Source organism: Citrobacter sp. Igbk 17 (genome assembly GCF_028069775.1).
Lineage (GTDB): Bacteria > Pseudomonadota > Gammaproteobacteria > Enterobacterales > Enterobacteriaceae > Citrobacter.
The window spans coordinates 1-54,271 of the sequence record NZ_JANEWI010000030.1 but is presented as its reverse complement, the minus strand read 5'-3'; the positions used below and the strand labels follow the sequence as shown (position 1 = coordinate 54,271).

66 protein-coding genes, 3 tRNA genes and 1 pseudogene (1 of these 70 cut by a window edge) are annotated in these 54,271 nt (G+C 50.7%); 30 read left to right on the top strand and 40 right to left on the bottom strand.

Going from position 1 to position 54,271, the window contains the following annotated elements; genetic code table 11:
- The 3 genes in view from gpM to NNO08_RS17060 are tightly spaced (at most 46 nt apart) and all read right to left on the bottom strand, a layout consistent with a single transcriptional unit that may run on beyond the window.
- Positions 1 to 576, bottom strand: partial view of a phage terminase small subunit gene (gpM, locus tag NNO08_RS17070; protein WP_271457158.1) — the 5' portion only. Its footprint begins 288 nt before the window's first position; the window shows 576 of its 864 coding nt (coding positions 1-576); the start codon lies at positions 574 to 576; its stop codon lies beyond the left edge, outside the window.
- 46 nt (positions 577 to 622) lie between these two features.
- Positions 623 to 1,672 carry a phage major capsid protein, P2 family gene (locus NNO08_RS17065; RefSeq protein WP_271457157.1) on the bottom strand — a complete coding sequence of 350 codons (1,050 nt, stop codon included), beginning with the start codon at positions 1,670 to 1,672 and terminating at the stop codon, positions 623 to 625.
- A gap of 23 nt (positions 1,673 to 1,695) precedes the next feature.
- Complete coding sequence (locus NNO08_RS17060) at positions 1,696 to 2,529, bottom strand: GPO family capsid scaffolding protein (RefSeq protein WP_271457156.1); 834 nt, start codon at positions 2,527 to 2,529, stop codon at positions 1,696 to 1,698.
- Between the two features lie 160 nt (positions 2,530 to 2,689).
- Here NNO08_RS17060 and NNO08_RS17055 point away from each other — a divergent pair, with 160 nt between their 5' ends.
- Together NNO08_RS17055 and NNO08_RS17050 are read left to right on the top strand one after the other, a co-directional pair.
- A complete protein-coding gene (locus NNO08_RS17055) occupies positions 2,690 to 4,411 on the top strand; it encodes a terminase large subunit domain-containing protein (protein ID WP_271457155.1) in 1,722 nt (573 codons plus the stop codon).
- Positions 4,412 to 4,413: 2 nt separating this feature from the next.
- On the top strand, positions 4,414 to 5,466 hold the full coding sequence (locus tag NNO08_RS17050) for a phage portal protein (RefSeq protein WP_039268400.1): 1,053 nt from the start codon (positions 4,414 to 4,416) through the stop codon (positions 5,464 to 5,466).
- Between the two features lie 437 nt (positions 5,467 to 5,903).
- Here NNO08_RS17050 and NNO08_RS17045 read toward each other — a convergent pair whose 3' ends face one another.
- From NNO08_RS17045 to NNO08_RS16980, 14 genes are all read right to left on the bottom strand, one after another.
- Positions 5,904 to 6,386, bottom strand: coding sequence for a hypothetical protein (locus NNO08_RS17045; protein ID WP_271457154.1), 483 nt, complete (start codon positions 6,384 to 6,386; stop codon positions 5,904 to 5,906).
- A gap of 1 nt (position 6,387) precedes the next feature.
- Positions 6,388 to 7,296 (bottom strand): endonuclease/exonuclease/phosphatase family protein, encoded by a 909-nt coding sequence (locus tag NNO08_RS17040; protein ID WP_271457153.1) that lies wholly within the window; start codon positions 7,294 to 7,296, stop codon positions 6,388 to 6,390.
- Positions 7,297 to 7,403: 107 nt separating this feature from the next.
- A complete protein-coding gene (locus NNO08_RS17035; protein WP_271457152.1) occupies positions 7,404 to 10,034 on the bottom strand; it encodes a replication endonuclease in 2,631 nt (876 codons plus the stop codon).
- A complete protein-coding gene (locus NNO08_RS17030; RefSeq protein WP_271457151.1) occupies positions 10,031 to 10,579 on the bottom strand; it encodes an AsnC family protein in 549 nt (182 codons plus the stop codon). The genes NNO08_RS17035 and NNO08_RS17030 overlap by 4 nt, the downstream gene beginning before the upstream one ends.
- A 10-nt stretch (positions 10,580 to 10,589) precedes the next feature.
- Positions 10,590 to 10,763 (bottom strand): hypothetical protein, encoded by a 174-nt coding sequence (locus tag NNO08_RS17025; RefSeq protein WP_271454248.1) that lies wholly within the window; start codon positions 10,761 to 10,763, stop codon positions 10,590 to 10,592.
- Complete coding sequence (locus NNO08_RS17020; RefSeq protein ID WP_003835835.1) at positions 10,760 to 10,966, bottom strand: hypothetical protein; 207 nt, start codon at positions 10,964 to 10,966, stop codon at positions 10,760 to 10,762. Before NNO08_RS17020 ends, NNO08_RS17025 begins: the two co-directional genes overlap by 4 nt.
- Complete coding sequence (locus tag NNO08_RS17015; RefSeq protein ID WP_271457150.1) at positions 10,966 to 11,931, bottom strand: DNA adenine methylase; 966 nt, start codon at positions 11,929 to 11,931, stop codon at positions 10,966 to 10,968. The genes NNO08_RS17020 and NNO08_RS17015 overlap by 1 nt, the downstream gene beginning before the upstream one ends.
- 8 nt (positions 11,932 to 11,939) lie before the next feature.
- Positions 11,940 to 12,488: a 3'-5' exonuclease gene (locus NNO08_RS17010; RefSeq protein ID WP_271454249.1), complete on the bottom strand. Its 549-nt coding sequence runs from the start codon at positions 12,486 to 12,488 to the stop codon at positions 11,940 to 11,942.
- Positions 12,485 to 12,709: a hypothetical protein gene (locus tag NNO08_RS17005; RefSeq protein WP_124021243.1), complete on the bottom strand. Its 225-nt coding sequence runs from the start codon at positions 12,707 to 12,709 to the stop codon at positions 12,485 to 12,487. Before NNO08_RS17005 ends, NNO08_RS17010 begins: the two co-directional genes overlap by 4 nt.
- 69 nt (positions 12,710 to 12,778) lie before the next feature.
- Positions 12,779 to 13,051: a hypothetical protein gene (locus tag NNO08_RS17000; RefSeq protein ID WP_101743133.1), complete on the bottom strand. Its 273-nt coding sequence runs from the start codon at positions 13,049 to 13,051 to the stop codon at positions 12,779 to 12,781.
- An 18-nt stretch (positions 13,052 to 13,069) separates the two neighbouring features.
- Complete coding sequence (locus tag NNO08_RS16995; RefSeq protein ID WP_101743134.1) at positions 13,070 to 13,297, bottom strand: phage filamentation protein Fil family protein; 228 nt, start codon at positions 13,295 to 13,297, stop codon at positions 13,070 to 13,072.
- 12 nt (positions 13,298 to 13,309) lie between these two features.
- Positions 13,310 to 13,483 carry a hypothetical protein gene (locus NNO08_RS16990; protein ID WP_174334974.1) on the bottom strand — a complete coding sequence of 58 codons (174 nt, stop codon included), beginning with the start codon at positions 13,481 to 13,483 and terminating at the stop codon, positions 13,310 to 13,312.
- Positions 13,473 to 13,673, bottom strand: a complete 201-nt coding sequence (locus NNO08_RS16985; protein WP_181497866.1) for a DUF4761 family protein — start codon at positions 13,671 to 13,673, stop codon at positions 13,473 to 13,475. The genes NNO08_RS16990 and NNO08_RS16985 overlap by 11 nt, the downstream gene beginning before the upstream one ends.
- Positions 13,674 to 13,683: 10 nt before the next feature.
- The gene (locus tag NNO08_RS16980) at positions 13,684 to 13,887 is read right to left on the bottom strand and encodes a hypothetical protein (RefSeq protein WP_024142410.1); all 204 of its coding nucleotides are present in this window, start codon (positions 13,885 to 13,887) and stop codon (positions 13,684 to 13,686) included.
- 311 nt (positions 13,888 to 14,198) lie between these two features.
- Here NNO08_RS16980 and NNO08_RS16975 point away from each other — a divergent pair, with 311 nt between their 5' ends.
- The 4 genes from NNO08_RS16975 to NNO08_RS16960 all read left to right on the top strand — a co-directional run bounded on the left by NNO08_RS16975 (position 14,199) and on the right by NNO08_RS16960 (position 17,115).
- Entirely contained in the window at positions 14,199 to 14,582 is a 384-nt protein-coding gene (locus tag NNO08_RS16975; RefSeq protein ID WP_137399607.1) for a helix-turn-helix domain-containing protein, read from the top strand.
- 9 nt (positions 14,583 to 14,591) lie between these two features.
- On the top strand, positions 14,592 to 15,221 hold the full coding sequence (locus NNO08_RS16970; RefSeq protein ID WP_271457149.1) for a hypothetical protein: 630 nt from the start codon (positions 14,592 to 14,594) through the stop codon (positions 15,219 to 15,221).
- A gap of 68 nt (positions 15,222 to 15,289) precedes the next feature.
- The gene (locus NNO08_RS16965) at positions 15,290 to 16,024 is read left to right on the top strand and encodes a hypothetical protein (RefSeq protein WP_271457148.1); all 735 of its coding nucleotides are present in this window, start codon (positions 15,290 to 15,292) and stop codon (positions 16,022 to 16,024) included.
- Positions 16,025 to 16,107: 83 nt separating this feature from the next.
- Complete coding sequence (locus tag NNO08_RS16960; protein WP_271457147.1) at positions 16,108 to 17,115, top strand: phage integrase; 1,008 nt, start codon at positions 16,108 to 16,110, stop codon at positions 17,113 to 17,115.
- 128 nt (positions 17,116 to 17,243) lie between these two features.
- On the opposite strand, the gene NNO08_RS16955 is transcribed toward NNO08_RS16960, so the two are convergent.
- From NNO08_RS16955 to uvrY, 6 genes are all read right to left on the bottom strand, one after another.
- A tRNA-Leu gene (locus NNO08_RS16955) sits at positions 17,244 to 17,330 on the bottom strand.
- A gap of 12 nt (positions 17,331 to 17,342) precedes the next feature.
- Positions 17,343 to 17,416 (bottom strand) — tRNA-Cys (locus NNO08_RS16950).
- Between the two features lie 51 nt (positions 17,417 to 17,467).
- A tRNA-Gly gene (locus tag NNO08_RS16945) sits at positions 17,468 to 17,543 on the bottom strand.
- Between the two features lie 151 nt (positions 17,544 to 17,694).
- On the bottom strand, positions 17,695 to 18,243 hold the full coding sequence (gene pgsA, locus NNO08_RS16940; RefSeq protein ID WP_003030490.1) for a CDP-diacylglycerol--glycerol-3-phosphate 3-phosphatidyltransferase: 549 nt from the start codon (positions 18,241 to 18,243) through the stop codon (positions 17,695 to 17,697).
- 55 nt (positions 18,244 to 18,298) lie between these two features.
- The gene (uvrC, locus tag NNO08_RS16935; RefSeq protein WP_271457146.1) at positions 18,299 to 20,131 is read right to left on the bottom strand and encodes an excinuclease ABC subunit UvrC; all 1,833 of its coding nucleotides are present in this window, start codon (positions 20,129 to 20,131) and stop codon (positions 18,299 to 18,301) included.
- Positions 20,128 to 20,784 carry a UvrY/SirA/GacA family response regulator transcription factor gene (uvrY, locus tag NNO08_RS16930; protein WP_137381533.1) on the bottom strand — a complete coding sequence of 219 codons (657 nt, stop codon included), beginning with the start codon at positions 20,782 to 20,784 and terminating at the stop codon, positions 20,128 to 20,130. The genes uvrC and uvrY overlap by 4 nt, the downstream gene beginning before the upstream one ends.
- 393 nt (positions 20,785 to 21,177) lie before the next feature.
- Between uvrY and NNO08_RS23220 the strand changes: the two genes are divergently transcribed.
- Complete coding sequence (locus NNO08_RS23220) at positions 21,178 to 21,225, top strand: hypothetical protein (RefSeq protein ID WP_418222342.1); 48 nt, start codon at positions 21,178 to 21,180, stop codon at positions 21,223 to 21,225.
- 19 nt (positions 21,226 to 21,244) lie between these two features.
- Positions 21,245 to 21,469: a DUF2594 family protein gene (locus NNO08_RS16920; protein WP_005127733.1), complete on the top strand. Its 225-nt coding sequence runs from the start codon at positions 21,245 to 21,247 to the stop codon at positions 21,467 to 21,469.
- A gap of 66 nt (positions 21,470 to 21,535) precedes the next feature.
- Here the strand turns inward: NNO08_RS16920 and sdiA are convergent, their stop codons facing one another.
- From sdiA to NNO08_RS16875, 9 genes are all read right to left on the bottom strand, one after another.
- Positions 21,536 to 22,258, bottom strand: coding sequence for a transcriptional regulator SdiA (gene sdiA / locus NNO08_RS16915; RefSeq protein ID WP_137381532.1), 723 nt, complete (start codon positions 22,256 to 22,258; stop codon positions 21,536 to 21,538).
- A gap of 230 nt (positions 22,259 to 22,488) precedes the next feature.
- Complete coding sequence (gene tcyN, locus NNO08_RS16910) at positions 22,489 to 23,241, bottom strand: L-cystine ABC transporter ATP-binding protein TcyN (protein ID WP_271442797.1); 753 nt, start codon at positions 23,239 to 23,241, stop codon at positions 22,489 to 22,491.
- Entirely contained in the window at positions 23,238 to 23,906 is a 669-nt protein-coding gene (tcyL, locus tag NNO08_RS16905; protein WP_271457145.1) for a cystine ABC transporter permease, read from the bottom strand. Before tcyL ends, tcyN begins: the two co-directional genes overlap by 4 nt.
- Positions 23,907 to 23,927: 21 nt before the next feature.
- Positions 23,928 to 24,914 (bottom strand): D-cysteine desulfhydrase, encoded by a 987-nt coding sequence (gene dcyD, locus NNO08_RS16900; protein WP_115643231.1) that lies wholly within the window; start codon positions 24,912 to 24,914, stop codon positions 23,928 to 23,930.
- A gap of 155 nt (positions 24,915 to 25,069) precedes the next feature.
- Positions 25,070 to 25,870, bottom strand: coding sequence for a cystine ABC transporter substrate-binding protein (gene tcyJ, locus NNO08_RS16895; RefSeq protein WP_119174357.1), 801 nt, complete (start codon positions 25,868 to 25,870; stop codon positions 25,070 to 25,072).
- A 214-nt stretch (positions 25,871 to 26,084) separates the two neighbouring features.
- The gene (fliZ, locus tag NNO08_RS16890) at positions 26,085 to 26,636 is read right to left on the bottom strand and encodes a flagella biosynthesis regulatory protein FliZ (protein ID WP_040232441.1); all 552 of its coding nucleotides are present in this window, start codon (positions 26,634 to 26,636) and stop codon (positions 26,085 to 26,087) included.
- 57 nt (positions 26,637 to 26,693) lie between these two features.
- Positions 26,694 to 27,413, bottom strand: a complete 720-nt coding sequence (gene fliA / locus NNO08_RS16885; RefSeq protein ID WP_005127740.1) for an RNA polymerase sigma factor FliA — start codon at positions 27,411 to 27,413, stop codon at positions 26,694 to 26,696.
- A 196-nt stretch (positions 27,414 to 27,609) separates the two neighbouring features.
- Positions 27,610 to 28,812, bottom strand: a complete 1,203-nt coding sequence (gene fliB, locus NNO08_RS16880) for a flagellin lysine-N-methylase (RefSeq protein ID WP_271457144.1) — start codon at positions 28,810 to 28,812, stop codon at positions 27,610 to 27,612.
- A 79-nt stretch (positions 28,813 to 28,891) separates the two neighbouring features.
- Positions 28,892 to 30,145 carry a FliC/FljB family flagellin gene (locus tag NNO08_RS16875; protein ID WP_271457143.1) on the bottom strand — a complete coding sequence of 418 codons (1,254 nt, stop codon included), beginning with the start codon at positions 30,143 to 30,145 and terminating at the stop codon, positions 28,892 to 28,894.
- Positions 30,146 to 30,400: 255 nt separating this feature from the next.
- Here NNO08_RS16875 and fliD point away from each other — a divergent pair, with 255 nt between their 5' ends.
- The 4 genes from fliD to amyA all read left to right on the top strand — a co-directional run bounded on the left by fliD (position 30,401) and on the right by amyA (position 34,151).
- Positions 30,401 to 31,801, top strand: coding sequence for a flagellar filament capping protein FliD (gene fliD / locus NNO08_RS16870; protein WP_271457142.1), 1,401 nt, complete (start codon positions 30,401 to 30,403; stop codon positions 31,799 to 31,801).
- A 15-nt stretch (positions 31,802 to 31,816) separates the two neighbouring features.
- On the top strand, positions 31,817 to 32,224 hold the full coding sequence (fliS, locus tag NNO08_RS16865) for a flagellar export chaperone FliS (protein ID WP_271457141.1): 408 nt from the start codon (positions 31,817 to 31,819) through the stop codon (positions 32,222 to 32,224).
- Entirely contained in the window at positions 32,224 to 32,595 is a 372-nt protein-coding gene (fliT, locus tag NNO08_RS16860; protein WP_005127745.1) for a flagella biosynthesis regulatory protein FliT, read from the top strand. Before fliS ends, fliT begins: the two co-directional genes overlap by 1 nt.
- Before the next feature lie 68 nt (positions 32,596 to 32,663).
- Positions 32,664 to 34,151: an alpha-amylase gene (amyA, locus tag NNO08_RS16855; RefSeq protein WP_271457140.1), complete on the top strand. Its 1,488-nt coding sequence runs from the start codon at positions 32,664 to 32,666 to the stop codon at positions 34,149 to 34,151.
- Positions 34,152 to 34,191: 40 nt separating this feature from the next.
- Here the strand turns inward: amyA and yedD are convergent, their stop codons facing one another.
- Positions 34,192 to 34,605, bottom strand: a complete 414-nt coding sequence (gene yedD, locus NNO08_RS16850; protein WP_271450236.1) for a lipoprotein YedD — start codon at positions 34,603 to 34,605, stop codon at positions 34,192 to 34,194.
- Between the two features lie 164 nt (positions 34,606 to 34,769).
- Between yedD and yedE the strand changes: the two genes are divergently transcribed.
- A complete protein-coding gene (gene yedE / locus NNO08_RS16845) occupies positions 34,770 to 35,996 on the top strand; it encodes a selenium metabolism membrane protein YedE/FdhT (protein ID WP_442870785.1) in 1,227 nt (408 codons plus the stop codon).
- A complete protein-coding gene (gene yedF, locus NNO08_RS16840; protein ID WP_000790504.1) occupies positions 35,993 to 36,226 on the top strand; it encodes a sulfurtransferase-like selenium metabolism protein YedF in 234 nt (77 codons plus the stop codon). Before yedE ends, yedF begins: the two co-directional genes overlap by 4 nt.
- A 54-nt stretch (positions 36,227 to 36,280) precedes the next feature.
- Here yedF and fliE read toward each other — a convergent pair whose 3' ends face one another.
- Positions 36,281 to 36,595, bottom strand: coding sequence for a flagellar hook-basal body complex protein FliE (fliE, locus tag NNO08_RS16835; protein WP_271442390.1), 315 nt, complete (start codon positions 36,593 to 36,595; stop codon positions 36,281 to 36,283).
- A 216-nt stretch (positions 36,596 to 36,811) separates the two neighbouring features.
- Here fliE and fliF point away from each other — a divergent pair, with 216 nt between their 5' ends.
- From fliF to rcsA, 14 genes and pseudogenes are all read left to right on the top strand, one after another.
- On the top strand, positions 36,812 to 38,491 hold the full coding sequence (gene fliF, locus NNO08_RS16830; protein ID WP_271457138.1) for a flagellar basal-body MS-ring/collar protein FliF: 1,680 nt from the start codon (positions 36,812 to 36,814) through the stop codon (positions 38,489 to 38,491).
- Positions 38,484 to 39,479, top strand: a complete 996-nt coding sequence (fliG, locus tag NNO08_RS16825; protein ID WP_135322317.1) for a flagellar motor switch protein FliG — start codon at positions 38,484 to 38,486, stop codon at positions 39,477 to 39,479. The genes fliF and fliG overlap by 8 nt, the downstream gene beginning before the upstream one ends.
- On the top strand, positions 39,472 to 40,179 hold the full coding sequence (gene fliH, locus NNO08_RS16820; protein ID WP_271442392.1) for a flagellar assembly protein FliH: 708 nt from the start codon (positions 39,472 to 39,474) through the stop codon (positions 40,177 to 40,179). Before fliG ends, fliH begins: the two co-directional genes overlap by 8 nt.
- Positions 40,179 to 41,549, top strand: a complete 1,371-nt coding sequence (gene fliI, locus NNO08_RS16815) for a flagellar protein export ATPase FliI (protein WP_005127755.1) — start codon at positions 40,179 to 40,181, stop codon at positions 41,547 to 41,549. The genes fliH and fliI overlap by 1 nt, the downstream gene beginning before the upstream one ends.
- 21 nt (positions 41,550 to 41,570) lie before the next feature.
- Positions 41,571 to 42,014, top strand: coding sequence for a flagellar export protein FliJ (gene fliJ / locus NNO08_RS16810; RefSeq protein WP_005127756.1), 444 nt, complete (start codon positions 41,571 to 41,573; stop codon positions 42,012 to 42,014).
- Positions 42,011 to 43,228, top strand: a complete 1,218-nt coding sequence (gene fliK, locus NNO08_RS16805) for a flagellar hook length control protein FliK (RefSeq protein ID WP_271454259.1) — start codon at positions 42,011 to 42,013, stop codon at positions 43,226 to 43,228. Before fliJ ends, fliK begins: the two co-directional genes overlap by 4 nt.
- Positions 43,229 to 43,332: 104 nt before the next feature.
- Positions 43,333 to 43,800 carry a flagellar basal body-associated protein FliL gene (gene fliL, locus NNO08_RS16800; RefSeq protein ID WP_048211308.1) on the top strand — a complete coding sequence of 156 codons (468 nt, stop codon included), beginning with the start codon at positions 43,333 to 43,335 and terminating at the stop codon, positions 43,798 to 43,800.
- A gap of 4 nt (positions 43,801 to 43,804) precedes the next feature.
- On the top strand, positions 43,805 to 44,809 hold the full coding sequence (fliM, locus tag NNO08_RS16795) for a flagellar motor switch protein FliM (RefSeq protein WP_003030434.1): 1,005 nt from the start codon (positions 43,805 to 43,807) through the stop codon (positions 44,807 to 44,809).
- Complete coding sequence (gene fliN, locus NNO08_RS16790; RefSeq protein ID WP_005127761.1) at positions 44,806 to 45,219, top strand: flagellar motor switch protein FliN; 414 nt, start codon at positions 44,806 to 44,808, stop codon at positions 45,217 to 45,219. Before fliM ends, fliN begins: the two co-directional genes overlap by 4 nt.
- Positions 45,220 to 45,221: 2 nt before the next feature.
- On the top strand, positions 45,222 to 45,596 hold the full coding sequence (fliO, locus tag NNO08_RS16785) for a flagellar biosynthetic protein FliO (protein WP_271457137.1): 375 nt from the start codon (positions 45,222 to 45,224) through the stop codon (positions 45,594 to 45,596).
- A complete protein-coding gene (gene fliP / locus NNO08_RS16780) occupies positions 45,596 to 46,333 on the top strand; it encodes a flagellar type III secretion system pore protein FliP (RefSeq protein WP_005127763.1) in 738 nt (245 codons plus the stop codon). The genes fliO and fliP overlap by 1 nt, the downstream gene beginning before the upstream one ends.
- A 9-nt stretch (positions 46,334 to 46,342) precedes the next feature.
- Entirely contained in the window at positions 46,343 to 46,612 is a 270-nt protein-coding gene (gene fliQ, locus NNO08_RS16775; protein ID WP_003030425.1) for a flagellar biosynthesis protein FliQ, read from the top strand.
- 8 nt (positions 46,613 to 46,620) lie between these two features.
- Positions 46,621 to 47,413, top strand: a pseudogene (gene fliR, locus NNO08_RS16770) (flagellar biosynthetic protein FliR); the annotation flags it as partial.
- A gap of 280 nt (positions 47,414 to 47,693) precedes the next feature.
- Entirely contained in the window at positions 47,694 to 48,317 is a 624-nt protein-coding gene (gene rcsA, locus NNO08_RS16765) for a transcriptional regulator RcsA (RefSeq protein ID WP_040232455.1), read from the top strand.
- A 54-nt stretch (positions 48,318 to 48,371) separates the two neighbouring features.
- Here rcsA and dsrB read toward each other — a convergent pair whose 3' ends face one another.
- A complete protein-coding gene (gene dsrB / locus NNO08_RS16760; RefSeq protein ID WP_005127768.1) occupies positions 48,372 to 48,560 on the bottom strand; it encodes a protein DsrB in 189 nt (62 codons plus the stop codon).
- Between the two features lie 162 nt (positions 48,561 to 48,722).
- On the opposite strand from dsrB, the gene yodD reads away from it, so the two are divergent.
- Positions 48,723 to 48,950 (top strand): YodD family peroxide/acid resistance protein, encoded by a 228-nt coding sequence (gene yodD, locus NNO08_RS16755; protein ID WP_137381521.1) that lies wholly within the window; start codon positions 48,723 to 48,725, stop codon positions 48,948 to 48,950.
- 206 nt (positions 48,951 to 49,156) lie between these two features.
- Here yodD and NNO08_RS16750 read toward each other — a convergent pair whose 3' ends face one another.
- Complete coding sequence (locus NNO08_RS16750; RefSeq protein ID WP_061068109.1) at positions 49,157 to 49,339, bottom strand: YodC family protein; 183 nt, start codon at positions 49,337 to 49,339, stop codon at positions 49,157 to 49,159.
- 77 nt (positions 49,340 to 49,416) lie between these two features.
- Positions 49,417 to 50,328: a DUF808 domain-containing protein gene (locus tag NNO08_RS16745; protein ID WP_271450217.1), complete on the bottom strand. Its 912-nt coding sequence runs from the start codon at positions 50,326 to 50,328 to the stop codon at positions 49,417 to 49,419.
- Between the two features lie 178 nt (positions 50,329 to 50,506).
- On the opposite strand from NNO08_RS16745, the gene yedA reads away from it, so the two are divergent.
- Positions 50,507 to 51,427 (top strand): drug/metabolite exporter YedA, encoded by a 921-nt coding sequence (gene yedA / locus NNO08_RS16740; RefSeq protein ID WP_271457136.1) that lies wholly within the window; start codon positions 50,507 to 50,509, stop codon positions 51,425 to 51,427.
- On the opposite strand, the gene NNO08_RS16735 is transcribed toward yedA, so the two are convergent.
- The 3 genes from NNO08_RS16735 to NNO08_RS16725 all read right to left on the bottom strand — a co-directional run bounded on the left by NNO08_RS16735 (position 51,419) and on the right by NNO08_RS16725 (position 54,066).
- Complete coding sequence (locus NNO08_RS16735; RefSeq protein WP_271442397.1) at positions 51,419 to 51,886, bottom strand: very short patch repair endonuclease; 468 nt, start codon at positions 51,884 to 51,886, stop codon at positions 51,419 to 51,421. The two genes, yedA and NNO08_RS16735, sit on opposite strands and share 9 nt — an antisense overlap.
- Positions 51,867 to 53,297, bottom strand: coding sequence for a DNA cytosine methyltransferase (locus tag NNO08_RS16730; protein ID WP_442870710.1), 1,431 nt, complete (start codon positions 53,295 to 53,297; stop codon positions 51,867 to 51,869). Before NNO08_RS16730 ends, NNO08_RS16735 begins: the two co-directional genes overlap by 20 nt.
- Positions 53,298 to 53,370: 73 nt before the next feature.
- Positions 53,371 to 54,066 (bottom strand): phosphohydrolase, encoded by a 696-nt coding sequence (locus NNO08_RS16725; RefSeq protein WP_271457135.1) that lies wholly within the window; start codon positions 54,064 to 54,066, stop codon positions 53,371 to 53,373.
- Positions 54,067 to 54,271 lie beyond the last annotated feature (205 nt).

The window sequence follows — 54,271 nt, the reverse complement described above, 5'->3', positions numbered from 1 at the left end:
CGCAGTCGCCTGTTCATCCGCAGTGCCGTTGCACAAAGCAAAAGCGCGGGCTTTATACAGCTTGGCCCGGACGACGTCTGGCATATCGCTGTTTTCAGTGATCTCCTGGACCTCATCGAGCACCGCCAGATATGGCTTAACATCAGTGCTGTCATCCGCCTTGACCTGCACCAGAATGGGATCGCAAATCTCATCGACCAGTGCTGTCGCTGCCGTTCGGTTAAACCGGTCTGGCATTGCCAGGTTGTGCGCGATGACATACCGCCCGATGCGTACGGCCAGCGGATAATCCCGAATATCAATCGCCCAAATCATCAGGCGCGTGATCACTTCATCCTGTCGCCCGCTGTCTCCCTCCAGCGTCCCTTCAATCCACCCCTCGTAATTGGGTAGCAGCTGGCGTTTAAGCGCGGCTTTTGCCTGTTCGCCCTGAATTTTCTTCAGCGCACTCATATCCATACGCATGCGGTGCAGAATTTGCTCGTGCGCAGTACGCGCCGTTTCTGACAGATCATCTGCCTTGCCATGGCGCTCAGCCATGACGCGTTGAAAATGTCGTTGTGCCGGTGTCAGCATTGTTTCTTCCCCGATGAACGGCGGGCCTAAGCCCGCCAGTGTGCGGTTATGCGCCGCCTTCCGGCGCCTCGGCAAAGGTAATGCCGTCAATGAATGCGACGTTGCCGTAGTCCTCGATCACAAAGTCATCATTCGATGACTGATAGGTCGCAATACGGTTGTATTCCGGCTCTTCCTTGATCGTCCTGCGCATTCCACCGCGCTGGTAGTACACGGACAGGTTTTTAAATGGCGTGATCAGTACGCCATTGACCGGGAAGTACGGCGCGATAAAGGTCGGCATATTGCCGACACGTTCCTGCGCGACAATCAGCTGACCGGCCAGCATTTCGGTGTTCGGGTTGGTCTGGCTCATGGCGTTAATCGCCGGGAAGTTGCCGGTGGTCAACAGGTCGCCCGCCAGGATCACCACGTTGTCAGGATTACGTTTGTGCCACTCATCCATCAGGCTGTTTTTGGCGTCGTACACCGCCGCGCCCAGGTTGCCGTAAGTCCCTTTCGCAATAACCTTGTTATCTTCATCACGGGAGGTGATCGTGACGCTGGAAATCACGCGATGTGAGGCTTCGGTACGGATTTTCTCCAGCCAGCCAATGCCACAATCCTGCAGCAGCGGGTTAGCCGCGCGGTCTGATGGATCGCTGTATTTTGTGCCGTTGAAACCAATCATGATGCGGTCAAGTGACATCTGGCGAGCCATCGCCTTGCTGATCAGGGGCTGGAATTCCGGCATATGCGCCCAGGTATCAAGCTGTTCATAGCTGATCCCGTAGTCGTAGTTGACCTTGCGGCACATGTAATCAAACGGCTCCATTGAATGGTTAGCCCCTGGATTACGACGGTTGGAGGTGCTGTTGTTAACGCCAGCCATCGGGCCTTTGCTGCCAATCAGCACTTTCTGACCAATCTGCTGATTAACGCCAAACACGTTAATTTTGCTCAGGAAAGAATCACTCTCCTGTGCGGCCTGCTCCATGCGCTGCTGACGCGCAGGGTCTACCGCAAATTTCGCAGCGACTGCTGCAGTCGATACGCCGTTTAATCGCGCCTGTTGCGCAATGTACTGATCAAACAGCTGGCGGGTATTGTTTTCCATGTTTTCTGCTCTCGTAGTGGATATCAGTAATCAGCCAGCTGCGCGTTGGCGCCGCCGTTCGCAGGTGGTCGCTGACTGAAGGAAGCTTCAGTGATCACCAGCTTCTGGCGCAGCTCCGCAAGCTCAGTGGTCAGCTTCTGGATAGCGGCCTTATCCTCCTGGCGCTCCTGCTCTGCGGCACTGAAGCGATCAATTTGCTCGGATTGCGATTGCGCCACGGCCTCAACGACCTGATGCATCTGACTGAAGCGCTGATCGTCCGTTTTCTGACCTTTGCCAATAATGCTCATCACGCGATTAAACCACTTAGCACCTTCATCGCTGCGCTGGGCGGTCAGCTCGATCACCTCTGCTTCAAGCGCTTCGGTGAACATCGGCGCCTCACCCTGCTGGTTATTGAAGGCCATCACCGATGCACGCTGCTGTGAGGCAAATTTAAGACGCTCAGTACCCAGGCTCGCCGGGGTATCGGTCATTGCCAGCCCGACAACATAGGCTTTGCCGTTGAGGGCAAACTGCGGATGCAGCTCAATACTGGAATAGACTTTTTGCCCTTTGTCGGTCATCTGCACCATGCGCTCGGATGGTTCGATTTCGGCATAAAGCGCGGTGCGCCCCGCCAGTGCACCTTCGGTGATGTCTTCGGTGCTGAGGGCTACCACATCCCCCATCGCGCCAAAATCGCTGTTCGGGAACATAGAGAGATAGTGCTCAATGTTGACCCGTGCGCCATACACCTCAGGGTTGTAATTTGCTGCCGCATCGCGAAGGTGCTGCGGTTGAATTTCGCGCCCGTCAACGGTATTTCCGGAGACGGCCACGCGAAACTTCTTACGTGGTTTTGCTGTGCCTGCCATGTTCGTTTACTCGCTTGTTTTCTGAGTTCCCGGAGATGATGGCAGGGGGACGTATCCCCCCTCAACGCGTTGTTGTTGTGAGCGGAGCACTACAACCTAAAGCGAGCGCAAGGGTACGCGCGCGCGGGTTAATCTCCCCGGCAGGAAGAGAGGAGGATTAATGGCGATTGAAGAAGCATTCATCATGCAGCGTGCACGACAGCTTTACTGGCAGGGCTACCCGCCAGCAGAGATCGCACGCCTGATGGGGATCAACCAGAACACGGTTTACTCATGGAAAAAGCGAGATGAATGGGACGCCACACCGCCGATCCAGCGCGTGACAACATCCATTGATGCCAGGCTAATTCAGCTCACTGGTAAAGACAAAAAGACCGGCGGTGATTTCAAAGAGATTGACCTGCTCACCCGTCAGCTGAAAAAGCTGGATAACGGCACAGCAGCCACCCAGCCGAAGAAAAAGATCCGCAAAAAACAAAACTATTTCTCAGAGTCGCAGATTGCCGCGCTGCGGGAGAACATTCTCGGTTCTCTGCACTGGCACCAGAAAGGGTGGTATGACAATCACCACTGGCGCAACCGCATGATCCTGAAAAGCCGTCAGGTTGGCGCGACGTGGTATTTCGCACGTGAAGCTCTGGTGCGCGCCCTGTCTGAGGATGTGAAATATAAGCATCAGCGCAACCAAATCTTTTTATCGGCAAGCCGCCGCCAGGCGTACCAGTTTCGAAGTTTCATTCGCTCGGCCGCTGAAGAAGTAGATGTAGAGCTTAAGGGCGGCGACATGATCCAGCTGTTCAACGGCGCCGAGCTGCATTTTCTTGGCACGTCAGCGGCTACCGCTCAGTCATACACGGGCAACCTGTATTTCGACGAATTCTTTTGGGTAGGCCAGTTTGCCAACCTGAAAAAAGTCGCGGGCGCCATGGCAACGCTAAAAGGCCTTACGCGTACCTATTTCTCCACCCCTTCAGCCGAAAGCCATGAGGCTTATCCATTCTGGACAGGTGAAGCATTTAACAAAGGTCGCAGCCATGGCAAGCGCATTGAGTTTGATACATCCTGGAAAACACTTAACAGCGGCCTGATGTGCCCGGACAAGATCTGGAGGCAGATTGTCACGTTGCAGGATGCTATCGACCATGGATGGGATCTGACTGATATCGACGAAATCCGGGAAGAGAACAGCCCGGAAGAGTACGACAACCTGTACGGATGCCAGTTCATCAAAAGCGGTGAAAGCGCCTTTGACTATAACAGGCTACTGGCATGCGGTGCTGATGGTTATGACGACTGGCCCGACTGGCGGCCATATGCGGCCCGCCCTATGGCTGATCGTCCCGTCTGGATTGGCTACGACCCGAACGGTGCCAGCGGCAAGGGGGACAGTGGAGCCATATCCGTTAACGCTGTGCCGATGGTGCCCGGCGGCAAGTTCCGCACGATTGAGACACTACGCATACGAGGTATGGAGTTCGAAGAGCAGGCCAATCTCATTATCAGCATGCTCACCCGGTACAACGTTCAGCACATTGGGATCGATGGCACCGGTATTGGTGAAGCGGTTTATCAGCTGGTTAAAAAGCATTTCCCGGCAGCGGTTTGTTACCAGTTCTCACCGTCCAGCAAACGAATGCTCGTGCTGAAGATGCAACAGCTGATTCGTGGCGGGCGCTGGGAGTTTGATCGTGGTGAGCTTGACCTGGTTGGTGCATTCAACTCTGTCCGCAAGATCGTTACCCCTGGCGGTGTTGTCACTTACGACACGGACCGCTCTCGCGGCGTCAGTCATGGCGATCTCGCATGGGCGACGATGCTTGCCACCATTAACGAACCGCTGGGACAAGAAGGCGGCAGCAGTATGACAGTTACGGAGTATTAACCTTGAGCAAACAAAGACCCACACGCGGCAGGAAGTATGCCAGGGAGCAGGCAGATCTCGCCGCCTCACTGAAAGCGTCACCGGAGCTGAACTCATTCACCTTCGACGGTCCATGGCCGGTGAGTGGTGCCAGCGACCTGCTTGATAACATGTATTGCGCAGACAACGGGCGATACTACGAAACCCCCATTGACTGGTATGGCCTCGCCCGTCAGTTTGGCTATGCGAGCTGGCACCAGTCGGCGCTTTATTTCAAGCGCAACGTCCTTGCCGGATGCTTTGTCCCGCACAAACTTCTTTCCCGCCAGGTGTTCTCCGCCTTCGCGCTGGACTGGTTTGTCTTCGGGAATGGCTATCTTGAGATGCGAAAAAACCGGCTTGGTGGTTCCTTTGGCTTTCGTCACTCGCTGGCGAAATACACACGCCGTGGTTCTGACCTGGACACTTACTGGTTTATTCAGGCCGGGCTACAGGATCACATGTTTTCAACGGGCTCGGTATGCCACGTTCTCAGCCCGGATATTCACCAGGAAATATACGGCATGCCTGAGTATTTCGCTGGCCTGCTGTCTGCAAACCTGGCCCATTCTGCTGACAAGTTCAGAAAGCTCTACTACGACAACGGCTCACACGCTGGCTGCATCGTCTACGTTAACAGCGCGATGGCCGACCAGGAGAGCCTTGATAAGCTCAAAAAGACGCTGACGGATACCCGGCGCGGCGGTGCGTTTAAGAACATCCTCCTGCACGCACCTAACGGCGGCAAAGACTCCGTGCAAATACTGCCATTCAGCCAGATATCGGCTAAGGATGAGTTTGTGGGGGTGAAGTCTTCCACCCGCGATGACATGCTGGCAGCGCACCGGGTACCGCCGCAACTGATGGGCGCCATTCCGGAAGGGAACGGTTCATTCGGTGATATTGAGAAAGCGGCCCGCGTGTTCGCCGTCAACGAGCTGACACCCTACATGGAAGCCATGAAGCATGTTAACGACTGGCTGGGTGAGGAGGTGATTCGCTTCAACCCTTACGCATTGCTTGAACCCACGAAGTGATCTCCTGGCCGCATCGTCATTTCTGGCGGTGCGGTACCACCCGCAGCACCATCATTTCCGGCCATATTAGACACTCACGAAACACAAATAAATCACTCCCCCTACCAGACGCAGCCTGCGGGCTTCTGGCGCGACTTTTCTCGTGCTGCCGCTTCGTCTCAACCATCAACATGAGCGCCCAGCAGGCGGCGAATGGCGAAGGATATGCCCCCCCTGCCTGCCCCCCTTTGCGCGCGCTTGCTCCCCCGCCTCGCCTGCGCGCTAAACCGACCTCTTTTTGTGCACTTTGTGCAGGACGTCCAGGCCCCGCCAACGCTGACGGGGTGTAGCAAAAAGGACGTTTCAAAAATTGTGCAAATTTGTGCGTTTTTATGCAATACATACTCAAATAAAATCTATACCCCACCTGTATAGACTACCGCTCCTAAAAGAACGATCTAAGCAGGATCAGCATCCTTAGGTTTTGCTTTTTTATCAAATCGTTCAATCTGAGTTAGAATTGCCTCACCAGTTTTAACTGATCTCAAGACGTACGACAAAGCATTCTCTAGCTCAGTTTTATTTGAGCAAACCAATTTTTCCCCACCACAGCTAACTATACAAGGATATCCAGAATCATCTTCTGTCCACTCAGCAATAACAATACCGTTTTTACCTTCGCTGTCATAAATACCAAGTCCTTCATATGTTTTAGTAGCGTGACTCATAGTAAGTTGCTGCGCTAGATTTACAAAAGCCTGGGCTGCATTATTTTCTTGCCTCCGAATAAAATTACCACGTGAAAAAATTGCTTTGTTTTGGCTTATTTCTTTCACTTGACTATTCAAATTAGCAAGCACCAAACTTATTTCACTTCTGTTATTTTCAGCTTTTCTTGCCGCCGCAATTCCTGCCAGCAATGAATCTTTAAAATCCTTCATGTTAGCACCTCTCTATTGTTGATATTACTGGCAAATGATCAAATTTTGACTTTGAGTTGTAAATAAACTTAATAAACGTTTCATCATAAAATATCTCAGTATTAGCCTCATTCAAAAACCAATCACCATCTCTAACAAAGCTAGACGAAAATATTATCTGATCAAACGTTCTCCAACGATGAATCTCGTCACCCTTATAGTAGTATGTACCACATCCTTCAAACTCTTTATGCTCAGGAAACATCCTACCATTAACTAAATGTCTCCAGAATGGATTATACAAAAGCCTAGGAGATTTCTTCACTAAATTGATATCTCTTGAAGCGCACAATATGTCAGTTAAACTTTTATTAAATGGTTCTTCATTAAAGTCTCCAAGGATAATCACATTTTTTATTTTTCTTTGTTCAATACTGGCAAAAACTGCATCCCTTAAAGCTGCACTCACATAGTGTTTTTTTGCGGAATCCTCATGGTCATATAGCCTACTTGACCAATGAACCAAATACAAAGTAATTGGCTCGCCTGTTTCCTTTATGACGAAATCAATTTCTTGGCCAGCATAAATGTTATTTGAAATATACGGCTTGCTAATTATTTCAGAATTAGCAAAATCAAGTAAATTCGATTTATAAAACACACACAAATCGAATTTCTTTCTCCCGTCCTTTATTGTTCCATCATATACAGAAAAACCAAGTAGAGATAAATACTTCCAAATTAACAATACGTCATCTTTAGACACTTCGCATAAACATAACACATCGACATCTTTAGTTTGAATCAGACGTAACAATGTCAGAGCAACATAATCTTTATGTTCATCACTAGCGGTATTTTCTTTCGAGTGTGGAGACATACTTGTGTTCCACCATGCAAAGGTGATTTTTTTCTTATTTTTTAATTCCATTGTATTAAATCCCCTAAGAAACAGTCTTGCCACACTTCTAACGGATACACTTTAAGAAGGATACTAATAAACGTCAATAGATAAATAATTCCCCTTTAAACGCTAATCTATTTCTGTCTACAAGCTTTCCTCCAGCGTATAAGCAGATCATACACCGCTACATATTCGGACGTTGGTTTATCTTTCTCACCGGCACACCATGCCTTTACTTCCTGCAACCTGCCATTATTCATGGCAATCAGTCCGCCACCTTGGCGAACGCGGGCACCGCCAGCAATCGACCTCACAACTTCATCGCTGACGAAAATCCTGCAACTACGCAGCTGCGCGCTGATGCTGGCGATGGTTTCCTCGCTAACTCCGCTTTGTTTCGCAGCATCTCTTTGCTGTACCTGCCGCAGTGCCGCTTCGGCTTTTTTCTTCTGGTATTCCGCAACTGCGGCGGCATAGTTATCCGCACGCCGCTCCGCTTCAGTCCGCAGCTGTTGCCGCCAGCGCTGTTCTGCCTCTTCTGGTGTCAGGCTCATATCTTTCGCAGCGACCACTTTTGGCCCCCACGCCAACGCAGTTTCATCATCAACAGACGTGCGCAGGCCGCGCGCGGTACGCTCGAAGGCATGATCTGAGCTTTCGCGGCCAAAGTTTTTCAGTCTGCTGGTGATTTCCTGCCGCTGCTGGCGCGAATATCGGCGCAAATCTTCGATATTCAGCGGAAGTTCTGTCATCTGACTGTCCGGGTGATCAATACCGGCATGCATCGTCGGTTTTGACGGTGTGGTACCAACTGGCACCGCTACTTTTAACGGTGGTTTTTCGTCCGTTCCGGAGCGCCCCGTACAGTTATTGACAGAACTCCGAGGGGCCGCTGCGCGGCCTTCTAAGGTCAAAATCTCGACCGGCGACGGCTTACGCTTCGGCACAATCTTGTAATCGGTGGTGCGGGTGAAAATGACTGATTCGCTGCCCGTATAAGGGCAATAAACGCCAGTAATTTTGGCGACCGTGTCACCATAATCATTGCCGTTTTCGGTGAATTCATAGTTAAGCCGAACGCGCAGGCAATCGCGCGCGACAAATGGCCCGCCCTGAGCGTTGGTGTATCCTGGCCAATCTGGCGCATCGGCTGCTGCCCGTGCCGCTTCCAGTTCTGGATGTAATACCAGCTCGCGACTACCTAACCGGCGCAATTCGCGCCAGGTGGTAACAGGAGCACCGCCAATCTGCTGAAACTGGCGGATGTTCCAGCGTGAAGCCCAGGCGCGTACACGCTTTGCCATCTCCCTGACCGGCTGGCCTGACTCAAGATCCACTTCACCATCCATGCCGTAGCCATCGATATTTTTCGAGATATATTTCGCGATATAGCCTGTTGCAGACCCAAATTGCTCGTCCATCGGCATAACGGTAAAACGGTGCTCTGAAGCACCTTTCTCGTTACCGTCCTCTTTCATGGCGTGTTTGCGGAAAATGGCTGTTGCATACTCTACTTCTTCAGGACGGAGGAAGAGCAACAGATGCCAGTGAGGGGTTCCATCGTGGTGAGGCTCTGCAACACGAAAACCAAACGTGCGAATACCTTCGCGACTCCATTTGGCTCTGACGCGCGCCCAGACTTTGCAAAGGTATTTTTGCGTCTGACGCGGGCTGGCGTGCTGGTACTTATCGTTTCGTCTGCCTGACTGGACATGTGTTGAGTGGTAACGCGACGGCGCTGTCAGCGTGTAGAACATGCCAACCAGCCCCATTTCATTCGCCATATCCTCAAACCCGCGCATGCGCACCATCAGCTCATGCCGCGCGATCTTCGGGTTGGAAACACTACCCATCACCTTATCCAGTAATGAGCTGCGCTCGCCAGTGTCCTGGTCTTCCAGTTCCATCGCCTGAAGGAATTCGAAGTTCGCTTTTTTCTGAGCCACCCATTCCCTGAAGCAGGGATCGGAGCAATATGGTGAAGCCACTTTGCTGACGTAGCCGGTCGTGATCATTAGATGTTCGCGCCAGCAGTCATGGATGCGACGGATTTTGTTAAGCCACCATTTTTCGGAATGAAGTCTGCCAGCGGCACGCAGTGCCTCGTCGGCGTCCAGCTCTTCATCGCAATAACGCGCCCATCCTGGGATCGCGATATTGAGCATCGCCGACTTGCTCGCTATAGCCCCGTATGCGTAAATCGACGAAAACTCGAGATCGGATGTTTGTTCATACTGAAAATCAAACTCGCGCATAAACTCGCTTTTCATCAAGTTCGCAAGCTTATACGCCAGTCTTTTCAGGCGCTTTTTGTCCGCCCACGGCAGCAGGTGAAATTCATCACGCAGCGGAAGAAGAAGCGCGGGGAGCGTACTTTGTGGGAGGTATTGCTCGTTAACCGCATCAACACGGCGTAAAACATGCCTCTCAAACGTACCGAACAGCCAGCGCACGACGTCTTTTGGCTTGCTGCGCTCGAGGTTTTCAAGGTGCTGCGAGAAGCGCTTACGGATAAACGCCGGGAGCGTTTGCACCCGACGGCGGAGGTAGTTAGCGCGGCCATTGCGATCAAATGCTTCACGCGCATCGCCCTCGCGCGGGCGCATAGGAGCACGGTAGACAGCATCAACCAGATCACCATAGGCGAGCGCCTTGCGTTCGCCTTTTGGAGTGATGTATTCGATCGCTGACTCTTCAACCAGGGATGGATTAACTGCTTGCCTTTTGGCGTTCCATTCCCATGTCAGTGGGATGAAATCGCTCATTTAGATACCAGCTCACGGGAAACACAGTCAGCAGCCGTAAGGCGGTAATTATAAATCCGCCATGCTGCATGCTCAGTTATGTCGAATTTTTCTGCGATCTCGGCAAACGTCAGTCTCGCTCCATGTTCGTCATCCCGTAATTCCCTGATTAGCTGTACATCAGCATCTGAAATACGAGTGCTGTGATGCGCATCCCCACATTTAAAAAAACTGATCTTCATACGCAGTGCTTTTTGGATCACATCTCCACGCTTCCGGTGAAGAGACTCAGCCACCTGTTTAACCGTCATTGTTTTACAGTTCTGCCGTATGAAATGTTCTTCTTCCAAAGTGAATGGTCGCTGCTTTGCCAGGAGACCTGGATTGCTCTTCCTGAGTGTTGTAATACGACGCTCAACACCACCAAGAGGCCTTCCTATCTGGCGTGCAACTTCAGCCGCACTAAATTCCGCATATAGCAAAATAAGCATTTGGTCTTCTTCCGGAGTCCATGCCCGAACATGCTTTGGTGCTTTTCCTGGTGTTCCTCTTCGTTTCAGATGCATCGCGCGGCCCCTAAATTGTCACGGTGGCGCCTGGCTTAACCTGCCTGGCGTCTTTTTCGGTATCACGGATAATGGTCGTGCTGCTGTACCTGCCCCAACTCAACACCTCCACCTCCACGATCCAGAAATGGCGATATGGGCGAACGTCGAGCACGCGAGTAATCACTGCATCAACTGTGTTCATCGGGTGGCGACCTCCCGAATCTCTTCGATTGAATCAAGCAGCAGTCGACGGCGGGTACGTTCGGCAAAGTGACGTTTGCCAGTGTCTTTCCGGTAGCACTCTGTTTTACCGACTACCCACATGGATTCCGTCTGGTGCAACTTCTTGCGCTGCGGGCCATCTTTGGTAATAACGATGCCCGTATGAGTCTTTTTGATGGTCATCAGAAAGGCTCCTGCGTTTCACAGCCCTTGGCAGGGTCGAAGCCTAAAAACATCTCGCCGTAAGTTGCATTCCCCATTACCGGTCCACAATCCGGGCAGCGGCCACCGCCAGCACTATCGCAGCCATCACACACGCGAAGAACGCCAATAACCTCGCCAGCCATATCGCGGCTTTTGGCGCTTACAGAGCGGCGGACACTCAGGGAGTGAAGGTTGAAGGCGGAATAAATTTCGCGAGTTTCAGGCGTGTCGCTGTTGGATATCACCGCGCGATGACCATACTGGTGATTAACATTGAGCAGGGCTGCAACCAGGGCGCGATGATCATCGAGGGTAAACGGCTTGCCGTAGGTGGTGAAACTGGCTGTTTTGCTGGCCGGTATGTATGGGGGGTCGCAATAAATAACTGCGTCATGCGCCAGCCGCATAGTGCCCGGGATTGAATCGCGAAAGTCGCCATGATAGAAAAGCGCTTTTGTGTCATTGGCCTTTTCAGCAAACAAACGCATTTCATTTTCAGGGAAGTAAGGCTCGGCATATTTTCCAAAGGGCGAGTTAAATTCCCCCTTCAGATTTTCGCGATAAAGACCGTTGTACGTATGGCGATTCAGGTACAAAAAATACGCAGCATGAAGCAACGCAGCATCCGGATCTAAGTCCGCTTTTTGGGTCAGAGAATTGAATTCAGCTCGCCGCTTATAAAATTCCTCGGCATTATTCCCGCCGCTAAATATCCAGCGACAGGCAGAAATTGTGTCCTCTGGTCGGCCTGTTAGTTGACGGAAGAAGTTGATCAGATTCAGATTGCTATCGCAAAGCACATAGTGACGGTATTCCGTATTCATAAATACGGTTCCGCTACCAACGAATGGCTCAATCAGACAATCAGCTTTTGGCAAATGCTCCAGCAGTTGCGGCATAACGCGAGCTTTTCCACCCGCCCATTTCAGAGGTGACTTAATCATTTTCAAACTCACAACGATTCGAGGTGTGGAGAAGTCAGGCGCTGCCAGATCTCGCAAACCTGCTCGGCGCGATAAACAGCATCTGTCAGCATATAAGTCGCTGTAGAACGGCGCGGATGCGGGACGTATCCGGTAACGCCAGCGATATGAATCAATGTTGATAGGTAGCGAATGTCGAAATACGGTAATGATGGACCAAGACCATGGCGGGAAAGAGCATACGCGAGCGTAGTAACGTCTGCTGAGTCTCCGGCTGACCAGCAAATGAGCTTTTCGTGTTTTGAGGCATTGTCTTTGATAAAACGACAGACGCCACTGACAGCATCAATCTCTCGACAGGTAGCATTGATAACCTCAGCACGTTGTTCGGCATCCCCCTTCATGAGCTGTAAAACCGTTTCAGGGTAAATACCGCCCACGGTTCTGATATCAATTGCACGGTAATATTGCGGGCCAATCTTCCCCGTTGATGGTTCGAAAAAAACGCACTCAATAGCAAACACCGGAGAATCTGGAGATTTACCCAGAGCGCGAATATCTAACATGATGTTGTTCATAAGCTTTTATCCTCACTGATGATTAATTCGCGGTTGCTGATCCACCGCTCGACTGATAAATGAATTTCTTCCTGAGTGGCACTTTCCTTTTTCAGTTGGCTCATAAAAATACGCAGCAGACCAAGAAGGTGAGCACGTTCGCTTTTCCGTGCATTGGTGTTTATTTCCATAAAGTCCGGATCACTAATTCCGCTCTCCAGTTTTATTGACTTAACCGACATGGCAACCTCCTGAAAAAGGCAAAATGAAGCCCGAAATAATGAATGCCTTTAATTTTCAAACCTGATTAACTAGTGATTAGGACGTGGTTTCCGCTTAACCTGTTTAAATATCCTTTCGTGCCAATAATAAAGAAAATCAATAAAGGTCATTCGAGCCCGCTCATGATTTCCGCGAATTGTTTTCTCCAGACCATAAATAATTAAATCAATTGATGGACTGTCAGGAGTTACAACAATGCGTGCGCCATTTTTTAAATTAACAGTAAAACCTTTCTCCGCATTCTCCACCGCTTCGCGAATCAGCATTTCCCGTTCCCACGATGTTTTCTCTTCAGTAAACACGTAAGCCTCCTTCTACCGCTACAGTAGTTTTTTGAATGCTCTTGCCAGAGTGGTAAGTAAGCCTTTATTTATCTTTTTCGTATAAACAAAAGGCTTACTCATACCTTTAATAAAGCGAACCTTGTTCGGTTCTGGTTTAAAGAAACGTCCGTCAGGGCACTCGATCCAGCCGCGAGTATTGCGATGGTGTGTTACTTGGCAACCCTGCCTTAACAGGCTGGCAAGTGATGGAGCGTTATCGTTCATATCTTGTTCCTGCTACAGTTGTCTGCGGGACTTACGTTCTACTTCTTCGCGTCTGGCTTTAAATTCAGAAAGCCGCTTCTCTTTTTGTTGCTTCGCTTTATTGCAATGCCACCTAATCAGGAACTGAATCAGGCTCAAAACAAACACAGCAAAAATAAAAATCCCGATAGCCATTTCAAGTTTCATTTCTCCCACCATTTTTTAGTTTATCAATGGTTCGCATTGCCTCTGCTAATGCAAAGTCTCTGCCGAAATAATTCCCATCATTCAGCACGCTATATGAACGCTGCATTGTTCTGGAGTTTTTAGGGCACTTGTGAATAGTGAATCCCCGATATACATAACTATGTCGACTCAGTTGGATTAGATGATTCATGATTTTCCTGTCAACTGTTTGCGATGGCATCCTTGAGCATGGCTATCATGTTTACTTCCACCTTGCCCCCTGATAGCTCTTTAGGTCTGATAATTATCCTTCCGTCGCGAACCATTAACCTGCATGTGTCAAATGGAATGCCGGTTAGTCTGGAATACTCCTTGAGAGATACATAAGGAGCAGCAACATTCATATTGATGGTCACGCCCGTCATTTCTACCTCACACGCTAGTATCAGTTACCAGATTGCGGAAAATGTGTGGATTTCATGCACTCAAGCCCGCGCAAAAAAACTATGCGAACCATGTTTGAAGCAGATCGACATTCAGCCTCTGCCATTGCTTCAATTTCAGTGCGTTCTTCAGGTGACAGACGTAGCGGTAAAGACCCTCCCGCTACGCTGTTTTTGGGCGTACGCGCCCGCTGTGTGTTTTGTGCTTGTGTCATAGTGGTATATTGTGATCTGCTAAGTGTCTGTGAAAAACATAATGGTATAAATATTTATACCAGTCAAGGGATTTTGGTATGCAAGATTATATCGGTATGCGCTTGCGCGAGGAACGTGAGCGCTTAGGACTAAGCCAAGCTGCATTAGGAGAGATTGGTGGAGTTAAAAAGCTCACACAGCTTAACTATGAAAAAGGTGAACGATCTCCTGATTCCTCTTACCTCTGTGCAATATCAAAATTTGGAGCTGACGTTCAGTTCATTGTCACAGGGATCAGAACTTCTGAAGCGCTTAATGCTGATGAACAAGAGCTACTTACCCTGTTTAGAAAAGCGCCTCTTGCAGTTAAAGCAGCAGCTCTTGCGGCCCTAACTGCAGGTAGTTCATCAAACGCATCAATTAGCGTATCAGGCCAAGGAAATCGCGTAGCGGGCAGGGATTTTAACGAAAATAAGAAGTAGGGAAACTTTATGGCAATCAATACCTCTGGAGAACAAAACCGGGTTGCTGGACGTGATTTTACCGAAAATCACGTCCAGATAGATAAATTTGATGGTCGTCACACAATAAACATTGCAATACCATCAGAGAAGAAAGATGAACGCCCATTAGTAAAAGCACAACGCATAGAACTCAATAGGCTTGTTACTGCTATCTTAGAAGGTAGCGAGAATGTTGAAGCTTATGAAATATGGCAAAAATTACATGCTGAAATTGGCGTCTCCAGCATAGATGACATGACAGTGAATCAATATCACACCGCAGTCAGTTTCTTACAGGCAATGCTGGAACGCCTTAAGGAAACTGAAAGTCGTAGGGCGCTTACCCATCTTTTGCTAAAAAACTCCCAAGAATCAGATATGCGGCAAAATCTGTTGCGATATTGTCATTTTAACTTTGGGACAGGCCGCCTAAACCACCTTACCCTCAACCAGCTTCAAGAAGCATCACGTTGGCTTGATGATCAAAAAATCCTGTTAGATAAAACTCCTAATACCAAGAAATTAACCAAACTTGGTTTCCTAATCAGCAGTTATCCATTGCAGACCATTGTTTCCGTATTTGCTTTTGGGATGCTAATCGGCGCTCTTATATTTTAACAACCTAACATTATTACTTGTTATTGACAGTCTTGTTTTTGGAAATCAGAAATGTGAAAGGATTTTAAATGGAAAATTTACTTGTAATCATCGGTTCTATCGCAGCAATAGCATTCTGGATTGGCTTGTTTAAGCCTTCTTGGGTTGGTATGCCGAACCGTAAAAAGTCATCATTAGTCTATCTACTTGTTTGCATTGTGATAGGTGGTACAAAAGGGTACCTCTACCCCACGCAGCAATCTGCTGAAGAGATTTCCGCAGCACAGGAAAAAACTGCCCAAGCTCAGCGCGAAGCGAAGAGATTTAAATACCCTACAACTACATTAGGTGAGTATCAGGCGAAACCGGCTAAAGAACGCAAGGACATCATTTCTGATTATTTAATTTCCGAGGACTTTAAAGATTCGGCTTTCAATGGTTTTTATAACTGCTTAAGTGAGTATGCTGCAACCAAAAGCGATGATTTACAAATCGGCGAGGTTCTTAGCTGGTGCGCCAATGATTATAAACAAGATCCAAAATCATTAGATTCTCGAACGAATTTTGACACGTTCTTTGCGCAGTTCAGTGGCTGGGATGGCTCCTACAGACCACTTGAGAAAGCTATTAAAGAAAGTATGAATGATGAAGATTCGTACAAACATATTAAAACTACCTACCGCGTTATTATGAAAGATAATCCTCACGCCATAGTTTCAACAACGTTCAGCGGTACCAATGCTTATGCAGCGCGGGTAAAACAAACCATATCCGCTGATGTTGACATTAAGTCAGGTCAGATAACAAGAATCTTAAGCGAGTAAGAATCCCGTCTTTTACCTAATTTTGGTGTTTTCATAAGCTGAAAGCACCATCATTTCTCATTCGAGCTAAAAGGTTTATAGCGATGACAGTGCGCAAACTTCCCTCAGGCAAATGGCTCTGCCAGTGCTTCCCATATGGCCGCGATGGCAAGCGTATACGCAAACAGTTTGCAACTAAAGGTGAGGCACTCTCCTATGAGCGTCGCACCATGAATAGCGTCGCCAGTCAGGCTATTAATGACTGTGCGGTAACGCTCTCTGCATTTGTTGAGCGTTGGTATGAAATGCATGGCAAAACGCTCTCATCTGGTGATGAAAGAAAGGTGAAGTTACTAGCCATATGCGAACGTCTTGGTGATCCATTGGCTTCTCACTTTGATAAAAACACTTTCGCTGTATACCGGGAGCGGCGTTTGAGTGGTGAATGGAATCAGAAAGGCAAGAAGAAGCTGAGTGAAGCGACAGTAAACCGCGAGCAGTCTTATCTGCATGCAGTATTCTCGGAAATGAAGCGGCTGGGGGAATGGGAAGGAGATAACCCGCTATCTGGAATCAGGCAGTTCAAAGAAGGTGATCAGGAGCTGGCTTTTCTGTATGAGGAAGAAATTGACCGATTGCTTGCAGCATGCGACCAGTCTGCAAATAAAGATTTAGGGATTATCGTACGAATTTGTCTGGCGACCGGTGCACGATGGAGCGAGGCTCAAGACTTAAAGCAATCTCAAATCCTTCCTGGTCGTCTGACGTTTACGCAAACCAAAAGCAAGAAGAACCGCACAGTGCCAATTTCACAACAACTACAGGAGATGCTCCCTAAAAAGCGTGGTGCCCTCTTCTCACCCGCATACGAGGCTTTTAAGGCAGCTCTCGCACGCGCAGGTATAGAGCTACCCAAAGGACAGCGTACCCATGTACTACGTCATACATTCGCGAGTCACTTCATGATGCGAGGTGGGAATATTTTGGTGTTACAGCAAATTCTCGGGCACAGCACGATCATGATGACAATGAGGTATGCGCATTTTGCCCCAAACCACCTTGATGCTGCGGTAGCACTTAACCCGTTCGATAACCGCCAAGAGGCAAAATAGACAAACACAAAAATATGCTGCCACGCTGCTGCCATTTTGCTGCCACTGGCAAACGACAAAAACAAAAAAACCACCCGTAGGTGGTTTCACGACACTGCTTATTGCTTTGATTATTCTATTCTTTCCCATGGTACCCGGAGTGGGACTTGAACCCACACAGCGCGAACGCCGAGGGATTTTAAATCCCTTGTGTCTACCGATTCCACCATCCGGGCTCGGGAAGAAATTGGAGGCGCGTTCCGGAGTCGAACCGGACTAGACGGATTTGCAATCCGCTACATAACCGCTTTGCTAACGCGCCGAAATCTTCTGGCTTTCAGCCAAACATCCGCAAATGCCGATGTTTTAAATTTGGAGCGGGAAACGAGACTCGAACTCGCGACCCCGACCTTGGCAAGGTCGTGCTCTACCAACTGAGCTATTCCCGCATCACCAAGTAACTTTGTTAATCACTTGATTTTGTTATCGTCTGGCAATCAGTGCTGCCGTTCGATGCGTTGCATTCTACTTACCTGACGCAATGAGTCAACGATATTTTTCACCACTGACGATCGTTTGCTGAAATTTGCGGCGAAACGATCACTGATCAAGCAAATCTCCCCGTGCAGCGCTCAAATACTGGAACATTGACCATAAAGTCAGAATCGCGGCGACAAAGAAAAGTGCAATCCCGGCATACTCTACCCAGATATTTGGACGCCACAGCAGCCATGCCAGCGCCGCCATTTGCGATGTCGTTTTGACTTTACCGATCCACGACACCGCCACGCTACTACGCTTGCCAAGTTCTGCCATCCATTCACGCAGTGCTGAAATGATAATTTCACGCGCGATCATCGTGGCGGCAGGCAATGTCACCCACCAGCTGTGGTAGTGCTCCGTCACCAGCACCATCGCGATAGCCACCAGGACCTTATCTGCCACCGGATCGAGGAACGCCCCGAAACGTGTGCTTTGGTTCCAGCGGCGCGCCAGAAAACCGTCAAACCAGTCGGTAACGGCTGCGATACAGAAAATCAGCGCACAAACGAAGGGAGCCCAGGTGAATGGCAGATAAAACGCCAATACAAAGAATGGGATCAGAATGACGCGAAACAGCGTGAGCAATGTAGGGATATTAAATTGCATATGACGGATAACTATCTGTTGTCAGTGAAATTACCCCTATGTTGCTACAGAGGGCCTAATGTTTCAACGAGTAGAAGATCTTTTCTGCCAGAGCTTGCGAAATACCCGGCACTTTTGCAATTTCTTCGACACTGGCGTTACGAAGCCCTTGCAAACCCCCCATATACTTCAGCAACATTTGTCGGCGCTTAGGTCCAACGCCTTCGATGGTTTCCAGCGTGCTGGTGCTTTTCACCTTCGCCCGTTTTTTACGGTGTCCACTGATGGCGTGATCGTGAGACTCATCGCGGATATGCTGAATCACGTGCAACGCAGGGGAATCCGGCGGCAGGCTAAACCCCTCACCTTCCGGTTCAAAGAACAGAGTTTCCAGGCCGGCTTTGCGATCTGCCCCTTTTGCCACCCCCAGCAACAGAGGGTGCTGTTTATCCCAGGACACGTCCAGTTCAGCAAAAACAGCTTTCGCCTGCCCTAGCTGGCCTTTACCACCGTCGATCAAAATAACATCCGGGATCTTACTTTCTTCTATTACCTTACCGTAACGCCGACGTAGTACCTGGTTCATCGCCGCGTAATCATCACCCGGCGTAATACCCGTAATGTTATAGCGACGATACTCTGCGCGCAGCGGCCCGTTAGCGTCAAAAACCACGCAGGAGGCAACGGTCTGCTCCCCCATCGTGTGGCTAATGTCAAAACACTCCATGCGTTTCACCGCAGGCAGTTTCAGCACGGATGCCAGCGCCGTCAGTCGTTGGGTAATCGTGGACTGCTGGGAAAGTTTGGTGGTTAACGCCGTAGCCGCATTAGTACGCGCCAGCTTCAGATATCGGGCGCGATCGCCTCGCGGCTTCGTCTGGACGTTAATCTTCCTCCCGGCCAGCTCAGACAAAGAGTCAGCCAACAGCGTCTTATCGCTAAGATTGAAATCGAGCAGGATCTCACCAGGCAAGGTACGCACCTGGCTACCCTGTAAATAGAACTGCCCAACGAAGGTTTCAACCACCTCGCCCAGCTCCGTTCCCCCGGGCACTTTAGGAAAATAGCTGCGACTGCCTAACACTTTGCCCTGACGAATGAACAATACATGTACGCAGGCCATCCCGGCATCAAATGCCACGCCGATGACATCCAGATCGTCGCCAGTATTGGAAACAAACTGTTTTTCAGTGACGCGGCGAACCGCCTGAATTTGGTCGCGGATACGCGCGGCCTCTTCAAACTCAAGGTTCTGACTGGCCTTCTCCATCCGGGCGATCAGTTGCGTTAACACCTGATCGTCTTTGCCGGATAAAAACAGCCGTACATAGTCAACCTGCTGCGCGTACTCTTCTTCACTCACCAGACCGGCGACGCATGGCCCAAGGCAACGGCCAATCTGATATTGCAAACAGGGGCGTGAACGGTTGCGATAAACGCTATTTTCGCACTGACGTATTGGGAAAATTTTCTGCAACAGCGCCAGTGTTTCACGGACAGCATAACCGTTAGGAAATGGTCCAAAGTATTCACCTTTAGCATGCTTCGCACCGCGATGCGTCGCCAGACGCGGATGGGTATCGCCACTCAGGAAAATAAAGGGATAGGATTTATCGTCGCGCAGTAATACGTTATAGCGCGGTTGATACAGCTTGATGTAATTGTGCTCAAGCAATAATGCTTCAGTTTCGGTGTGCGTCACCGTGACATCAATCTGCTGAATTTGTGCCACCAGCGCTTCGGTTTTACGCGACGCGAGGTTGCTGCGGAAATAGCTGGAGAGCCGTTTTTTCAGGTCTTTCGCTTTACCGACATAGATAACCGTCCCGGCGGTATCGTACATACGATAGACGCCAGGCTGGCTGGTCACAGTTTTCAGAAACGCTTTAGCATCGAACTGATCGGTCACAGGCTTGTTAATGTCTCCGCATTACACAGGCCATGGCGAATTGCCAGGTGAGTCAGCTCCACATCACCATGAATGTTTAATTTACTGAACATTCGATAGCGATAGCTGTTCACTGTTTTGGGACTAAGATTCAGTTGCTCTGAGATCTCATTGACCTTCTGGCCTTTGGTGATCATCAGCATAATCTGCAACTCGCGTTCAGACAAACTGGCAAACGGGGTTTCCGTTTTCTCTGGCTCAATCTGGCTAAGCGCCATTTGTTGAGCAATATCGGAAGCAATGTAGCGCTGTCCGGAAAAAACCGAACGAATCGCACTCACGACTTCCTGAGGGGCTGCCCCCTTACTGAGATAGCCCGCGGCTCCCGCCTGCATAACTTTTGCCGGCAGCGGGTTTTCGGTATGAACAGTCAACATGATCACTTTAATGTCAGCCGAGGAACGCGCAATTTTGCGGGTTGCCTCCAGACCGCCAATACCGGGCATATTCATGTCCATCAGCACAACATCGACGGCGTTAGCGCGGCACCATTTGACCGCATCTTCGCCGCAGCACGCCTCGCCGACAACTTTAATGCCTTTTATATCTTCCAGAATGCGTCGTATCCCTGCGCGCACCAGTTCGTGGTCATCAACAAGAAAAACGTTGATCAAAGGAATATCTCCAGAATAGGGATAACGCTACCGATAGTTAATCGGTCCTATGTTAACGGGTTTTATCTCAACTTTGAAATCTAAAAAACACCCGACTTTCGATTTTGCTCTCGTTTTTGGAAATTAGATTGTACGAACCGTGGAAACTTTCATGGCTGAAGGGCTTTTGCCAGCGGTTATATCTGCATAGCTGTTTCAGAATAGTGACAAAAAATTCATATTCTTACGCCGAATGCTAAATAGGAAGGTAAGCTTGTAACAATAATTAACGAGTAAAATACTCGGAATAAACAAAGAGTGGAGAAAATATATGCACCGCAACATCTTGTTTATTTTAATCTCATTGGGTTTTGTTTGCGCAAAAAACAACCTCAGATATTTTTAGCCGAGCTTATGGTATACTCCGCCGCCTTGACGTTTGCCATCGCACTTTTTCATTGAAACATAACGAGGAAAATAAATGAGTACGCCTGATTTTTCCACTGCTGAGAATAATCAAGAACTGGCTAATGAAGTCACCTGCCTGAAGGCCATGTTAACGCTGATGCTGCAGGCAATGGGACAAGCCGATGCAGGACGCGTGATTCTTAAAATGGAAAAACAGATCGCGCTGATTGAGGACGAAACACAGGCCGCGGTATTTACCAGCACTGTTAAACAAATTAAACAGGCCTATCGTCAGTGATAAGAAACCGGCTGACAGCGATGCTCTCAGCCGGTTTTGCGTCTGACACTCAGAACGACATTTTATTCAGATAAGCCCCGTTGCGGCGGCATAACAGGCAATCTGTGTTTTGTTTGGCGCGTTAAACTTCTTCTGCATATTCTTCTGATGAAAGTTAACGGTATTTTCAGAGATCGACAGAATCATTGCTATCTCGGAAGAGGTTTTCCCCTCAGCGGTCCATTTCAGAATCTCTTTTTCGCGCTTACTAAAACGCATCTCCGGCGCCATGACCATGTCATCTTCCAGCCGCATAAGTACTGACAGACTTTCTCGTACCAGCAGTTGCATCCTGAGCTCGACTTCATCCTGCGCAAAGCGGCCATTACGTAAACTTGCGCGAGACACAGACAAAAAACCTAGTGCCCGGTTTGGCAACATCAAGCACTGCGTCATCCCCTTGCGCAGACCGTGATTACGCGCGGCGTCCCACAACGGCTGTGCGTCACGGAACAAGGTATCATCCCACGGTAAGTGGCCCTGACTGAAGTTTTCGGGTTTCAGTACCGGATCGATAGCGAAATAATTTTCTGATTGATAATGTGCAACCCATGCTTTGGGATACGTCGTATGAAGTACCGTTTTAGGTCGGGTAAAGGGTACGGGATGACGGACACAGAGCGCATAAAAGTCGAACTCTAAGTGCTGCGTCTGATGTTGTAATTCGTTATAGACATCCTCTGCCGCCGCCATTTCCTGAAAGCGTAACAGCATGCTCCGTCGCCAGGTGAAGAAATCATGATCCTGCATACTAAGTGGTAATGCCCCTGAGATTGATAATCATCCAAATGTATGAAACAAGCTAACACATAAATGTATTTTATATATGCAAATTATCGGACAAATAAGAAATTACTTGAGTGTAACGTAACAGCCCACAATGCTGGCAGGATGAAGCAATAATAATAAAGCAGTAATTATAAATAGTTATGCAATGAGCACTCACCAAAAAACTATTTCGATGAGTGCTCTCTAACCTTTTATTGCATCAGGAACTTTTCAAGAAACTGACGGGTTCGCGGTTGCTGCGGATGAGTAAATAAGGATTTTGCAGGCCCCTGCTCCACTATCTTGCCCTGATCCATAAATATCGCCCGGTCAGCAACGTCACGCGCAAAGCTCATTTCATGTGTCACAATGACCATGGTGCGTTTTTCCTGCGCCAGCTGACGAATTGTATTAAGCACTTCGCCAACCAGTTCCGGGTCCAGCGCGGAGGTCGGTTCATCAAAAAGAATCACTTCCGGACGCATAGCCAGCGCCCGGGCAATGGCGACACGCTGCTGCTGACCGCCGGATAACCGCCGTGGATAGCTGCTCTCTTTACCCGCAAGCCCAACCTTTGTCAGAAGTTCACGCGCGCGCGCTGTCGCTTCCGCCTTCGGTTCTCCCTTCACAATGACCGGACCTTCAATAATGTTTTCCAGTACTGTGCGATGTGGAAATAAATTAAAGTTCTGGAACACAAACCCCACATGCTGGCGCAACTGGCGAATCAGTCCTTTCTGCTGGCTTAAGGAACGTGCGGTATCAATGGTAATGTCTCCGACCTTGATGGTGCCCGCCTCTGGTTGTTCCAGCAAATTAATACTGCGCAGCAGCGTAGTTTTGCCTGAACCGCTCGGCCCAATAATCGCCACAACTTCACCAGGCTTAACGTCCAGATCAATGCCGTGCAGTACCGTTTGCCCGTGAAATTTTTTCACCAGGTTTCTGACTTCAATAGCACTCATTTCGGATCTCTCTCCTGGCGGTTGAGCTGTTCTTCAAAATAGTTCTGCAGCGCAGAAAGCACCGTCGCCATGACCCAGTAAATCAGCGAGGCCGCCAGATACATGGTAAACACCTCAAGCGTACGTGAAGTAATCAGCTGCGCCTGGCGGAACAGTTCCGGTACCTGGATGGTCGCGGCCAGTGATGTGTCTTTCACCAGACTGATAAAACTGTTGCTCAGCGGCGGCAATGCCACGCGTGCCGCCTGCGGTAGAATCGCCCTGCGCATCGTCTGCCACGGTGTCATACCGATACTCGACCCAGCTTCCCACTGCCCTTTGTCAATGGAGGAGATGGCCGCACGCAGCGTTTCTGCCGCGTAAGCCGCAGTATTCAGCGACAGACCGATCATTGCAGCCGGAATCGGGTCCAGCTCAATACCAAACTGCGGCAGACCGTAGTAGATCATAAACAGCTGGGCAATTAACGGCGTACCGCGAAAGATAGAGATATAAAAGCGCGCCAGCCAGCGCACAGGTAACAGTGATGACAAACGCATTAGCGCCAGGATGAACCCCAGCACCAGGCCAAAAAACATCCCGCCGATACTCAGTTGGAGCGTAAATACCGCCCCTTTCAGCAGATACGGCAGCGAATCAATGACCAGTTGGATACTTTCTTGCATTAGTATTTTTCTACCTGGTTGTCATACATGTGGATGGTAGGCAAATAACGCAGGTGCCCCACCGGTATGAATAAAGAGGATTGGCCCTTCATCTTTAAAGCGTTTCTGGCTGATACCGTCAATCAGGCCTGCCATCGCTTTACCGGTATACACCGGGTCCAACAAGATGCCTTCCAGACGTGCCAACAGTTTTACCGCCTCCATGCCTTCTTCATTTGGCGTACCGTAACCCGGCGCAAAATAATCATCCCACAGTAAAATATCTGCCGCCGCGGTCAGTTCCAGCTCACTGGCAATCGCCTGCTGAAGCGCAACGACTTTTGGTTTTTGGTCAGCAACGCTGCGTGAAACGGTGACGCCGATAAGCTCAACGTTCGGCATCAATTGTTCCAGCCCTACCGCCAGCCCGGCGTGCGTTCCTGCGCTGCCCGACGCCACCACGACGGATGAAAGTTCTACTGCACCTTCACATTGCTGAGCAATTTCCAGCGCGCTTTCGACATAACCCAATGCGCCCAACGCGTTAGAACCGCCAACCGGGATCACATACGGGCGGAACCCCTGCGCTTCAATCCGTGTCGCCAGTTCCTGAAGCTGCGCATTCGGATCGGTTAGCGCATCACACATTTCAATCTGGGTATTGAACAGATCCAGCAACAGTCGGTTACCGTTACTGAGGTAATTTTCCGCCGTCGTGCCTATCGGGTTTTCTAACAGCGCCACACAGTGAAGCCCCAGCTTCGCCGCGACCGCCGCCGTCTGACGCACGTGGTTCGACTGGATAGCCCCTGCGGTGATCAATGTGTCTGCGCCTTCACGCAGCGCGTCCGCCGCCAGAAATTCCAGTTTGCGCAGTTTATTACCGCCCATCGCCATCGGCGTGACGTCATCGCGTTTAATAAAAATATCGCGGCCGAGATAATCAGAGAAACGCGGGAGATATTCGAGCGGCGTTGGCGCGCCAATAAATTCCAGACGGGGAAAGCGCGTTAAGTTATGCAGTGGCATAGAGCCTCCGGTGTTTACTCATCATCTTGTGGGCAGCAAGCAGCCCAAAAGCCTGAGAGGAGAAGTTGTTGTGATGTTCTTTTTATTATGCACGTTCAGGCGCAATGGAATAAAAAAAGGCGCTGTTAAAGGCGCCTTTTTTATCCGAATGATGATTATTTCGTCACATCCGCTCCAAACCATTTTTCGGACAGGGCTTTCAGCGTGCCGTCTTTTTGCATCTCGGCAATGGCTGCATCCACAGCTTTCAGCAGATCTTCATTGCCTTTACGTAGCGCCACACCAGATTCCTGGCGTGAGAACGCTTCACCGGTCACGGCCAGGGTGTCTTTGGTTTTCTTCACCAGATCCAACGCGGCCAGACGGTCAACCAGAATGGCATCGATACGGCCTACGCGCAGATCCTGATATTTGGTCGGGTCATCATCATAGGTACGAATATCTACGCCCTGCACGTTCTGACGCAGCCACTCTTCGTAGTTGGTCCCCAGACCAACACCGACTTTTTTACCTTTCAGGTCCGCGGCGGTCTTAATCACGCCTTCGTTACCTTTCTTCACCAGCGCCTGGATACCAGAAACCGTATACGGGGTAGAGAAATCGTATTTCTTCTTACGTTCGTCAGAGATGGTTACCTGGTTTATCACCACATCGATACGTTTGGAATCTAACGACGCCAGCATACCGTCCCATTTGGTCGGCTTGAGCGAGGCTTTCACACCCAGATGTTTAGCCAGCTCCTCGGCAAATTCCACCTCAAAACCGGTCAGTTTGCCGTCGTCACCCTGGAAACTAAACGGGGGATAAGTCCCTTCCAGCCCCACCAGCAGCGTGCCGCGCTCTTTCACTTTATTTAACAGACCTTCGTCCGCAAATGTTTTTGCGCTCATACCCGCGACAAGTGCAACAGCCATTACACCCATCAGCGCCTGACGTCCCAGAAGTGCTAATTTCATAGTTACCCCGAATATTGTCATTAGTGACTGCTATTTATCCACAAAATCATTCGAGTTGCATCAAGGCGGCAAGCGAGTAAGTCCCCAGGAGCTTACTAAAGTAAGTGACTGGGGCGCCAACGCAGAGACAGCTTGAAGGATGACGTGTGTATGAGCGTAGTGTAGAACGTTCGCCGTAATTCACAAACACGACTCTGTTACACCTTATTCGTTTTTAATATATATCAGAACTGGCTGTCCAGGCGGATTTCTGCATATGCCCCATATGCGTATGGGCTTTAAACTGCTCATACTTACGTAGCGCAATGCGGTAGTTATTGGTGCTGGTTTCTGGCAGCCACGGAGCGAGGTTTTCGTCGAGGAATCCTTCCTGCAGCAGGTCGTGGGAAATTTTTTGTTCGGTCAGATGATTGCCAAGACGACGCAGGCGAACAACATATTCGCGCACCGTACCGTGGCTCATTTCGGTTTGCTCAAACAAAAATTGTTTAAAGCCGATAATGTCAAAGAAGTCGCTTTGCTCTTTGCAATGCAAATCACCGCAGAAACGGCACAACGCCACCCACTCTTTTTTCTCTTGCGCCCATTCAGCATCATCAAGCAACGTGTCCAGGCGGGAGATGGCTATCTTATTCACAATCTGCCCGCGGCGAACCAGCGTGATCCTGTCGAGCAACTTAAAGCAATGGGCGCAATGCGTCTGGCTGTGTTTGAAATCTTTGAGGTAGCGGCTTAGTGGCCGTCTTTTTGATTGCTGCACCGTCATGAGAACTCCTGGTAGTCAATACGTTATGCGGCATTGTTCAGGGGCAAAGATTACCCCTTATAGCTTACCCAGCTTGGTGCGTAGACGTTTGATAGCCTGGCTGTGCAACTGACTGACCCGTGATTCGCCGACTTCCAGAACAGCACCAATCTCTTTCAGATTCAGCTCTTCCTGATAGTACAGCGTCAATACCAGCTTCTCGCGCTCCGGCAATGCGTCGATCGCATCCATCACGCGCTGACGGAGGTTCCCCTCAAGAAGCTGTTGTAACGGGTTTTCTTGCTGATGCTCTTCTGTCACCAGCTCAATACTATCGCCATGCTCTTCCCGCCACTCGTCGTATGAGAAGAGTTGGCTGTTATTGGTATCAAGCAACATCTGACGATACTCTTGTACAGGGATCCCCAGACGCTCCGCCACTTCTGTTTCCGTCGCGTTGCGTCCTAATTCCTGCTCCAGTTGCCCCATCGCCTGTGCCACTTCGCGGGCATTGCGCCGAACGCTACGCGGCACCCAGTCCCGGCTGCGTAGTTCATCCAGCATAGCCCCACGAATACGCTGCACTGCGTAAGTGGTAAATGCCGTTCCTTGCAAAGCGTCATATCGGTCAACTGCATTCAATAACCCGATGCCGCCCGCTTGTAGCAGGTCATCCAGTTCCACGCTCGCCGGCAAGCGCACCTGAAGGCGCAATGCTTCGTGACGCACCAACGGTACATAACGCTGCCACAGCGAGTGTTTATCCATTACACCTTCAGCGGTATACAGTGAATTCACGATAAACAGCCCTGCGTTAAATGAGTTATCGGCATGATTATCCGTTTCTGCAGGGGGTTCTATCGGAGGAATAAGGCTATAAAAGAAGGGTTATTTCACTTATGTAGGTTATGGGGTTATTTCGCGGAGAAAATAATCAGCCATAAATCAAATGGTTAACGTGCCAGGGATGCGCTTTCACGCATCCCTGGTAAAATTATGTCAAGAGATGAATCATCGACAGGTCATCACCCGTTCTGACGGTCTCGATGTGCTTGTGGAAGTTCTCATGCACGATCGGATTATGCTGGCTCAGGGAATGGAAGCTGTAGACGATATTGATCGCATCTTCCTTCTCCAGATATGTTCTCTCATAGGCACTTGCGGCGATCAACATTTTGATAAAGTAGTATTCAACGCCTATCATGTATAAGGATCGTAACGGGTCTACATTCTTTTGATTCGGGAAGTTGTTTTCCCAAATTTTATACAAAATAAGATTTTTAAGATCGAATCCAGTCTCATCCTGTTGCTCGTAAACCTTCTGCCAGGTCGCCTCTAGTCTGGCGATCCCCTCATCTACAGACTGCATATCGTCCTGAGTTAACGTTCTCAGTAAACACTGAATATAATAATTCAGCACACCACTCGATCTGCTCCCTGAGTTACTGCGAAAATAGTCCTGCAACAAAAGCACTAAGGATAATTTGATATTTCGATCCGCCGAGAAATCTGACAACTCTTTTCTTAACTCGCCCGATTGAAGTTGAGTCAGCAGCGCATGATAAACGGGTTCAATCTCTGCCAACGCAGTATTATCAACCGCCTTAAATTTCTCGATAAATAACGCAAACTTAATCAGCGCATAAAGTCCGGCGTTGATATCACGCCCAGCCTGATCAACAAGACTTAAACAAAAAAGATTCAACAACTTTTGTTGTGGTGTAAGCGCGGGTTTAACATTAGCCTGCGGCTTAACGATGCTTTTTTCATTTAACATCATCGCATTAGGGTCTGTTAATACAATGCTAACAACCTCAGGGCAGGATAAATTTAGCGATTTTCTCACATCATTTTTATAGACGCGCTCAATACGCGGGAATGTCTGACAGGTCGTACTTAGCGCCTGGGCCCCGAGCGTTTTTTGTACCTGACACAGACTCTCTTCAGTCAGATAAGGACAGTTCCCTGTGTTATCCGCAAGTTTAATCATCCCCCACTGCGTAATATCTTTCTTAAGCAGAATAATATTTTCTTTAGCAATACTTCTAATATTCTCATTTTTACTGGAGACATACTTATTCACCGTTGCCTTATCCAGATGTATATTCCAGCCTTTACAGCAATGATCGCGACATTGCGTGCCAGTGCACTGAAACGTAGTCACAAAATGGGGTTCAGTAACGGTAATTTCTTGCATTCTTCAGACTCCAGTATAGAAAAAAGGCAGCTTTCGCTGCCTTTATTGTCTCTAATGACTGAGTAACCCAATCGATGGATTAACGCAGTAAAGAGAGGACGTTTTGCGTGGTCTGGTTAGCTTGTGCCAGAACAGAGGTACCCGCCTGCTGCAGAATCTGCGCGCGAGACATGTTAGACACTTCAGTCGCGTAGTCGGAATCTTCGATACGGCTACGAGCAGAAGACAGGTTGTTCACAGTGTTACCCAGGTTGGTGATTGCAGATTCAAAACGGTTCTGAATCGCACCCAGGGAGCTACGGAATTTGTCAACTTCGGACAGCGCGTTATCGATTTTTTCCAGCGGGTTGGTAGTAAGATCCGGCTGAGCTGCAAGGGCAGTCCCAGGAGTAGCATCACCAGATGTTTTATCGAAGGTTACAGATTTGTATGTGGTACCTTCTTTAACAGCAAAAGTGACCTTATTCGTTGTTGCGTCTTTATAAGATACCAGTTCCTGACCTTTCGCCAGACCAGCACCACTGTAGGTAACGTCTTTATTAATTTCATTCTGCTTATTATAACCAGTTGGTGCGGCACCTTTAGTTGCAACGTCAAAAGTGATAGTACCCGCTTTCTCATCTACTTTTGCTTCGTAGTAATCGGCATTATCTTTAACATAATATTTGCCATCAGTGGCTTTACCCAGTTCAGCACCAGCAGATAAAGTCGGTGCAGGACCATTCGTCGCCGTCATGATAGATTTATCTACAGTGACTTGTGCCGATACAGTTGCACCTTTAGCAACAGTGGATGCAATTGGTTTGGTAATATCGAGATTATCCAGACCCAGGGTTGTTTTATCGATTTTTTTCAAGTCGATAGTAATGGTTTCGCCGTCTTTCGCGCCAACCTGAATAGTCAACTGACCATCTTCATTCAGCACTTTTTTGCCGTTGAAATCAGTCTGTGCAGATACACGGTTGATTTCATCCAGACGCTGGCTAATTTCATCCTGAATGGATTGCAGGTCAGATTTGGAGTTAGAACCGTTAGCGGCCTGTACGGACAGTTCACGAACACGCTGCAGGTTGTTGTTGATTTCAGACAGCGCACCTTCAGTGGTCTGGGCAACAGAGATACCGTCGTTAGCGTTACGGGACGCCTGAGTCAGGCCTTTGATGTTAGAGGTGAAACGGTTAGCAATCGCCTGGCCAGCAGCATCATCTTTCGCGCTGTTGATTCGCAGACCGGAAGACAGACGCTCGATAGCGGAGCCCAGTGCAGACTGAGATTTGTTCAGGTTGTTTTGGGTCAACAGCGACAGGCTGTTTGTATTGATGACTTGTGCCATGATCTTTTCCTTATCAATTACAACTCGATGTTATTGGGCTGTTGCCCACGGTTTCTGACCGTAACCCATGTATCGGCACCGTAAATTCGAACTTTAGAAAATTTTTAGTTTCCGTCGTTTTTTTTCTTAGCCCGCGAAATACCCTCTATATGCACCACTATTCTGCGCATTATTTTCACCAAACTATCATTAAACTTTGCGCGCAGATTGCCGATAACCCGCATAACAATTGTTTGCAATCACAAGGAATCGGGCATGGCTTCATTTACATCATTGGGCGTAGGCTCAGGCTTACCACTGGACACGTTGCTAAACAACCTGACTATTGCTGAGAAAAAACGTTTAAATCCAATTACTCAGCAACAGACCGATAATACCGCCCGCCTGACGGCCTACGGTACGTTAAAGAGTGCGCTGGAAAAATTCCAGACGGCCAATACGGCATTAAATAAACCGGAACTGTTCAGAAGCAGTAATGTAACCAGCAGTACCGAAGATCTGAAAGTCACCACGGAAGCCGGCGCGGCTCCAGGTATTTATACCATCAGCGTTACGCAGTTGGCGCAGGCACAATCTTTAAGTACTGCAACGGTTGGCTCAAGCAAAGACGCTCTCGGTGACGGCTCTGCCACCCGTACCATCAAAATTGAGCAGCCGGGCCGCAAAGAGCCGCTTGAAATTAAACTGTCGCAGGACAAAACCACGCTGGACGATATCAGTAAGGCGATAAACGATACCGATAGCGGTATCTCTGCCAGTATCGTCAAGGTGAAAGACGGCGAGTTTAAACTGGTACTGACCGCCGCCGAAGGTATGGACAGTAAGATGACCATCTCGGTAGACGGCGACAGCAAGCTTAGCGATCTGCTGGCCTACGACAGCACGGCCGGTACCGGAAAAATGACCGAGCTGGTTAAAGCGCAAAACTCGCAATTAACCATGAACGGGATCCCGATTGAGCGCCAGAGCAATAAAGTGACCGATGCGCCGCAGGGCGTCACGCTGGAACTGACCAAAAAGGTCACTGATGCCCGCGTGACCGTGACCAAAAGCAATGACAAAGCGACAGAAGCCATTAAAGGCTGGGTTGATGCTTATAACTCGCTGATTGATACCTTCAATACGCTGACCAAGTATAAAGCGGTTGATGCAGGGGCTGAAGGTCAGGATAAAGATAACGGTGCGCTGGTGGGCGATAGCGTGGTACGTACCATTCAGACCGGTATTCGCGCACAGTTTGCCAACTCTGGTACTGACGGTGCCTTTAAAACCCTGAATGAAATTGGCATCAAACAAGATGGCAAAACCGGCAAGATGACCATCGATGATACCAAGCTGAAAAAAGCGCTGGATGAAAACACCGCTTCAGTACGTGAACTGTTGGCGGGCGACGGTAAAGAAACCGGTATTACCACCAAGATTGCCGCTGAAGTGAAAAGTTATCTGGCTGATGACGGCATTATCGACAATGCGCAAGACACGATTAATACCACGCTGAAAAAACTGACCAAACAGTACCTGTCCGTGAGCGCCAGTATCGACGACATGGTTGCGCGTTACACCGCCCAGTTTACCCAGCTGGATAGCATGATGAGCAAGCTGAATAACACCAGTACCTATCTGGGTCAGCAATTTACTGCGATGAATAAATCCTGATAACACGAGGTAAGCATGTATACCGCGAGCGGTACCAAAGCCTATGCACAGGTCAGTGTGGAGAGCGCCGTAATGAGCGCCAACCCACATCAGCTGATCGAAATGTTGTTTGATGGCGCGAACAGCGCCCTGGTGCGCGCTCGCCTGTTTATGCAACAGGGCGATATTGTCGCCAAGGGTGAAGCCCTCAGCAAAGCCATTAACATTATTGATAATGGTCTTAAAGCGGGCCTGGATCAGGAAAATGGTGGTGAAATCGCCACTAATCTGTCATCGCTGTATGACTATATGATCCGCCGTCTGCTGCAAGCGAATTTGCGTAATGATCGTCAGGCGATTGAAGAAGTCGAAGGGTTACTCGGAAACATTGCGGATGCCTGGAAACAGATCTCACCAAAAGCGTCGTCCCAGGAGTCCCGTTAATGACCTCAGCCGTGGAGTTTATCAACCGTTGGCAGCGCATTGCGCTGCTCAGTCACTCGCTGCTGGAACTGGCACAGCGAGGTGAATGGGACCTTTTACTGGAACAGGAAGTTACCTATCTGCAAAGTATTGAAGTGGTCATGGAAGAACAAACTCCATCAGGCATTACGCGAAGCGTTCAGGATTTGATTGCCGGGTATATTAAACAGACGCTGGATAACGAACAGTTGCTCAAAGCATTACTGCAGCAGCGTCTGGATGAACTCAGCACACTGATCGGTCAGTCAACCCGCCAGAAGACGCTAAATAACGCCTACGGCCGGCTTTCCGGTATGTTGCTGGTTCCGGATGCCCCAACTGCCCCACAATAATTTCCCGTTACGTCTGAATAATCTTCCATACTCCAGAGGTCGGCCAAACGGCTTCTGGAGCACGGAAGATGAAAAATCCCACCCTATTGCAGTACTTCCACTGGTATTACCCTAATGGCGGCCAGCTCTGGCCGGAACTCGCCGCACGCGCGGATGGACTTAACGATATCGGCATCAATATGGTATGGCTGCCTCCCGCCTATAAAGGTGCGTCCGGCGGGTACTCCGTTGGCTATGACTCCTACGATCTGTTTGATTTAGGCGAATTCGACCAGAAAGGTACTATTGCCACCAAATACGGCGATAAAAATCAGTTACTGGCGGCAATCGACGCGTTAAAGCACAACGATATCGCGGTACTGCTGGATGTAGTGGTCAACCACAAAATGGGTGCCGATGAGAAAGAGCACATTCAGGTTCAGCGCGTCAACGCCGATGACCGCACGCAGATTGACGATGAGATCGTCGCATGCGAGGCCTGGACCCGCTACACCTTCCCCGCCCGTGCGGGTCAGTACTCTCAATTCATTTGGGACTACAAATGCTTCAGCGGCATCGATCATATTGAAAATCCCACCGAGGACGGCATTTTTAAAATCGTTAATGATTATACCGGCGAAGGCTGGAACGATCAGGTCGATGACGAACTGGGCAACTTTGACTACCTGATGGGTGAAAATATCGATTTTCGCAATCATGCCGTCACCGAAGAGCTCAAATACTGGGCTCGCTGGGTGATGGATCAAACCCATTGCGATGGTTTTCGCCTGGATGCCGTCAAACACATCCCGGCATGGTTTTATAAAGAGTGGATCGAGCACGTCCAGGAAGTCGCCCCGAAGCCGCTGTTTATCGTGGCGGAATACTGGTCCCATGAGGTCGATAAACTGCAAACCTATATTAACCAGGTCGAGGGGAAAACCATGCTGTTTGATGCCCCTTTGCAAATGAAGTTTCACGAAGCATCCCGCCAGGGGCGCGATTATGACATGAGCCAGATTTTCACCGATACGCTGGTGGAGGCCGATCCCTTTCATGCGGTGACGCTGGTTGCGAACCATGACACCCAGCCGTTACAGGCGCTGGAAGCCCCGGTCGAGGCATGGTTTAAGCCGCTGGCCTACGCGCTGATCCTGCTGCGCGAAAACGGCGTGCCGTCGGTATTCTATCCCGATCTCTACGGTGCACATTATGAAGATACTGGCAGTGATGGCGAAACCTACACCATCGATATGCCGATTATTGAACAACTTGATGAATTGATCCTGGCCCGCCAACGCTTCGCCCACGGCGTACAGACGCTCTATTTTGATCATCCAAACTGTATCGCCTTTAGTCGCAGCGGTACGGATGATGATCCCGGGTGCGTCGTCGTGCTGTCCAATGGCGATGACGGTGAAAAGAGCATCGCGCTTGGCACAAATTACGGCAATAAAACCTGGCATGATTGTCTGGGAAATCGTGAAGAAAGCGTAGTGACCGATGAAAACGGTGTGGCGACGTTTCTCTGTGATGGCGGCAGCGTTAGTGTGTGGGTGATTGAAGACGTGTTGTAGCACTTAACCCCGGTGGCGACAGGCTACCGGGGCGCAACGCTTATGGCAGTGGTGTGGCTAACGGCGTTTTCTTTAACACTTCGGCACACTCCAGCGTCGGGCGATCTACCCGTTGCAGCGTCATACCGTCATAATCCAGCGTATTGCCATCGCGATCGATTTCATACAGCTCGCGTTTCACCGTCACGTTGGTGAGATCACCAGAGAGCATGGTCAATTTTCCGGGGACGGCAATCACTCGCTGCCACTGACGGCAATCCAGCGTATCCCCCTCTTTGGTGACAATCAGACTGGCGATCGCTTCCGGGCTCACCAGCGCGCGCTGCGGACCTTTCGACTGCCAGTAACCTGCCAGACCGGCAGGGGCTGGTGTTTTCACCACGTCATTATAATTTTGTACTTCGGCGCAGCCGGCAAGCACCAACAATGCACCCACAATTGCTAATTTTTTCATCATTCATCCTGCATGCGAAGAAAAGGGGATTGTGGCATTAAAGCCCTGATGTCGCCAGCCTTTCGGCTGCCCGGAGAAAGATTGATCCAGACGGTGTTACCTCTTATTACTCATAGTCAAAAATTCTGACAGGTGTAATATCCACGCTTCTTGTTACATACCTTCTGAGTTCAGAGGCACAACGCATGTCATGGCAACACTTCAAACAGGCCTGGTTAATTAAATTTTGGGCCCCTGCCCCTGCGGTTATCGCAGCGGGTATTCTCTCCACTTACTATTTCGGCATTACGGGAACCTTCTGGGCCGTTACCGGCGAATTTACCCGCTGGGGTGGGCAAATCCTGCAACTGTTTGGCGTGCACGCCGAAGAGTGGGGATACTATAAACTGATCCACCTCGAAGGCTCGCCCCTGACCCGTATCGACGGGATGATGATCCTCGGTATGTTCGGCGGCTGTTTCGCTGCCGCGCTGTGGGCCAACAACGTCAAATTACGTATGCCGCGCAGCCGGATCCGCATTCTGCAGGCGGTGGTCGGCGGGATGATCGCCGGTTTCGGCGCCCGTCTGGCAATGGGCTGTAACCTGGCCGCGTTTTTTACCGGCATTCCACAGTTCTCGCTGCATGCCTGGTTCTTCGCGCTGGCGACGGCAATGGGCTCATGGTTTGGCGCCCGCTTTACCCTACTGCCAATGTTTCGTATTCCGGTCAAAATGCAGAAAGTGTCCGCCGCTTCCCCGCTGACGCAAAAGCCGGAACAAGCGCGTCGTCGTTTCCGCCTCGGTATGCTGGTATTTATCGGCATGATCGGCTGGGCGCTACTGACCGCAATGGACAAGCCGAAGCTGGGTCTGGCCATGTTGTTTGGCGTTGGGTTCGGCCTGCTGATTGAACGGGCGCAAATCTGCTTTACCTCGGCCTTCCGCGATCTGTGGATTTCCGGGCGTACCCATATGGCAAAAGCCATCATCTTCGGGATGGCGGTGAGCGCCATTGGTATCTTTAGTTATGTACAACTGGGCATTGAGCCGAAGATTATGTGGGCCGGTCCAAATGCAGTGATCGGCGGCTTACTGTTTGGTTTCGGTATCGTGCTGGCGGGCGGGTGTGAGACCGGCTGGATGTACCGTGCGGTTGAGGGCCAGGTACATTACTGGTGGGTGGGACTGGGTAACGTTATCGGTTCGACCATTCTGGCTTACTACTGGGATGACTTTGCCCCTGCCCTGGCCACTCGCTGGGATAAAGTGAATCTGCTCGACACCTTTGGGCCGCTCGGCGGGCTACTGGTGACTTATCTGCTGTTGTTTATCGCATTGATGCTCATCATCGGTTGGGAAAAACGTTTCTTCCGCCGCGCCGGGCTGACGCCTGCTAAGGAATCCGCATGAAAAATATCGTCCCTGATTATCGCCTCGACATGGTCGGTGAACCGTGTCCCTACCCGGCTGTTGCCACGCTGGAAGCGATGCCGCAATTGAAGAAAGGTGAAATTCTGGAAGTGGTCAGCGATTGCCCGCAGTCAATCAACAATATTCCGCTGGATGCGCGTAACCATGGGTATACGGTGCTGGATATTCAGCAGGATGGGCCAACTATTCGCTATCTGATTCAAAAATAAGTGTAAGCCGGATAGCGCTGCGCTTATCCGGCTTACATTCTTTGCACGTTACACCTACACCTGCATCGACATCACTTCCTGGTAGGCTGATACCAGTTTGTTACGCACCTGAATGCCCATCTGCATCGAAACCGACGCTTTCTGCATATCGGTCATCACGTCATTTAGCGCAATGCCTGGCTCACCCAGGGTAAATTTTTCAGCCTGAACGCGAGAGGCGGTTTGCACCTCGCTGATTCTGTCCAATGCCGCGTGCAGCTGTCCGGCAAAACTCACGGTCGATTGTGGCTGCACATCCTGCATTTTTGCTGACATCGCCGTGGCCTGTAGCTGGCTGATAACCCCTTCAATCCCCTGTATTGCCGACATTCTGATCCCCTGGATGATTTTTTACTTAGCAGAGATTACCAGTTCGTCAATAAGATAAAGGCGCTAAATAACGATAAAAAACCTCGGTTTTTAACGCATAGAAAAATTCGAAACCGCAAATAATGAGACCGTCAATTTTTCGAGTTTGCTGACCCGGGAGTGAGTCTTGTTCCACTTTGCAAAAAACGCCGTCCACGATAAGCCACGAGGTGCGAGATGAGTGCGACAGCATCGACTGCAACCCAACTGAAACCTCTCGAGTGGTTAAATCGCCTGCGCGCGAATCCCAAAATCCCTCTGATTGTGGCAGGTGCCGCTGCCGTCGCTATCATCGTTGCGATGGTCCTGTGGGCCAAAACACCTGACTACCGCACACTGTTCAGCAACCTATCCGATCAGGACGGTGGGGCGATTGTCACGCAACTGACGCAGATGAACGTTCCTTATCGTTTCACTGAGGGAAGCGGTGCCATTGAAGTCCCTGCAGATAAAGTTCACGAACTGCGTTTACGTCTGGCACAGCAAGGGCTGCCGAAAGGTGGCGCGGTAGGCTTTGAGTTACTGGACCAGGAAAAGTTTGGTATCAGCCAGTTTAGCGAGCAGGTCAATTACCAGCGAGCGCTGGAAGGCGAATTAGCCCGTACCATTGAAACCCTGGGGCCGGTAAAACGCGCCCGTGTCCATCTTGCGATGCCCAAACCATCACTGTTCGTACGTGAACAAAAGGCCCCTTCTGCCTCCGTCACGGTAAACCTGGAACCGGGTCGGGCACTGGACGAAGGTCAGATTAGCGCGGTAACGCATCTGGTCTCCAGCGCTGTCGCAGGCTTGCCGCCGGGCAACGTGACGCTGGTCGATCAGGCAGGACATCTGTTAACCCAGTCGAACACCAGCAGCCGCGACCTGAACGATGCGCAACTGAAATATGCCAGCGATGTTGAAGGTCGCGTTCAGCGTCGTATTGAATCAATCCTGTCGCCAATTGTCGGTAACGGCAACGTACATGCGCAGGTTACTGCACAGCTGGATTTCGCCAACAAAGAGCAAACCGAAGAGAAGTACAGCCCAAATGGCGACGATTCACAGGCTGTACTGCGTTCACGCCAGCTTAACGTGAGCGAGCAGATAGGAAGCGGAGCGCCTGGCGGCGTACCGGGCGCACTGTCTAACCAGCCCGCCCCGGCGAATACAGCCCCGATTAATACGCCACCGGCAAATCAGCAAAATGCGCAGAATGCGCAAACCACGCAAACGGCGAATAACGCCAATGCTGGCCCGCGCAGTACGCAGCGTAACGAAACCAGCAACTATGAAGTTGACCGTACCATTCGTCACACCAAGATGAATGTGGGTGATGTACAGCGCCTGTCGGTGGCGGTAGTGGTCAACTATAAAACGTTACCGGATGGCAAACCGCTGCCATTAACCGCTGACCAAATGAAACAAATTGAGGACCTGACCCGCGAGGCCATGGGCTTCTCTGAAAAACGCGGCGATACCCTGAATGTCGTGAACTCACCCTTCACCGCAAGTGATGACACGGGTGGAGAGCTTCCGTTCTGGCAACAGCAGTCCTTTATTGAACAGCTGATGGTGGCCGGTCGTTGGTTATTGGTTCTGCTGGTGGCCTGGATCCTGTGGCGTAAAGCGGTGCGTCCGCAGTTGATGCGTCGCAGCGAAGAGGTCAAAGCCGCTCAAGAACAAACACGTATTCGCCAGGAAACGGAAGAAGCGGTTGAAGTTCGCCTCAGCAAAGACGAGCAGACCCAGCAGCGCCGTAACAACCAGCGTCTGGGTGCTGAAGTCATGAGCCAGCGTATCCGTGAAATGTCTGATAACGATCCGCGCGTCGTGGCGCTGGTCATTCGCCAGTGGATAAATAACGAACATGAGTAATCTTAGCGGCACCGATAAAAGCGTCATCTTATTGATGACCATTGGCGAAGATCGCGCGGCGGAGGTCTTTAAGCACCTTTCCACGCGCGAAGTGCAGACCCTCAGTACGGCAATGGCTAACGTGCGTCAGATTTCCAACAAGCAGTTGACGGAGGTTCTGGCCGAATTTGAACAAGAAGCCGAGCAGTTTGCCGCACTGAACATCAACGCCAACGAATACCTGCGCTCCGTGCTAGTAAAAGCGTTGGGCGAAGAACGTGCCTCCAGCCTGCTGGAAGACATTCTGGAAACCCGCGATACCACCAGCGGCATTGAAACGCTCAACTTTATGGAGCCACAGAGCGCCGCCGATCTTATTCGCGACGAGCACCCGCAGATTATCGCTACCATTCTGGTGCACCTCAAACGAGGCCAGGCGGCCGATATTCTGGCGCTGTTCGACGAGCGTTTACGCCACGATGTCATGCTGCGTATTGCTACTTTCGGCGGCGTACAGCCTGCCGCGCTGGCAGAACTGACCGAAGTGCTGAACGGATTGCTCGACGGCCAGAACCTCAAGCGCAGCAAAATGGGCGGCGTGAGAACAGCAGCAGAAATTATCAACCTGATGAAGACGCAGCAGGAAGAAGCGGTTATTACCGCAGTGCGCGAATTCGACGGCGAGCTGGCGCAGAAAATTATCGACGAGATGTTCCTGTTCGAAAATCTGGTGGATGTCGACGATCGCAGCATCCAGCGTCTGTTGCAGGAAGTGGATTCCGAATCGCTGCTGATAGCCCTGAAAGGTGCCGAGCAACCATTGCGCGAGAAGTTCCTGCGCAACATGTCGCAGCGTGCCGCCGATATCCTGCGCGACGACCTTGCCAACCGCGGTCCGGTACGTTTGTCGCAGGTGGAAAACGAACAGAAAGCGATTCTGCTTATCGTACGTCGTCTGGCCGAAACCGGCGAGATGGTGATCGGCAGCGGCGAGGATACCTATGTCTAACGATCTGCCATGGAAAGTCTGGACGCCTGACGACCTCGCTCCGCCAATGGCGGAGTTCGTACTGGCCGATCATACCGACGATCAGCCGTCCGACGAGACAGAAGAGCCACAGCTATCTGCTGAACAACAGCTTGAGCAGCAGTTGGCACAACTGCAGCTCCAGGCCCATGAGCAAGGGTATAACGCCGGCCTGGCTGAAGGTCGGCAAAAAGGACACGAACAAGGTTATCAGGACGGATTGGCCCAGGGGCTGGAACAAGGCCAGAACCAGGCTCGCGCCCAACATGCGCCGATTCATGCCCGCATGCAGCAACTGGTCAGTGAGTTTCAGAATACACTGGATGCCCTGGACAGCGTCATTGCATCGCGCCTGATGCAAATGGCACTGGAAGCGGCGCGCCAGGTTATCGGCCAGACACCCATCGTGGATAATGCTGCACTCATTAAGCAAATCCAACAGCTGTTGCAACAGGAACCGCTGTTTAGCGGTAAACCGCAGTTGCGCGTCCATCCGGACGATCTGCAACGAGTGGAAGAGATGCTGGGGGCGACCCTCAGCCTGCACGGCTGGCGACTGCGCGGCGATCCAACGCTGCATCATGGTGGCTGTAAAGTCTCTGCTGACGAAGGCGATCTGGACGCCAGTGTTGCCACCCGCTGGCAAGAGCTCTGCCGTCTGGCAGCGCCGGGAGTCGTGTAATGACCACTCGCCTGACTCGCTGGCTCAACACGCTGGACAACTTCGAAGAGAAAATGTCGCTGCTGCCTGCGGTACGCCGTTACGGGCGTCTGACCCGCGCCACCGGGCTGGTCCTTGAAGCCACGGGCCTGCAGTTACCGTTGGGTGCCACCTGCGTTATTGAGCGTCAGGATGGCAACGAAACCCAGGAAGTCGAAAGCGAAGTGGTTGGCTTTAATGGTCAACGCCTGTTTCTGATGCCGCTCGAAGAGGTCGAAGGCGTGCTGCCAGGTGCGCGCGTTTACGCGAAAAACATCGCCGGCGAAGGGCTGCAAAGCGGGAAACAATTACCGCTGGGCCCTGCCCTGCTGGGGCGTGTTCTCGATGGCAGCGGGAAGCCGCTTGATGGGCTGCCTGCTCCCGACACCACGGAAACAGGGGCACTAATCACACCGCCGTTTAACCCCCTGCAACGAACCCCGATTGAACACGTGCTGGATACTGGCGTACGGCCTATCAATGCGCTGTTAACCGTCGGTCGCGGTCAGCGAATGGGGCTTTTCGCCGGTTCCGGTGTGGGTAAAAGCGTTCTGCTCGGCATGATGGCACGCTATACCCAGGCTGACGTCATTGTTGTCGGTCTGATTGGCGAGCGTGGACGCGAAGTTAAAGATTTTATTGAAAATATTCTTGGCGCCGAGGGACGTGCACGCTCGGTAGTGATTGCCGCCCCGGCGGACGTTTCCCCGCTGTTGCGTATGCAGGGTGCCGCCTACGCCACGCGCATCGCCGAAGATTTTCGCGACCGCGGTCAGCACGTGCTGCTGATTATGGACTCCCTCACCCGTTATGCGATGGCGCAGCGTGAAATTGCACTGGCGATCGGCGAACCTCCGGCAACGAAAGGCTATCCGCCGTCGGTGTTTGCTAAATTACCCGCACTGGTTGAACGGGCCGGCAACGGTATTCATGGCGGCGGTTCCGTGACCGCATTTTATACCGTACTGACCGAAGGCGATGACCAACAGGACCCTATTGCTGACTCCGCCCGCGCCATTCTCGACGGCCACATAGTCCTGTCCCGTCATCTGGCAGAAGCGGGTCACTATCCAGCCATTGATATTGAAGCCTCAATCAGCCGCGCAATGACCGCCTTAATCAGCGAGAAACATTATGCGCGGGTACGCAACTTTAAGCAGCTACTGTCCAGTTTCCAGCGTAACCGCGATCTGGTCAGCGTAGGCGCCTACGCCAAAGGCAGCGATCCCATGTTGGATAAAGCCATTGCCTTATGGCCACAGCTGGAAGCATTTTTACAGCAAGGCATCTTTGAACGAGCCGACTGGGAAGACTCCCTGCAGGCTTTGGATCTGATTTTCCCTGGTGTGTGATTAAGCAGGAGAGCATAGGTCATGGCACAACATGGTGCGCTGGCAACACTTAAAGACCTGGCTGAAAAAGAAGTCGATGATGCGGCAATCTTATTAGGCGAGATGCGCCGCGGATGTCAGCAGGCGGAAGAGCAGTTAAAGATGCTGATCGATTATCAGCATGAATATCGCAACAACCTTAATAGCGATATGGGTCAGGGTATTACCAGTAATCGCTGGATTAACTATCAACAATTTATTCAGACGCTGGAAAAAGCGATTGAGCAACATCGCCAACAACTCAACCAATGGACGCAGAAAGTAGACCAGGCGTTGAGCAGTTGGCGCGATAAAAAGCAGCGACTGCAGGCATGGCAGACTCTGCAGGACAGGCAAACAACAGCCGCTTTACTGGCTGAAAACCGTCTGGATCAGAAAAAAATGGATGAATTTGCTCAGCGTGCAGCTATGAGGAAACCCGAATGATTACGTTACCCCAACTGATTACCACCGACACCGACGTAGCCGCAGGTCTTCAGTCAGGCAAAGCGGTAGATTCCCCTGAGGATTTTTTAGCGTTGCTGGCAGGTGCATTAGGTGCAGGCGATGCACAGGGTAAAGACGCCCCGCTATCGCTGGCCGATTTACAGGCGGCTGGTAGCAAACTGCAAAAAGGGTTATTGCAAAAGAATGGTGATACCGCGCAGACGGTAAAATTAGCCGATCTGCTGGCACAAAAAGAGGTCCAAACCGAGGCGTCGCTAGCCGACCTGACTGATGCACAACAGTTGCTGTCTGCGCTCACGCCCTCCCTGAAGGTTAATGCCCTGACGACACTGGGCAAAACCGCACAGCAGGATGAAAAAATAGCCCATCTGAGCGATGACGATCTCGCTAACCTGAGTGCGCTGTTCGCTATGCTGCCGGGGCAACAGGTAACCACTCCGGCTGTTGATGCTACTCCAGCACCGGCGGATGCGACGCTGTCGGTACTGTTACGTGGTAATACCGCCAACACGACCGCCGATAGCGCCAGTGAATTACTGACCGGTGAAGGGAAAAAAGGTAAAGCAGATGCCGCGATGCATGCCAGTGGCGCGGATCAGACCAACAATGCGGGTTTAACCCCATTAACCGCAGCGGCAGCCACGCGTGCGGAGATTGAAAGTTCACCGTCCCCAACCAGTGTTGGCGCAACAATAGCTCCGCTGGCTGGCACACAGACACATGCGCAGCCGTTACCAACTGCCGCGGCACCGGTATTGAGCGCCCCGCTGGGAAGCCATGAATGGCAGCAATCACTGAGTCAGCACGTCACGCTGTTCACCCGTCAGGGTCAGCAAAGTGCGGAACTGCGCTTGCATCCGCAGGATCTGGGGCAAGTGCAGATTTCCCTCAAGCTCGATGACAACATGGCGCAACTGCAGATGGTCTCGCCTCATAGCCACGTTCGCGCGGCGCTGGAAGCGGCATTACCCATGCTGCGCACGCAGTTGGCTGAAAGCGGGATCCAACTGGGGCAAAGCAGTATCAGTAGCGAAAGCTTCGCGGGTCAGCAACAGTCGTCTTCACAGCAACAACAGGCTGGGCGTGCGCATGGACAAGATATTTTTGCTCCCGAAGATGATGCTGTTCTGGCCACACCTGCAGCACTGCAAGCCGCGGCTCGCGGTGATGGTGCAGTAGACATCTTCGCCTAACGCCAGAGGTAGCATGATTATCCGCGTCTTTTCCACGCTTTGTCGTGGTCAGGACACGGGATAATCAGCCTATAAGCTGTACCGAAACAGGAAGCCCGTATCTGATGACTGACTCCGCGATTAACAAAAAGAGTAAACGCGCTATTTGGATCCCTCTGCTGGTGTTAATTACGCTCGCCGCCCTCGCTACTGCGGGCTATAGCTACTGGCGCATGCAACAGCAGCCGTCCGCCAGCGTAAAAGCGGAACCGGCTCCACCGCCAGCCCCAGTGTTCTTTGCACTGGATACGTTTACCGTCAATTTAGGTGATGCGGATCGCGTGCTGTATATCGGTATCACTCTGCGCATGAAGGACGAGGCGACACGCTCGCGTCTTAACGAATATCTGCCAGAAGTGCGCAGCCGTCTGCTGTTATTGTTCTCTCGCCAGAACGCCGCCACGCTCGCAACAGAAGAAGGCAAACAGCAACTGATTGCCGCTATCAAAGAGACGCTCGCGACTCCGCTCGTTGTCGGGCAGCCGAAACAGGTTGTCACCGACGTTCTTTATACAGCTTTTATTCTGCGGTAAAGACATGGGCGACAGTATTCTTTCTCAGGCTGAAATCGACGCATTGCTTAACGGCGATAGCGAAACTAAAGACGAACCCATTTCCGGTATCGCAAAAGAAAGCGATATTCGTCCTTATGATCCCAACACTCAGCGCCGCGTCGTTCGTGAGCGTTTGCAGGCGCTGGAGATCATTAACGAACGCTTTGCGCGCCAGTTCCGTATGGGGTTATTTAACCTGCTACGCCGCAGCCCGGATATTACCGTGGGCGCGATCCGTATCCAGCCATACCACGAGTTTGCGCGTAACTTACCGGTTCCGACCAACCTGAACTTAATCCACCTGAAACCGCTACGCGGGACAGGTCTGGTGGTGTTCTCACCGAGTCTGGTGTTTATCGCCGTTGATAACCTGTTCGGCGGTGATGGTCGTTTTCCGACGAAAGTCGAAGGCCGTGAATTTACGCACACTGAACAACGCGTGATCAACCGCATGCTGAAACTGGCGCTGGAAAGCTACAGCGACGCGTGGAAGGCTATCAACCCGCTGGAAGTGGAATATGTCCGTTCCGAGATGCAGGTGAAGTTTACCAATATCACCACTTCCCCGAACGACATCGTGGTGAACACCCCATTCCACGTTGAAATCGGCAACCTGACCGGTGAATTTAACATCTGTCTGCCATTCAGCATGATTGAACCGTTGCGCGAACTGCTGGTAAACCCACCGCTGGAAAACTCGCGTAATGAAGATCAAAACTGGCGCAATAATCTGGTGCGTCAGGTTCAGCATTCTGAGCTGGAACTGGTAGCAAACTTTGCTGACATTCCGTTGCGGCTGTCCCAGATTTTGAAGCTGAAACCCGGCGATGTACTGCCGATTGAAAAACCCGACCGCATTATTGCTCATGTGGACGGCGTACCTGTGCTGACCAGCCAATATGGCACCGTAAATGGTCAGTATGCGTTACGCGTAGAACATTTGATAAACCCGATTTTGAATTCGCTGAATGAGGAACAGCCCAAATGAGTGACATGAATAATCCGTCCGATGAAAACACTGGTGCATTGGACGATCTGTGGGCTGACGCGTTAAACGAGCAAAAAACAACGACCACCAAAAGTGCGGCCGATGCGGTATTCCAGCAGTTAGGTGGCGGCGACGTCAGCGGTGCGCTGCAGGATATCGACCTGATCATGGATATTCCGGTCAAGCTGACCGTTGAATTGGGCCGCACTCGCATGACCATCAAAGAACTGCTGCGCCTGACGCAGGGTTCGGTCGTCGCGCTGGACGGTCTGGCGGGCGAGCCGCTGGATATTCTGATCAACGGTTATTTGATTGCTCAGGGTGAAGTTGTGGTAGTCGCAGATAAATACGGTGTCCGTATTACCGACATTATTACCCCATCTGAACGTATGCGCCGTCTGAGCCGTTAACGATGAATACCCAGGCCACCGTCTCTCAGCCCGCTGCTGTACCCGGTTCACCATTAGTGCAGGTCAGCGGCGCGCTGCTGGGGATCATTGTGTTGATCCTTGGAGCCGCCTGGCTGATTAAGCGCCTGGGATTTGCCCCCAAAAGCGTCAGTACGCGTGGACTGAAAGTTTCGGCCAGTACCTCATTAGGTCCACGTGAGCGGGTGGTGATTGTTGAGGTCGAAGACGCGCGTCTGGTGCTGGGCGTTACAGCGTCGCAGATCAACGTTTTGCATACCCTCCCCCCGGCACCTGTCGGTGCAGAAGAAAAAGCGGCCTCCCCTGCGGATTTCCAGGCCATGATGAAGAGTTTGCTGAAGCGTCCTGGGAGATCCTGATGCGCCGTTTGTTATCCCTCACGCTGACGGGTCTGTGGCTTTTCAGCCCTGCGGCCCTGGCCCAACTACCGGGTCTGGTTAGCCAACCGCTGCCTGGTGGCGGACAAAGCTGGACGTTGCCCGTCCAAACGCTGGTATTTATCACCTCGCTGACGTTCCTGCCGGCTATTTTGCTGATGATGACCAGCTTCACCCGCATCATCATCGTTTTTGGTCTGTTACGTAATGCGCTGGGAACACCGTCAGCACCGCCGAACCAGGTTTTACTTGGACTGGCGCTGTTTTTGACTTTCTTCATCATGTCGCCGGTGATCGACAAAATCTACGTTGATGCGTATCAACCCTTCAGCGAAGAGAAGATTTCCATGCAGGAAGCCATGGAGAAAGGCGCACAGCCGTTGCGTGAGTTTATGCTGCGCCAGACCCGCGAAGCCGATCTGGCCCTGTTCGCCCGTCTGGCAAACAGCGGCCCGTTACAGGGACCTGAAGCAGTGCCGATGCGCATTTTGCTGCCGGCTTATGTCACCAGTGAGTTGAAAACGGCATTCCAGATAGGTTTTACCATTTTTATTCCATTTCTGATAATCGATCTGGTCATCGCCAGCGTCCTGATGGCGCTCGGGATGATGATGGTGCCACCAGCTACCATTGCACTCCCATTCAAGCTGATGCTGTTTGTGCTGGTTGACGGCTGGCAGCTGCTTGTCGGCTCGCTTGCACAAAGCTTTTACAGTTAGAGGCGCGAAATGACTCCTGAATCGGTCATGATGATGGGCACTGAGGCGATGAAAGTTGCCCTTGCCCTTGCCGCACCTTTGTTGCTGGTTGCCCTCGTCACGGGTCTTATCATCAGTATCCTGCAGGCGGCAACCCAGATTAACGAAATGACGCTGTCCTTCATTCCGAAAATTGTCGCGGTCTTTATTGCCATCATCGTTGCCGGTCCGTGGATGCTTAACTTGCTGCTCGACTACGTGCGTACGCTGTTCAGCAATATCCCCTACATCATCGGGTAAACGACGCTATGTTGCAGGTGACCAGCGTTGATTGGCTCCACTGGCTGAATCTTTACTTCTGGCCCCTACTGCGCATACTGGCGCTCATTTCAACGGCGCCGATACTCAGCGAACGAGCCATCCCCAAGCGAGTAAAACTGGGGCTGGGGTTGATGATTACCATGGTTATCGCGCCGCTGCTTCCTCCCGTAAACGTGCCTATCTTTTCTGTCGGCGCGATATGGCAGGCGATGCAGCAAATCCTGATCGGCATTGCGTTAGGATTCACCATGCAATTTGCGTTTGCCGCGGTGCGTACCGCCGGGGAAATCATCGGGCTGCAAATGGGTCTCTCCTTTGCAACCTTCTTCGACCCGGGCAGCCGCCTGAATATGCCCGTTCTGGCACGTCTGATAGATTTGCTGGCGATGCTGTTGTTCCTCACCTTTAATGGTCACTTGTGGCTTATCTCACTGTTGGTGGATACCTTCCATACTCTGCCTATCGGTGGCCATCCGGTGAATAGCAATGCCTTTCTCGCACTGGCGCGGGCGGGCGGGCTCATCTTCCTCAATGGCCTGATGCTGGCTCTGCCGGTGATGACGCTGCTGCTCACACTCAACCTCGCACTCGGTTTGTTAAACCGTATGGCGCCACAGCTATCGATATTTGTCATTGGTTTCCCACTCACCCTGACCGTGGGTATTTCATTAATGGCTGCGCTCATGCCATTAATTGCCCCCTTCTGTGAGCGTTTATTCAGTGAGATTTTTAATTTGTTGGCTGACATCATCAGTGAAATGCCTTCAAAATAATAACCCTTATTTTTTATCCTGTTTTACTAAGGATTGTCCTAAATTCAAATACAGGCAACATCCACCAGGATAACGCTGTCGCGGTTTATTTGTTTTTGCCTCACTCACATAACGCAACATTTACTTTACTTTAAGATGTTTCCTGGCAAATTATACGCAACTTTACGGGATAGTAAATTCGCCTGAAAACAGCGAAAGCGTCATATTGGGTCGTTATTATTCCGTTTAGTTGTGATGAAATAATCAGGTAAGGGGAATTATCGTTACGCATTGAGTGAGGGTATGCCATGTCAACGATTATTATGGATTTATGCAGTTACACCCGGCTAGGGTTGACCGGATATCTGGTAAGTCGGGGGGTGAAGAAAAGGGAAATCAACGATATTTCAAGCGTTGATGAACTCAGCATCGCCTGTGTCTCACTGCAGCCGTCTGTGGTGTTTATTAATGAAGACTGCTTTATTCACGATCCGGATAACAGCCAAAGAATTAAGCAAATCATTAATCAACATCCCAGTACTTTATTTATTGTATTTATGGCAATTGCCAATGTCCATTTTGATGAGTATCTCTTAGTAAGAAAAAATTTATTAATCAGCTCTAAGTCGATTAAACCAGATTCACTGGATGAACTTCTTGGCGATATTCTGAAAAAGGAAGTGGATATTGTCATTGATGTGAACCTGCCAACACTATCATTAAGCCGCACCGAATCCAGCATGCTACGTATGTGGATGGCCGGTCAGGGAACAATACAGATATCCGATCAAATGAATATCAAGGCGAAGACAGTCTCATCCCATAAGGGGAATATAAAACGAAAGATCAAGACACATAATAAGCAAGTTATCTATCACGTTGTACGACTCACGGATAACGTCACCAATGGTATCTTTGTGAATATGCGTTAGGACGTTCTGACTGGTGGGTTCGCCACCAGTCAGAATCAGCACCTGGAACCTGGATTACTCCACTTTCTCCACAAAGATACCATCCTGATGGCCTGACTCATTAAAGAACCAGATACCGAGCGGGTAGTCTTCCAGAGAAACCAGGTACATGGTGCCTTCACTAAACTCTTCAATCGCCAGTACCCGGCCTGGCCGACGCGGCCCGCCGTCCGTTTTGACTGTAACCCGATCATTCACCTTCATCGTTTTCCTCCTGTGGCTTTGTGCCAGTGTAGAACAAATTCCTTTTCCTGGCAGCGCCCTGCGCGCGTGATTGCAGGTTTTCTCGACGGTCTATACTTAACTTGTACGCATCAGAGATTCTGATACGTGCCCCGGTATCCTTAACGGTTGAGAGGTATGAGGATGAAAACCGCGAAAGAGTACAGCGATACGGCCAAACGTGAAGTCAGCGTCGATGTGGACGCGCTATTGAAAGCTATCAACGAAATCTGCGAGAGCGAAATTCACCGCAGCCATGATGACCCCGATCGCGTCAGCGTTGATGGCCGGGATTATCATACATGGCATGAGCTGGCCGACGCGTTCGAGCTTGATATCCATGATTTTAGCGTGACGGAGATCAATCGCTGACTTTGGGCGAAAAAAATCCCGGCCCTTATCGGGTCGGGATCAAGCTTGCTTATGCAAGAAGCACTTGAAAATTCGTTACACCAGGAAATCTGATGCGAAACCAACCTTATCTGCAATTTTTTTGCCTGACAAGTAAATAATTCTCACCAAAATGATAAATATAACTAATGGTTGAGAGATCACCAGGTTACGCCAGCCAGTGATATTCAGGCATCCTGGCGTAGCGGACTGCGTTCGCCAGGAACCAGTTCATCTTCACGAAATGCCTCCCGTTTGACGCCAAAACCGTCATACCAGCGGCACTCCACCATTCCGCTGGCATACCCGGTAACGATCATGCGTGGGCCACCCTCTTTCGCGGTGACTTCCTCACTGACAGAAAAGACCATACCTGCCTCCTGTATCAAGAGAAACCTTTTCACCTTAGACGACAAAGAGACGTTTTGCGTAATCTACCACGCGACAATTAGTGCGAAACTCCGCGTAATCTGGCAACCATGTTTACCAGCATTACCACGATCCCACCGATAATAAAGCCGAGCACCAGATTAAGCAGGGTCGGAAGCATGAAGGCAATGAATGAACTCTGTTGCTGGGCAAAGTGCTCAATCGCATGATGCAGGGGTGCAATGCCATGTACCACAATGCCGCCGCCAACTAAAAACATCGCCAGCGTACCAACCACGGAAAGTGATTTCATGAGCCAGGGAGCCACCACCAGCAATCCCTTACCCAGCGCCTGAGCAAGTGCGCTGCGCTTTTCTGCCAGCCAGTAGCCAATATCGTCGAGCTTCACAATAATGCCGACCAGACCATACACGCCAACGGTCACCACCAAAGCAATACCCGACAAAACCAGTACCTGATTCAACAACGGCGCATCCGCCACAATACCCAACGTAATGGCCACAATCTCCGCAGATAAAATAAAGTCGGTACGTACCGCCCCTTTGATTTTATCTTTCTCAAACGTCAGCGGGTCCTGTGCGGCAAGAGAGGTCAGACGTTGCTGTCGTTCTTCCGGTGTTTCCTGGTGTTTTCGCGCTTCCAGGGTGTGAAGCACTTTTTCCACGCCCTCAAAACAGAGGAATGCCCCACCAATCATTAATAAGGGCGTGATCGCCCATGGAATGAAGGCGCTGATCAATAGCGCCAGCGGCACCAGGATAACTTTGTTGACGAAAGATCCTTTGGCCACACTCCAGACCACCGGAAGCTCGCGGTTCGCCCGCACGCCCGACACCTGTTGCGCGTTAAGCGACAAATCGTCTCCCAGCACACCCGCCGTTTTTTTCGCGGCCAGTTTTCCCATCACTGAGATATCGTCCAGAAGCGTGGCGATGTCATCAAGCAAGGTGAGTAAGCTACTTCCTGCCAAAATTTTAATCCTCAATATTATTTTTTTGCAGTCATAAGTATGAAGTAAAACACGCCATGCTGAAACTGACCTTTCTGGTCAACAAATATTTAACAACGGCAGGCAATTATAAATCTCGCCAGCATGATAGTTTTGACGTTTACTATGTTGCACCTTTTTATTTCCACCGTGAGGGATTATGCGTTTCAGGCAATTGTTACCACTTTTCAGTGCGCTCTTCGCGCTGTACATCATCTGGGGTTCCACGTACTTCGTTATTCGCATTGGTGTTGAAAGTTGGCCGCCGTTGATGATGGCTGGCGTGCGCTTTCTCTCTGCAGGCATTTTATTAACCGCATTCTTACTTATTCGCGGACATAAGCTGCCACCATTGCGCCCGCTCCTGAATGCTGCACTGATTGGTATCCTGCTGTTGGCGGTGGGCAATGGCCTCGTTACCGTCGCAGAACATCAAAACGTCCCTTCCGGCATTGCCGCGGTGGTGGTTGCTACCGTCCCGCTGTTTACCTTGTGCTTTAGCCACTTTTTTGGCATCAAAACACGCAAACTGGAATGGATGGGGATCGCAATTGGACTCGCTGGGATCATCATGCTTAACAGCGGGGGTAACTTAAGTGGTAATCCCTGGGGGGCGGTATTAATCCTGATTGGTTCAATGAGCTGGGCATTTGGCTCCGTGTACGGCTCACGCATCACCTTACCCGTTGGCATGATGGCCGGTGCCATTGAAATGTTAGCCGCAGGTATTGTGCTGATGTGCGCATCGCTGCTCTGTGGAGAAAAGCTGACCACGATGCCAACCTTCTCCGGTTTTATGGCGGTGGCATACCTCGCTCTGTTCGGCTCAATTATTGCGATTAACGCTTATATGTTCCTTATTCGTAATGTAAGCCCGGCTTTGGCCACCAGCTATGCCTACGTCAACCCGGTGGTGGCGGTTCTGTTAGGTACGGGCCTGGGAGGTGAAAGCCTGGCGTTGATTGAGTGGCTGGCACTCGGGGTCATTGTTTTTGCCGTGGTATTGGTGACGCTGGGAAAATACTTATTCCCTGTTAAAGCGGACGCGGTCGCAACCCCATCGGAAAAATCATTACAGTAAATGAATGCCCTGAGAGTCGATCTGCGCGGTGGCTCCGCCGCCGCAGATCCATTCGATAACCCGCTCAGACAGTGCCTCGTCACCCAGTTTCTCACGCCCACGCAGGGCGCATTCCCAGACAATCAAGACTCGCCATCCCAACGACTGCAATTTTTCGCAGTCCCGCTTATCACGTACCACGTTTTTTCCTATCTTCTCCAGCCAGAACGCCGTGCGGGTTGCCGGAACTTTAAAGAGGTAACAATTGTGCTGATGCCAGAAACAGCCGTGGGTAAAGAGAACACAGCGATAATCATCCACCACAAAATCGGGTCGACCGGGCAACGTTGCATCCTGCACGCGAAACGTTACCCCCTGCTCCGTCAGGATGTCGGCCAGGCGTTTTTCGATCGCCGTATCGCGGGTCCCTATCGCCCGCATATTTTTACTGCGTGTCGCCTTATCGTGAACGTCTGCCATGCTGCTGTTCTTTCTCGCGTAGCGCAACAGCCTGTTTGATCTTCGGCTCCAGCAGTTTGGCTACCGCCGCAAATGCCGGGACGACCACCGAATTACCGAACTGGCGGTAAGCCTGGGTATCGGATACCGGAATGCGAAACTGGTAACCCTGAGGAGACTCAAACCCCATCAGGCGCGCACACTCTCTTGGCGTTAATCGACGAGGGCGATGTCGCTGATTGGCAGGATCATCGAAATCCTGTTCACCCAGCGCCATATCCCAGCCACGGTCTATCAAAATTTCTGCCCCATCCTTATAGTAACGTGCGGATAATGTGCGCGTCACGCTATCGGGGTTGCCGGGATAGACCATACCGTAACCAAACCCATTGCCCCGTGCCTGATGCTTTTTCGCATAACGATACAGGTATTTCCACAGGACCGGTGTCAGCACATATTTTGCATCAACGGTCGGTTCAAGCAGCTCTGCGAGCGTTGTTCGGCGATGAGGGTAGCGGCTGACAATATCACGCAACGTAAAGTCTGACTTCAGGTTCAGATCCCGCCGAAAACCGACGAGCACAATACGTTCACGATGCTGGGGTAAAAAATGTTGCCCATCGATAATCTTCGGGTCATCCGGGCCATTATCTGCTGCATCTGCCACGTCGTAGCCCAGTTCATCCAGCGTTTGCATGATGATGCGAAAGGTTTTTCCCTGGTCGTGACTCTTCAGATTTTTGACGTTTTCGAGCACAAATATAGCCGGTCGCCGCGCGTCGATAATTCGCACCACGTCAAAAAAAAGTGTGCCTTGCGTATCGCAGGCAAAACCGTGGGCGCGTCCTAACGCGTTTTTCTTTGATACCCCCGCCAGAGAAAATGGCTGGCAAGGGAAGCCGGCCAGCAGGACATCATGCTCGGGAACGTGTTGACGAATATGCTCAGCAGCCTGCTCGTCACTCACCCCCTCATGATGGCTGAGGGTGATATCGCGAATATCTTCATTAAAATGGTGCTGCTCAGGAGAGCAATAATTGTTCGCTTTATAGGTGCGAACAGCATGTTTGTTCCATTCACTGGTGAACACGCACTGCCCACCTATCGCTTCAAAACCACGGCGAATCCCGCCTATTCCGGCAAAAAGGTCGATAAACCGAAAGGCATAGTGCGGATGGTGTGCAGGCGGCGTCGGGAGTAAAGAATACAGGTGAGCAAACTCACGATCGCTAAGGCGATGCCATGTTTCATTGGCGACCACACGCTTAAAGATGGCCGGGCTCCAGTGGTTTTCGCCGACGCCATTGAGATGAGCAACCAGCGTTTTCACATCATATATTTCAAGCAACTTAGCCAAAATCACCTGAACGGTAACTCCGGTATCATCTGTCATTGGTTTCATGGAGCCTGCTACTGAAAAATAATCCTGCATACGTTTAACCGGCCGAAATGGATAGTCGACAGGTTAACATAAATTGGTGCAATTGACGTTTCAGCAATGACGACTACTGATATGCTTTAAGGGGTTGAATCGCCGCAAGATCCAACATTTCATATTCTCCTTTTAATTCTGCGCTGAGTTTCGCCATATACGTCAATAAGAAGTCAGCATTATGCTGCGCCAGATGCCGCCCTTGTTCAGTTTGCATTGTCAGTGGCAACGTCAGCAGTTTGGTCTGGAAATGATCGAGCGCGTACTGTTTATCATCCAGGTTGCGCTGCCGGGCAAACGGATCCTCCGCGTCAAACAATGCCACACCCAGCGAGCCAGAAACGGAAAACACACGCGCCAGACCGATGGCACCGAGCGCCTCAAGTCGATCGGCATCCTGAACGATTTTGGCTTCAAGGGTCGTGGGCGTAATTTTTGCGCTAAAACTATGCGCAGCGATAGCATGACTCACCGCATGTAGCCGATCCTGAGGAAATTCAGGAAAGTCCTGTGACAGTACGCGACAGGTTTCCTGTGCGGCCAGTACCGATGAACGATGACGTTCCGGATGATTTTTCGGTAAGCTGACAAGATCGTGGAAATAACACGCAGTCAGTACGACCAGCCAGTCAATACCTGCAGCAATGCTCAGCTTTTGCGATGTCATCCACACGCGGCGAAAATGAAAGATGTCATGGGCGGCATCTTGCCCTGAATGCTTCTCACGCAGCCATGCTTCAAATTGTGACTGCCAGTATTGTAGTTTCACGCTTATTCTCTGTGCAGAAAGAGAACCACCTTAGCAACAATTTTCATCACAGACCACTGCCAGTCTCAGATTCACCATTATTATAAATGTTTCAATCTCTTTTGATATAAGAGCCGTCAGTTTTCAATTCAAACAATCAAACCATCAGTTAATTACACACACCATCCAAAACACATAAATTACGCCAATTTAATATATTTAATGT

Excerpts from the sequence above, each read along its gene's own strand:
- NNO08_RS17065 (WP_271457157.1), bottom strand. The coding sequence starts at position 1,672 with ATGGAAAACAATACCCGCCAGCTGTTTGATCAGTACATTGCGCAACAG.
- NNO08_RS17060 (WP_271457156.1), bottom strand. The coding sequence starts at position 2,529 with ATGGCAGGCACAGCAAAACCACGTAAGAAGTTTCGCGTGGCCGTCTCC.
- NNO08_RS17055 (WP_271457155.1), top strand. The coding sequence starts at position 2,690 with ATGGCGATTGAAGAAGCATTCATCATGCAGCGTGCACGACAGCTTTAC.
- NNO08_RS17045 (WP_271457154.1), bottom strand. The coding sequence starts at position 6,386 with ATGAAGGATTTTAAAGATTCATTGCTGGCAGGAATTGCGGCGGCAAGA.
- NNO08_RS17040 (WP_271457153.1), bottom strand. The coding sequence starts at position 7,296 with ATGGAATTAAAAAATAAGAAAAAAATCACCTTTGCATGGTGGAACACA.
- NNO08_RS17035 (WP_271457152.1), bottom strand. The coding sequence starts at position 10,034 with ATGAGCGATTTCATCCCACTGACATGGGAATGGAACGCCAAAAGGCAA.
- NNO08_RS17030 (WP_271457151.1), bottom strand. The coding sequence starts at position 10,579 with ATGCATCTGAAACGAAGAGGAACACCAGGAAAAGCACCAAAGCATGTT.
- NNO08_RS17025 (WP_271454248.1), bottom strand. The coding sequence starts at position 10,763 with ATGAACACAGTTGATGCAGTGATTACTCGCGTGCTCGACGTTCGCCCA.
- NNO08_RS17020 (WP_003835835.1), bottom strand. The coding sequence starts at position 10,966 with ATGACCATCAAAAAGACTCATACGGGCATCGTTATTACCAAAGATGGC.
- NNO08_RS17015 (WP_271457150.1), bottom strand. The coding sequence starts at position 11,931 with ATGATTAAGTCACCTCTGAAATGGGCGGGTGGAAAAGCTCGCGTTATG.
- NNO08_RS17010 (WP_271454249.1), bottom strand. The coding sequence starts at position 12,488 with ATGAACAACATCATGTTAGATATTCGCGCTCTGGGTAAATCTCCAGAT.
- NNO08_RS17005 (WP_124021243.1), bottom strand. The coding sequence starts at position 12,709 with ATGTCGGTTAAGTCAATAAAACTGGAGAGCGGAATTAGTGATCCGGAC.
- NNO08_RS16995 (WP_101743134.1), bottom strand. The coding sequence starts at position 13,297 with ATGAACGATAACGCTCCATCACTTGCCAGCCTGTTAAGGCAGGGTTGC.
- NNO08_RS16990 (WP_174334974.1), bottom strand. The coding sequence starts at position 13,483 with ATGAAACTTGAAATGGCTATCGGGATTTTTATTTTTGCTGTGTTTGTT.
- NNO08_RS16985 (WP_181497866.1), bottom strand. The coding sequence starts at position 13,673 with ATGAATCATCTAATCCAACTGAGTCGACATAGTTATGTATATCGGGGA.
- NNO08_RS16980 (WP_024142410.1), bottom strand. The coding sequence starts at position 13,887 with ATGACGGGCGTGACCATCAATATGAATGTTGCTGCTCCTTATGTATCT.
- NNO08_RS16975 (WP_137399607.1), top strand. The coding sequence starts at position 14,199 with ATGCAAGATTATATCGGTATGCGCTTGCGCGAGGAACGTGAGCGCTTA.
- NNO08_RS16970 (WP_271457149.1), top strand. The coding sequence starts at position 14,592 with ATGGCAATCAATACCTCTGGAGAACAAAACCGGGTTGCTGGACGTGAT.
- NNO08_RS16965 (WP_271457148.1), top strand. The coding sequence starts at position 15,290 with ATGGAAAATTTACTTGTAATCATCGGTTCTATCGCAGCAATAGCATTC.
- NNO08_RS16960 (WP_271457147.1), top strand. The coding sequence starts at position 16,108 with ATGACAGTGCGCAAACTTCCCTCAGGCAAATGGCTCTGCCAGTGCTTC.
- pgsA (WP_003030490.1), bottom strand. The coding sequence starts at position 18,243 with ATGCAATTTAATATCCCTACATTGCTCACGCTGTTTCGCGTCATTCTG.
- NNO08_RS16920 (WP_005127733.1), top strand. The coding sequence starts at position 21,245 with ATGAGTACGCCTGATTTTTCCACTGCTGAGAATAATCAAGAACTGGCT.
- sdiA (WP_137381532.1), bottom strand. The coding sequence starts at position 22,258 with ATGCAGGATCATGATTTCTTCACCTGGCGACGGAGCATGCTGTTACGC.
- tcyN (WP_271442797.1), bottom strand. The coding sequence starts at position 23,241 with ATGAGTGCTATTGAAGTCAGAAACCTGGTGAAAAAATTTCACGGGCAA.
- tcyL (WP_271457145.1), bottom strand. The coding sequence starts at position 23,906 with ATGCAAGAAAGTATCCAACTGGTCATTGATTCGCTGCCGTATCTGCTG.
- dcyD (WP_115643231.1), bottom strand. The coding sequence starts at position 24,914 with ATGCCACTGCATAACTTAACGCGCTTTCCCCGTCTGGAATTTATTGGC.
- tcyJ (WP_119174357.1), bottom strand. The coding sequence starts at position 25,870 with ATGAAATTAGCACTTCTGGGACGTCAGGCGCTGATGGGTGTAATGGCT.
- fliZ (WP_040232441.1), bottom strand. The coding sequence starts at position 26,636 with ATGACGGTGCAGCAATCAAAAAGACGGCCACTAAGCCGCTACCTCAAA.
- fliB (WP_271457144.1), bottom strand. The coding sequence starts at position 28,812 with ATGCAAGAAATTACCGTTACTGAACCCCATTTTGTGACTACGTTTCAG.
- NNO08_RS16875 (WP_271457143.1), bottom strand. The coding sequence starts at position 30,145 with ATGGCACAAGTCATCAATACAAACAGCCTGTCGCTGTTGACCCAAAAC.
- fliD (WP_271457142.1), top strand. The coding sequence starts at position 30,401 with ATGGCTTCATTTACATCATTGGGCGTAGGCTCAGGCTTACCACTGGAC.
- fliS (WP_271457141.1), top strand. The coding sequence starts at position 31,817 with ATGTATACCGCGAGCGGTACCAAAGCCTATGCACAGGTCAGTGTGGAG.
- fliT (WP_005127745.1), top strand. The coding sequence starts at position 32,224 with ATGACCTCAGCCGTGGAGTTTATCAACCGTTGGCAGCGCATTGCGCTG.
- amyA (WP_271457140.1), top strand. The coding sequence starts at position 32,664 with ATGAAAAATCCCACCCTATTGCAGTACTTCCACTGGTATTACCCTAAT.
- yedD (WP_271450236.1), bottom strand. The coding sequence starts at position 34,605 with ATGAAAAAATTAGCAATTGTGGGTGCATTGTTGGTGCTTGCCGGCTGC.
- yedF (WP_000790504.1), top strand. The coding sequence starts at position 35,993 with ATGAAAAATATCGTCCCTGATTATCGCCTCGACATGGTCGGTGAACCG.
- fliE (WP_271442390.1), bottom strand. The coding sequence starts at position 36,595 with ATGTCGGCAATACAGGGGATTGAAGGGGTTATCAGCCAGCTACAGGCC.
- fliF (WP_271457138.1), top strand. The coding sequence starts at position 36,812 with ATGAGTGCGACAGCATCGACTGCAACCCAACTGAAACCTCTCGAGTGG.
- fliG (WP_135322317.1), top strand. The coding sequence starts at position 38,484 with ATGAGTAATCTTAGCGGCACCGATAAAAGCGTCATCTTATTGATGACC.
- fliH (WP_271442392.1), top strand. The coding sequence starts at position 39,472 with ATGTCTAACGATCTGCCATGGAAAGTCTGGACGCCTGACGACCTCGCT.
- fliI (WP_005127755.1), top strand. The coding sequence starts at position 40,179 with ATGACCACTCGCCTGACTCGCTGGCTCAACACGCTGGACAACTTCGAA.
- fliJ (WP_005127756.1), top strand. The coding sequence starts at position 41,571 with ATGGCACAACATGGTGCGCTGGCAACACTTAAAGACCTGGCTGAAAAA.
- fliK (WP_271454259.1), top strand. The coding sequence starts at position 42,011 with ATGATTACGTTACCCCAACTGATTACCACCGACACCGACGTAGCCGCA.
- fliL (WP_048211308.1), top strand. The coding sequence starts at position 43,333 with ATGACTGACTCCGCGATTAACAAAAAGAGTAAACGCGCTATTTGGATC.
- fliM (WP_003030434.1), top strand. The coding sequence starts at position 43,805 with ATGGGCGACAGTATTCTTTCTCAGGCTGAAATCGACGCATTGCTTAAC.
- fliN (WP_005127761.1), top strand. The coding sequence starts at position 44,806 with ATGAGTGACATGAATAATCCGTCCGATGAAAACACTGGTGCATTGGAC.
- fliO (WP_271457137.1), top strand. The coding sequence starts at position 45,222 with ATGAATACCCAGGCCACCGTCTCTCAGCCCGCTGCTGTACCCGGTTCA.
- fliP (WP_005127763.1), top strand. The coding sequence starts at position 45,596 with ATGCGCCGTTTGTTATCCCTCACGCTGACGGGTCTGTGGCTTTTCAGC.
- fliQ (WP_003030425.1), top strand. The coding sequence starts at position 46,343 with ATGACTCCTGAATCGGTCATGATGATGGGCACTGAGGCGATGAAAGTT.
- rcsA (WP_040232455.1), top strand. The coding sequence starts at position 47,694 with ATGTCAACGATTATTATGGATTTATGCAGTTACACCCGGCTAGGGTTG.
- dsrB (WP_005127768.1), bottom strand. The coding sequence starts at position 48,560 with ATGAAGGTGAATGATCGGGTTACAGTCAAAACGGACGGCGGGCCGCGT.
- yodD (WP_137381521.1), top strand. The coding sequence starts at position 48,723 with ATGAAAACCGCGAAAGAGTACAGCGATACGGCCAAACGTGAAGTCAGC.
- NNO08_RS16750 (WP_061068109.1), bottom strand. The coding sequence starts at position 49,339 with ATGGTCTTTTCTGTCAGTGAGGAAGTCACCGCGAAAGAGGGTGGCCCA.
- yedA (WP_271457136.1), top strand. The coding sequence starts at position 50,507 with ATGCGTTTCAGGCAATTGTTACCACTTTTCAGTGCGCTCTTCGCGCTG.
- NNO08_RS16735 (WP_271442397.1), bottom strand. The coding sequence starts at position 51,886 with ATGGCAGACGTTCACGATAAGGCGACACGCAGTAAAAATATGCGGGCG.
- NNO08_RS16730 (WP_442870710.1), bottom strand. The coding sequence starts at position 53,297 with ATGCAGGATTATTTTTCAGTAGCAGGCTCCATGAAACCAATGACAGAT.